General features: G+C 39.5%; 40 protein-coding genes. 26 read left to right on the top strand and 14 right to left on the bottom strand.

Annotated elements, in window-relative coordinates; all coding sequences use genetic code 11:
- On the top strand, window positions 1-736 hold a 736-nt coding region (gene tdh, locus A1QC_RS04505), incomplete at its 5' end, for an L-threonine 3-dehydrogenase (protein ID WP_017025724.1).
- Between the two features lie 470 nt (window positions 737-1,206).
- Complete coding sequence (locus tag A1QC_RS04510) at window positions 1,207-1,539, top strand: PBPRA1643 family SWIM/SEC-C metal-binding motif protein (RefSeq protein WP_017025725.1); 333 nt, start codon at window positions 1,207-1,209, stop codon at window positions 1,537-1,539.
- A 67-nt stretch (window positions 1,540-1,606) separates the two neighbouring features.
- On the opposite strand, the gene A1QC_RS04515 is transcribed toward A1QC_RS04510, so the two are convergent.
- The gene (locus tag A1QC_RS04515; protein WP_017025726.1) at window positions 1,607-2,062 is read right to left on the bottom strand and encodes a methylglyoxal synthase; all 456 of its coding nucleotides are present in this window, start codon (window positions 2,060-2,062) and stop codon (window positions 1,607-1,609) included.
- Between the two features lie 150 nt (window positions 2,063-2,212).
- Entirely contained in the window at window positions 2,213-4,582 is a 2,370-nt protein-coding gene (locus A1QC_RS04520) for a fatty acid cis/trans isomerase (RefSeq protein WP_017025727.1), read from the bottom strand.
- A 400-nt stretch (window positions 4,583-4,982) separates the two neighbouring features.
- Here A1QC_RS04520 and A1QC_RS04525 point away from each other — a divergent pair, with 400 nt between their 5' ends.
- From A1QC_RS04525 to A1QC_RS04545, 5 genes are all read left to right on the top strand, one after another.
- Complete coding sequence (locus A1QC_RS04525) at window positions 4,983-5,519, top strand: DUF3332 domain-containing protein (RefSeq protein ID WP_017025728.1); 537 nt, start codon at window positions 4,983-4,985, stop codon at window positions 5,517-5,519.
- A gap of 219 nt (window positions 5,520-5,738) precedes the next feature.
- Window positions 5,739-5,975 (top strand): hypothetical protein, encoded by a 237-nt coding sequence (locus tag A1QC_RS15670; RefSeq protein WP_017025729.1) that lies wholly within the window; start codon window positions 5,739-5,741, stop codon window positions 5,973-5,975.
- Window positions 5,976-6,444: 469 nt separating this feature from the next.
- Window positions 6,445-7,848 (top strand): aminotransferase class V-fold PLP-dependent enzyme, encoded by a 1,404-nt coding sequence (locus tag A1QC_RS04535; protein ID WP_017025730.1) that lies wholly within the window; start codon window positions 6,445-6,447, stop codon window positions 7,846-7,848.
- A gap of 78 nt (window positions 7,849-7,926) precedes the next feature.
- Window positions 7,927-8,820: a transporter substrate-binding domain-containing protein gene (locus A1QC_RS04540; protein ID WP_241796536.1), complete on the top strand. Its 894-nt coding sequence runs from the start codon at window positions 7,927-7,929 to the stop codon at window positions 8,818-8,820.
- A 9-nt stretch (window positions 8,821-8,829) separates the two neighbouring features.
- Window positions 8,830-11,130, top strand: coding sequence for a putative bifunctional diguanylate cyclase/phosphodiesterase (locus A1QC_RS04545; RefSeq protein ID WP_017025732.1), 2,301 nt, complete (start codon window positions 8,830-8,832; stop codon window positions 11,128-11,130).
- 112 nt (window positions 11,131-11,242) lie between these two features.
- Here A1QC_RS04545 and A1QC_RS04550 read toward each other — a convergent pair whose 3' ends face one another.
- Together A1QC_RS04550 and tal are read right to left on the bottom strand one after the other, a co-directional pair.
- Entirely contained in the window at window positions 11,243-11,674 is a 432-nt protein-coding gene (locus A1QC_RS04550) for a universal stress protein (RefSeq protein ID WP_017025733.1), read from the bottom strand.
- 121 nt (window positions 11,675-11,795) lie between these two features.
- On the bottom strand, window positions 11,796-12,746 hold the full coding sequence (gene tal, locus A1QC_RS04555) for a transaldolase (RefSeq protein ID WP_017025734.1): 951 nt from the start codon (window positions 12,744-12,746) through the stop codon (window positions 11,796-11,798).
- 470 nt (window positions 12,747-13,216) lie between these two features.
- On the opposite strand from tal, the gene A1QC_RS04560 reads away from it, so the two are divergent.
- Window positions 13,217-14,497, top strand: a complete 1,281-nt coding sequence (locus tag A1QC_RS04560) for a glycoside hydrolase family 18 protein (protein ID WP_241796537.1) — start codon at window positions 13,217-13,219, stop codon at window positions 14,495-14,497.
- Between the two features lie 119 nt (window positions 14,498-14,616).
- Here the strand turns inward: A1QC_RS04560 and speG are convergent, their stop codons facing one another.
- The 4 genes from speG to A1QC_RS04580 form a co-directional block, all read right to left on the bottom strand.
- Window positions 14,617-15,165: a spermidine N1-acetyltransferase gene (gene speG, locus A1QC_RS04565; protein ID WP_017025736.1), complete on the bottom strand. Its 549-nt coding sequence runs from the start codon at window positions 15,163-15,165 to the stop codon at window positions 14,617-14,619.
- 267 nt (window positions 15,166-15,432) lie between these two features.
- Entirely contained in the window at window positions 15,433-15,948 is a 516-nt protein-coding gene (locus A1QC_RS04570) for a GNAT family N-acetyltransferase (protein WP_017025737.1), read from the bottom strand.
- Between the two features lie 53 nt (window positions 15,949-16,001).
- Window positions 16,002-17,345, bottom strand: a complete 1,344-nt coding sequence (locus tag A1QC_RS04575) for an alpha/beta fold hydrolase (protein WP_026025899.1) — start codon at window positions 17,343-17,345, stop codon at window positions 16,002-16,004.
- Between the two features lie 235 nt (window positions 17,346-17,580).
- Complete coding sequence (locus A1QC_RS04580) at window positions 17,581-18,057, bottom strand: HPP family protein (RefSeq protein WP_017025739.1); 477 nt, start codon at window positions 18,055-18,057, stop codon at window positions 17,581-17,583.
- A 112-nt stretch (window positions 18,058-18,169) separates the two neighbouring features.
- Here A1QC_RS04580 and A1QC_RS04585 point away from each other — a divergent pair, with 112 nt between their 5' ends.
- The 6 genes from A1QC_RS04585 to A1QC_RS04610 all read left to right on the top strand — a co-directional run bounded on the left by A1QC_RS04585 (window position 18,170) and on the right by A1QC_RS04610 (window position 24,938).
- The gene (locus A1QC_RS04585; protein WP_017025740.1) at window positions 18,170-18,712 is read left to right on the top strand and encodes a TetR/AcrR family transcriptional regulator; all 543 of its coding nucleotides are present in this window, start codon (window positions 18,170-18,172) and stop codon (window positions 18,710-18,712) included.
- 85 nt (window positions 18,713-18,797) lie between these two features.
- Window positions 18,798-19,814, top strand: a complete 1,017-nt coding sequence (locus A1QC_RS04590) for a lipoate--protein ligase (protein WP_017025741.1) — start codon at window positions 18,798-18,800, stop codon at window positions 19,812-19,814.
- A gap of 332 nt (window positions 19,815-20,146) precedes the next feature.
- Window positions 20,147-20,356, top strand: coding sequence for a transcription antiterminator/RNA stability regulator CspE (gene cspE / locus A1QC_RS04595; protein ID WP_017025742.1), 210 nt, complete (start codon window positions 20,147-20,149; stop codon window positions 20,354-20,356).
- An 817-nt stretch (window positions 20,357-21,173) separates the two neighbouring features.
- The gene (locus A1QC_RS04600) at window positions 21,174-22,691 is read left to right on the top strand and encodes an arylsulfatase (protein ID WP_017025743.1); all 1,518 of its coding nucleotides are present in this window, start codon (window positions 21,174-21,176) and stop codon (window positions 22,689-22,691) included.
- Between the two features lie 54 nt (window positions 22,692-22,745).
- Window positions 22,746-24,050, top strand: coding sequence for an anaerobic sulfatase maturase (locus A1QC_RS04605; protein ID WP_017025744.1), 1,305 nt, complete (start codon window positions 22,746-22,748; stop codon window positions 24,048-24,050).
- 81 nt (window positions 24,051-24,131) lie between these two features.
- Window positions 24,132-24,938 (top strand): helix-turn-helix domain-containing protein, encoded by an 807-nt coding sequence (locus tag A1QC_RS04610; protein WP_017025745.1) that lies wholly within the window; start codon window positions 24,132-24,134, stop codon window positions 24,936-24,938.
- A 187-nt stretch (window positions 24,939-25,125) separates the two neighbouring features.
- On the opposite strand, the gene A1QC_RS04615 is transcribed toward A1QC_RS04610, so the two are convergent.
- Complete coding sequence (locus A1QC_RS04615; protein ID WP_017025746.1) at window positions 25,126-26,346, bottom strand: amino acid deaminase; 1,221 nt, start codon at window positions 26,344-26,346, stop codon at window positions 25,126-25,128.
- A gap of 245 nt (window positions 26,347-26,591) precedes the next feature.
- On the opposite strand from A1QC_RS04615, the gene A1QC_RS04620 reads away from it, so the two are divergent.
- The 6 genes from A1QC_RS04620 to A1QC_RS04645 all read left to right on the top strand — a co-directional run bounded on the left by A1QC_RS04620 (window position 26,592) and on the right by A1QC_RS04645 (window position 32,946).
- A complete protein-coding gene (locus tag A1QC_RS04620) occupies window positions 26,592-27,455 on the top strand; it encodes a MurR/RpiR family transcriptional regulator (RefSeq protein ID WP_017025747.1) in 864 nt (287 codons plus the stop codon).
- Between the two features lie 48 nt (window positions 27,456-27,503).
- The gene (locus A1QC_RS04625) at window positions 27,504-28,952 is read left to right on the top strand and encodes an N-acyl-D-amino-acid deacylase family protein (RefSeq protein WP_017025748.1); all 1,449 of its coding nucleotides are present in this window, start codon (window positions 27,504-27,506) and stop codon (window positions 28,950-28,952) included.
- Between the two features lie 48 nt (window positions 28,953-29,000).
- Entirely contained in the window at window positions 29,001-29,393 is a 393-nt protein-coding gene (locus A1QC_RS04630; RefSeq protein ID WP_017025749.1) for a RidA family protein, read from the top strand.
- Between the two features lie 309 nt (window positions 29,394-29,702).
- The gene (locus A1QC_RS04635) at window positions 29,703-31,223 is read left to right on the top strand and encodes a sodium:solute symporter family protein (RefSeq protein WP_017025750.1); all 1,521 of its coding nucleotides are present in this window, start codon (window positions 29,703-29,705) and stop codon (window positions 31,221-31,223) included.
- 146 nt (window positions 31,224-31,369) lie between these two features.
- Window positions 31,370-32,293: a sugar kinase gene (locus A1QC_RS04640; RefSeq protein WP_026025900.1), complete on the top strand. Its 924-nt coding sequence runs from the start codon at window positions 31,370-31,372 to the stop codon at window positions 32,291-32,293.
- Window positions 32,294-32,316: 23 nt separating this feature from the next.
- Entirely contained in the window at window positions 32,317-32,946 is a 630-nt protein-coding gene (locus A1QC_RS04645) for a bifunctional 4-hydroxy-2-oxoglutarate aldolase/2-dehydro-3-deoxy-phosphogluconate aldolase (protein WP_017025752.1), read from the top strand.
- Window positions 32,947-33,098: 152 nt separating this feature from the next.
- Here the strand turns inward: A1QC_RS04645 and A1QC_RS04650 are convergent, their stop codons facing one another.
- Window positions 33,099-33,815: a hypothetical protein gene (locus A1QC_RS04650; protein WP_017025753.1), complete on the bottom strand. Its 717-nt coding sequence runs from the start codon at window positions 33,813-33,815 to the stop codon at window positions 33,099-33,101.
- A gap of 302 nt (window positions 33,816-34,117) precedes the next feature.
- Here A1QC_RS04650 and aroG point away from each other — a divergent pair, with 302 nt between their 5' ends.
- Window positions 34,118-35,173, top strand: a complete 1,056-nt coding sequence (aroG, locus tag A1QC_RS04655) for a 3-deoxy-7-phosphoheptulonate synthase AroG (RefSeq protein WP_017025754.1) — start codon at window positions 34,118-34,120, stop codon at window positions 35,171-35,173.
- Window positions 35,174-35,295: 122 nt separating this feature from the next.
- Here aroG and rlmF read toward each other — a convergent pair whose 3' ends face one another.
- Entirely contained in the window at window positions 35,296-36,441 is a 1,146-nt protein-coding gene (rlmF, locus tag A1QC_RS04660) for a 23S rRNA (adenine(1618)-N(6))-methyltransferase RlmF (RefSeq protein WP_017025755.1), read from the bottom strand.
- Window positions 36,442-36,590: 149 nt separating this feature from the next.
- Between rlmF and A1QC_RS04665 the strand changes: the two genes are divergently transcribed.
- From A1QC_RS04665 to A1QC_RS04675, 3 genes are all read left to right on the top strand, one after another.
- Entirely contained in the window at window positions 36,591-36,986 is a 396-nt protein-coding gene (locus A1QC_RS04665; RefSeq protein WP_017025756.1) for a DUF1090 domain-containing protein, read from the top strand.
- A 202-nt stretch (window positions 36,987-37,188) separates the two neighbouring features.
- Window positions 37,189-38,346, top strand: a complete 1,158-nt coding sequence (locus tag A1QC_RS04670; protein ID WP_017025757.1) for an MBL fold metallo-hydrolase — start codon at window positions 37,189-37,191, stop codon at window positions 38,344-38,346.
- A gap of 126 nt (window positions 38,347-38,472) precedes the next feature.
- Window positions 38,473-39,744 carry a DEAD/DEAH box helicase gene (locus A1QC_RS04675; protein ID WP_017025758.1) on the top strand — a complete coding sequence of 424 codons (1,272 nt, stop codon included), beginning with the start codon at window positions 38,473-38,475 and terminating at the stop codon, window positions 39,742-39,744.
- Here the strand turns inward: A1QC_RS04675 and A1QC_RS04680 are convergent.
- The 3 genes from A1QC_RS04680 to A1QC_RS04690 all read right to left on the bottom strand — a co-directional run bounded on the left by A1QC_RS04680 (window position 39,741) and on the right by A1QC_RS04690 (window position 42,367).
- Window positions 39,741-40,460: a TetR/AcrR family transcriptional regulator gene (locus A1QC_RS04680; RefSeq protein WP_017025759.1), complete on the bottom strand. Its 720-nt coding sequence runs from the start codon at window positions 40,458-40,460 to the stop codon at window positions 39,741-39,743. The two genes, A1QC_RS04675 and A1QC_RS04680, sit on opposite strands and share 4 nt — an antisense overlap.
- Window positions 40,461-40,742: 282 nt before the next feature.
- Window positions 40,743-41,750: a low-specificity L-threonine aldolase gene (ltaE, locus tag A1QC_RS04685; protein WP_017025760.1), complete on the bottom strand. Its 1,008-nt coding sequence runs from the start codon at window positions 41,748-41,750 to the stop codon at window positions 40,743-40,745.
- A 95-nt stretch (window positions 41,751-41,845) separates the two neighbouring features.
- Window positions 41,846-42,367, bottom strand: coding sequence for an NUDIX hydrolase (locus A1QC_RS04690; protein ID WP_017025761.1), 522 nt, complete (start codon window positions 42,365-42,367; stop codon window positions 41,846-41,848).
- Window positions 42,368-42,571: 204 nt separating this feature from the next.
- Between A1QC_RS04690 and A1QC_RS04695 the strand changes: the two genes are divergently transcribed.
- A complete protein-coding gene (locus tag A1QC_RS04695; RefSeq protein WP_017025762.1) occupies window positions 42,572-44,236 on the top strand; it encodes an ATPase RavA domain-containing protein in 1,665 nt (554 codons plus the stop codon).
- A gap of 19 nt (window positions 44,237-44,255) precedes the next feature.
- Complete coding sequence (gene viaA, locus A1QC_RS04700; RefSeq protein ID WP_017025763.1) at window positions 44,256-45,707, top strand: ATPase RavA stimulator ViaA; 1,452 nt, start codon at window positions 44,256-44,258, stop codon at window positions 45,705-45,707.
- Window positions 45,708-45,958: the final 251 nt, after the last annotated feature.

The raw sequence follows: 45,958 nt of genomic DNA on the forward strand, positions 1-45,958 counted from the left end.
CTGCCGTGGTGGTCGCACTCACTTGTGCCGTAATACTACGGGTGTTGGTGTAAACCGCACAGGCGCATTCTCTGAATATCTTGTGATCCCAGCGTTTAACGCATTTAAGATCCCAGATGGAATTTCAGATGACTTAGCCTCAATCTTCGACCCATTTGGTAATGCGGTTCATACAGCGTTGTCTTTTGACCTAGTGGGTGAAGATGTATTGATCACCGGCGCAGGCCCAATCGGTATTATGGCGGCAGCCGTGGCAAAACACGTTGGTGCTCGCCATGTAGTGATCACCGATGTGAACGAATATCGCCTAGATTTGGCTCGTAAAATGGGCGTGACGCGCGCAGTGAACGTTGCCAATGAAAAACTAGAAGACGTCATGAGCGAACTTGGCATGACCGAAGGTTTTGACGTTGGTCTTGAAATGTCGGGCGTACCATCGGCATTTAATGCCATGCTTGAAGGCATGAACCACGGTGGTCGTGTTGCACTATTAGGCATTCCACCATCAGACATGGCCATTGATTGGACTAAGGTTATCTTTAAGGGCTTAGTTATCAAAGGTATCTACGGACGCGAAATGTTCGAAACTTGGTATAAAATGGCTAGCCTTATTCAATCAGGCTTAGATCTTACTCCAATTATCACGCATCATTTCAGCGTTGATGATTTCCAAAAGGGCTTCGACACTATGCGTGGCGGGCTTTCAGGGAAAGTTATCTTAGATTGGACTAAGTAGTTAGTTATTGAAGAAGCGCACTTTCGGGTGCGTTTTTTTATATCGCTAAGACTGTTTATAAAAACAGTGTGGTGGGCGATTTAGGTATAAAAAAGGATTAGTTTTGCCCCATGATTTTATCGGTAGGGTAATAATGATTTATTACGATTTTTGTCTTAGGGTTTCACCCCACCAGTTATTCAATACCCCGTTGACAAAATAACAGAAAGTATTCATAGATATAGGTAAGTCTTTTAATTGCCAGCTTGAACCTAGAATGTGAATAGCTCCAGGTTCGCCACCTTTTTCTGAAAATGTACCTATTTTAAGGGATGTTTACACAAAGGCGTGGGGTTCTTTTTTATGCAATATATACCTATATTGACTTGAAGTTGCAGCTCCGATAAATATTCACGTACCTATCTATCAATTAGCCAGAATATGCGTATACTCGCCGGCAAGTTATTGCTCATTTTTTAATTGGGATTCCAATGTCAAAGTTATTCTTTAAAGGCCGTATAGATACGCGCCAAAATCATGTTACCTCTGGTTATAATGTCAATCGTGAAGTCAAAGCTGGAACAGCAGAATCACCGTTAAACTTGATTGTGAATACCGCAGAAAGACAAGCAGAAATCGAAGCTATTTTACTGGAAAAACAGTTGGTTGCAGATATTACCATTGATCAATCTCAAGATGAAAATATCATCGAATTAGAAACGATTTTAAATAAACCAAAAACAACCACATTTGAAAAAACACCGAATCGTAACGATCCTTGTTCATGTGGAAGTGGTAAGAAATATAAGAAATGTTGCGGTTAACGTGACGGCTATTTGATGAGAACGGCTAATGTCTGAAAGATATTAGCCGTTTTTGAATCAGTTCGATCTATATTCTGTCGTTGAGATAAGCTTGATAATCAGGGATCTCGATATCAACTTCTTGTTCTAATAGTACCGAATTAAAAAGGAAATTTGCTGTGGCGCGATTAGCCGCAACAGGGATATTCCATACGGATGCAATTCTAAGTAAGGCTTTTACATCTGGATCGTGTGGGACAGCATTGAGTGGATCCCAGAAGAAAATCATCATATCGATTTTACCTTCAGAAATCAGGGCACCAAGCTGCTGGTCACCACCCATAGGGCCGCTAATTAAACTCTTAATCGCAAGGCCTGTCTCTTTACTCAACATATTGCCAGTCGTGCCAGTAGCATACAAAAAATGGCTTTGCAGTTTTGTCTTATTCTCTACAACCCAGCGTAACAGTTCTGGCTTATAGTGGTCATGGGCGACAAGCGCAATGTTCTTATGCGCAGGCATAGTGCGAATAGTTTTCTTCATTGTTAACATCCTGAATGTTCTATAAAGTTTGTGTTTAGCCCGCTTCATGCAGTGCTCAGCTACGAACAGCATAATTTAATTATTAGAAAATAAATAGACTTAAAAATCGTTTCAAGGCTATTTGTAGTCATACTTTTTACATTGTAGGTTTTAGCGGTTTTCAAAGCGGTTATAATCAAGTAACCCAGCTTCAATAGGTTGATCATTTTCATACCATTGATGTAATTTATCGCTAAATTTCCAGAAATTTTGATCACTACGACGAACGCCATATTTATCTAAAATAGCAATATAGTCGCCATCTTCTTTTATGTGTGAAAACATTTGATAGAAATCTTTTATGTCTTTCTCTTTTAGGCGAATGAAGGCTGAAGGGTAGCTTCCAATGATACCTTTGACGAAAGTTAGGTCATCATTTTCTGGATCTCGGTTGCTTTCTTCATCAAATAAACTAGAGATATTTCTATGTGAGTTATTATGAATAAGCGTGAAAAATTGTTCTTTGCCTTGGTCGCTAGTAATCATCACCGTAATTAACTGGGGTACTCTACGAAGTCCATTTCCTTTAATTGAATCAATTTTGCGAAGCGTTTCTTCACTTTCTTTAGAAAGACCGGTGTTTTTTATTTGATAGCGATTGGTTAAGACTGGTGCTAAACGTTCCTTTAGGATTTGATAAAGTTCTGCTTGGGTGTCGGGCGTTTTGTATTTTATATTAGTCGGTTGCTCAAAAGGCTTTACATCACGCTGAATAAAGGCGCTTAATTGTGGTGATGGATCTTGATACCAGCTTTCCATCAAACGATGTCGATCTTCGATAGGCAGCAAAGATAAAAAGTTTTCTTCACCTTCCATCCGTAAAAAATCCATAAACATTCTTGTCATTAATTGATGGCCAAAGTTGCCATAAACATCAAAACCATCAACTAATAAATACTGAATTCGTTCTAATAAAGCATAATCAATAACCCAAGCAGTTTTGGGCGGAGTGCCAACTAACCCTTGTACAACAGAAGCACTGTCGAAGTGACGGAATATGGTTAAAGCCGCATTTTTATTCGTGCCATGGCCATCCCATACAAGATCTTCAGTTAAATGGTCACCATCTTTGAACCAAGTACTTTTTGCTCTTTCTTTCGCTTCAAGGTAGCGAGCTTGCTGTTCAGAATAAGCCACCCATTGGTAAATAGGCACAACGTTACTTTCTTTTTCCGATGGAAGTTTTAAATTATCGGTTTGATCATAATAGAATTTTTTGACGCTTGGCAACTTAGCAGCTTTTGGATCGACAAAGAATACCCAAAAACGGTCATTAATCACATTCAGTGCTAATTGGCCACGGCAAACGGGTCCTTTAATGAAGCTCATAATTGTATTTTGTGCATTATCGAGCATGAAGTTGTAGCGAGCATCAACCGGTAGGTCTGCAAAGGCAGTCATTGGGTTAGCTGCAACGGTTGCTTTATAACTAGGCAGCTCTTTTACATCATAAATGGGGGTGATAAATAAATCCTGTATACGGTTTAACTTTTTATCATCTAAGGCGTAGGGTTGATGAGTTTTGTCGACAATACTAGCAGGGTAAGCGACTAGTCGGTAATACACGCGTTCAACGTTTGGATTGTCATATGGACGTCGTGTTGCAATACGCTTAACGGGCTGCCCTGGTGGTGTTGCTGAGCGCACTAAAGCAAAAAATTGGATTGAGCTTTTAGGCGTCACTTTTTGATATTCTGAAAAATAGAGATGTGATAAAAATAGGTGCTCATATATGTAGCGGCTCGTCAGTTGCTGCTTTAAAGAATCACCATTTAGAAATGCTTCCCACTTGTCTATTTGATTTTTTTGCTGCTGCGAGAGTGGTTCGTGATCGGTCATGACGGCACCATTAGATAGCCAACGCATAAGAGTGTTGTGTTCGGTATCACTTAATGCGGGCATTCCATACGGCATTCCCCAAGTTGGGTGATCCGCTTGATATTGATCCAGTGTTTCAATCGTTGGACATTTTTGCTCACGATCAATTCTAAAATCAAAACCTTCAAGCTGCTTTTGATCAGGTAGAGGATGAGTTTTCTTTTGGGTAAGAAGACGTGCGACTAAGCCTGCTTGAAGATTGGCTTCTGGAATTTGTGAACGTTCATTGAGAATTGGATGAAAACCAATATCACGCCATTCTTGCGTGGTTTGTGCATCTTCAAATAAGCGAGTGGGATTGGAAGCGGTTAAGCGGGTTCCGTTATAGACTAAATTCTTATTAGCACCGCGATCTATCCCTTCAACAGAAGATAGTTTTAATTGGCAGGGGGCATCGTAACAAGCATGGCAGACAACACATCGGTTATCTAGAATAGGCTTAATTTCGGTCACAAAACGCTGAGCAGCTTGGCTATTGTAATCTGGCGTTCTTGGTTGCACATGTTGTTTGCCAAACATTTGATCATAATTCAAACCTGTATATACGGCGCAACCAGACACAATTAAGAGTAATACTGCAATAAGTAGGTGCTTAAACTTCATCCTAATACCATCTCTATCTTTGTTAATCTCTGGGTATATACCCATTTAATTTAAGCCTCTGGGGGACAAATATATAGGCATGGTAACAAACCGTGAAGCAATTATACAAAATTACTATCGTGGTATATTTTTGGTGATTGATTATTTGTTCTGGTTATTTTTGATGTGTTGCTTATTATTTTGGTGAATCAACCGGGCGGAGTATTGGTAAGTTTTTGATTCATCGAGTGAGATATTGAGAATTAAACTATTAAACTCTTTCGTATAAGTTCATCTATATGCTAGATTTGTGTCAGTTTTTTCGTCATCCCCTGAACTAATTGGACTTTACGTTATACTTACCAAGTAATTCAATGGAAGATAGAGAAATATAACAAAACTAATAGAGTGAGAATTAACTATGAAAAAATTGAAAGTAGCGATCGTAGCAGCACTAGGTGTAACAACGTTAAGCGGTTGTATGGGACAAATGGGTGTAACTGGTTTAGTGACTAAAGGTAACTTAATGGCGGTAGATAACCGTTATGCTCGTGAAGGTCTATTTATTTTACTCAGCCCAGTTTACGGTATTGCTTCTATTGCGGATTTATTCATCTTTAACTCAATTGAGTTTTGGACAGGTAAAAACATGATCACGGGTAAGTCACCAGCAGTGGTTGACAAAAATATTGATGCATTGCTAAAAGTAAACGACAAAGTGGATAGCTCTTTAAAAACAGCGCCAATTCAAGCAAATAATGCTCAAGTTGAAAACACAACGATTCAACAAATTGACAATAACACTCTTCAAATGAACATCTCTTATGTCAACGGCACACAAAAAACACTTCGTGGTGTAAAAACTGGCGATGCTGTAGCTTTTTATGCTGACAACCAATTAGTAACAACGGTTAAAGTTCAAGAGTTAGAAAACTACGTTACGGCTGCTCAACTATAATTTGTTAAGTAGACAAAGCTAAGAATAATGCTAACAGAGTAGGCTTTAAGCTTACTCTGTTTTTTATGCTTAATCGAATACCAATTTCAATAATTCTTTGATCACTATAAAGTTACTTTGCTCACATCTTTTCTCGATTACGACTTAAGTTCACTGTCATTTTTGAAAAACCTGCATATTATCAATTAAGAACAGATCAATAATGGGGTTAATCGGATTATGTTTGAGACAATTTTGATGGTTGTGGAAAAAAGTATTTTAGTGGTAGGGGTCGGGCTAATACTAACCAGTCTGTATGACTATGGAAGACGTAGTAATGACTGGAGAGGTGTTGCGACGGTATTCTATAAGCGCGTAGAGATGACGGTTCGAGAGTTTAAATTTTATAAGCTTGGTGTGAGTATGGTGGTATTTGCAATTGTGTTGAGAATTATAGCCTTAACCTTGTGGCCATAAATGTGTCTATGTAATGATTACTTAGGATAGATCCTAAATTTTTTTGGATTCAATATTTTTTCTGAGTCCACAGGTGACGCATGACACATTTTAAAAACTGGCTTTCTAAAGATGAAAAGTGGTAATTTTAATTAACCGAATCGCTGATCTGCGTTTCGGTTTTTTATCGTTTACTGCCCAATATTTTCACATCCGACTCGACACTTCTACTGAAAACCTTCAAACATAAACACATCAAAGAAAAATCTATATTTATTAATACTGGCGCAATGGCTGAATAACTTTTAATCTGAGAGGCGAATAATTAACCAAATAAAGATGTATGAACGAGAGATTCATCAATAACTCATAATTAATGCGTTACAACTCGTGATTATGTATTTAATATTTGTATGATTGGTCTGATTTTCTTGTTCATGAGAATTTTGCCAATTTACTTTTTAACATTTCACTTTCATGAGGAAAAGGAATGAGTGATAGCAACTCAGGTTTAAAAGGAATTAATCGTCGTAAATTTATTCAAGGTTCTGCAAGTTTTGCGGTCGCGGCTGCAAGTTTGGGAAGCGGAGTATTTAGTACAAACGTTGCTGCATCTGATTGGAAACAGAACAACAAACATGATGATAAGAAAACAAGCAAATTATGGCAAAAAGTGAAAAAGGAATTCGTACTCGATAAAAAAAGTGTATACCTGAATACCGGAACTACAGGCTCAATGCCTAAGCATGTTCTAGAGCAACTCGAAGATAATAACAAAATCGTTGCTCAATACCCTTGGGATATGGATGGAAAGTTTGGCTCTTGGCCGTATGTCAGTGAAATGGTAGAAGACATTGCGGCTGGATTTGGTGCGAACACGGATGAAATCATTTTAAGCCGGAATACGACCGATGGCATGTGCTCGATATTGAATGGACTTCACTTTGAATCTGGAGACGTGATTTTAACGACACATCACGAGCATGTTGCAGCGACGTCACCATTGAATGTGGTTAAACAACGGTTTGGTGTTGAGGTTGTAGAAGTTCAACTTCCTGTGTACACAGGTACAGAAAATGTGACTGAGGATGATTATATTGAAGCATTTCGTGATGCGTTAAATGCGAATAGTAATGTACGTTTGATTACCTTCTCTCACATCACGTATAAAACAGGTACTAAACTCCCAGCGAAACGACTTTGTGATCTTGCTAAGCAATATGGTATACCGACACTTATTGATGGTGCTCATACTATCGGCATGTTGGATCTAGATCTTCATGATATGGATTGTGATTTCTATGCCGGTGCAGGACATAAGTGGCAGTGTGGTCCTGGCGCGACAGGTATTTTGTATGTACGTGATAATGCAAGCCGATTAAATGACTATTGGAGCGATCGTACCAATCCACTTTGGTTAATCAACTCTTCACTGTCTCATGCTGATTATTTAGGTACTCAAGTACAAATGCAGTATATCGGTAATGATAATTACCCTGCGAAACAAGCATTAGCAGATAGTTGTAAAATGTGGGATGAAATTGGTCGGGATAATATTGAAGAGCGCGTATTTGAGCTCAGTCGTTTATGTAAAGCGCTATTAAGCAAAGCGCTTCCTCATGCTTATCAATTTGCCCCAAATGATGATGACTTATTGAGTGGAATTACAACATTTAACCCATTTGAACTAACAGATGAAGAGCGGTTAGTTGAGTTTAGAGATCGCTTGAGAAATGAGTATGGTTTTATCATTCGTACAACAGATTTTAAGTTGTATAAAGAAGATACGGTTGATTCTCATGCACTACGGATTTCAACACATATCTATAATGATGAAGATGATATTCGTGGTTTAGTGTATGCCATTGAGAACCTATATAAAGATATGGTTTAAACATGAGGGCCTTAATTGGCCCTTTCTCTATGTTGTAATGAAGAGAAATGACTAATCATGAAAATTAAAAAAATATTAATGTGTACGATATGGTTTGCTATCGTTTCTGTTAGTTCACAACAGGTTATTGCCAGAGATTTGGTTGATATACAAAAAGATGGTGTACTTCGTCATATCGGGGTGCCTTACGCTAATTTTATTTCATACATTCATACAGGGGAATTCGAATCTGTAACTGGTCTTGATGTCGAAATTATGCAAGGCTTTGCTCAATCATTAGGCCTTAAATATCAATATGTTCCAGCAAATTGGAATAATATGATTGGCAAACTTACCGGTGAAGATACACAATTTACTCATAATAAAATTGTCACAGGAAAAAAAGTTAAAGTTGAAGGTGATATTGTCGCTAATGGTGTGACTATTTTAGATTGGCGTAAGCAGTTAATCGATTTTTCAAATGATTACTTTCCATCTGCTGTTTGGCTGGTGAGCCGGTCAGACTCCGATTTACGTCCGATTCGACCGTCAGGCTCTCTGGATGAAGATATTCGAGTAGTGAAAGAGTTGATGGGAGGAAGAAATGTTCTAGCCTTAGAACACTCATGCCTAGACCCTAATTTATATGATCTGTATGCTACGGATGCCAATATTATCTTGCCTAAACAGGAGCGCAACTTAAATGAAATGGTCCCTGCAATTTTAAATAATGATGCAGAAAGCACCATTTTAGATGTAGCTGATACCCTTATTGCACTCGAAAAATGGCCTGGACAGATTAAGGTGATTGGTCCGATATCAGAAGACCAAAAAATGGCAGCCGGTTTTAGGAAAGATTCGCCAGAATTAAGAAAAGCTTTTAATGACTATTTATCTAAAATAAAAAAAGATGGGAGCTACCAACAACTTGTCGAAAAATATTATCCATCAGTTTTTGATTTCTATAATGGTTACTTTACTGGCAATGAATAAGACAGTTTTATGAATACTTGGTCTAAGAAGTTGTCTAGCCGTCGCTTGGTCACCAGTGGCGCTATTTTGCTTGTGCTCTATTTAGCTATTATTCTTACCGTGACGAACTTAGGTCAGGCGAGATTAAAGGAATCACAAGAAAGAGAGCTAAGCTTAAAAGTACAAAGCTATGCTAGTGTGCTAGAGATGTTTTTTTCTGCAAACGATGAAAATATCACCAACATTAGTAATGGCCGTTCGATGCAGGCATTTTTTGCTAACTTGGCTTCTGGTATGTCAATGGAGTACGGCTTAGGTGCGAGCTTAATCAAGCTAGAAAAAGAGCTGAATAAGTTAATTTCAGATAAAAAAATCAATAAAAAACCCATCTATGAAAGGCTGTTATTGACGAATTATGAAGGGAACATAATTGTTGATACTGGTAATCAAACACCTTTTTCACTGAATTTAACCAAGTTTCACAAGATGGATGGCGATTCAATTTGTATTTATCCTTCATTAAGAGAAGATGGCATACAGATCAACCTAGTTAAACCTGTGCAGTTCTCAGGTAAAACAGTTGGTTATTTAATCGCAAAACTCAATGAAAAAGTCATAATAGAACAACTTACCAGCCAAGAATATGAAGATAGCCGAAGCCGTGTTGATCTTTCTACATCTATTGGGCCTGTCTTCATATGGGACACCATTTCAACTGATAAACATCAAACAACAGAAGATGAGCTAAACCGTAATCTCTTTTTTGATGTAAAAATTGAAAATACCCCCTTTCACCTGAAAAGCTGGTTTGTCCCTTTAGCTGAAAAAGATTTCTTTACCTCGAGATGGTTTATTGTTGGATTATCTTTTCTAGCTATTCCCGTTATTTTAGGTCTTTTATATGTATTTATGATCAATAGCGTTAATCTTGTTTTAAGAACTAAAGTGGAAGAGAGTTCGAGGCAACAACAAATATTATTTACAAAAAATTCTAGGTTGATTGAAGAGATAGAAAAACGAAAAATCTCGGAACAAAAGCTGGCGTATCAAGCTTCACATGATGCATTGACCGGGCTAGCTAATCGTAAGTTTGGTAACGAACGGTTAGAGCAAGAGATCGAGAGTGCTTCGAAAAATAATAGTAATATGTTAGTCATCTTTATCGATTTAGATAATTTTAAACAAATTAATGACACATTAGGGCACCTTGTTGGTGATGAGGTGTTGGTACAAAGTACTCAACGTTTATTGAGTATTGCATCGCCTAAGGATACCTTGTCACGATTCGGTGGCGACGAATTTTTATTAATTGTTCCAAATTTGAAAGATTCAGTGACGGGAAAGAAGATCGCTGAAAATATTTTGACGTTATTTGAGCAATCTTTTGTCTCGAATAAGCAAGAGTTCTTTATCTCTACCAGTATTGGTATGGCTATTTACCCGCAAGATGGGTCAAATGCGCAGCAATTACTCGCCAACGCTGATACCGCGATGTATAAGGTAAAAGAAGATGGTAGAAACGCATTTCATTTCTATAATGCCGAGATGAATATGGATGTGCAAAGAACCTTGAATCTTGATAGTCGTCTACGCCAAGCTATTTCTCATGAGGAGTTAGAATTATATTATCAGCCGATCATCAACTTACGCACTCAAAAGATTATTGGTGCAGAAGCCTTGATGCGATGGAACGATGCCCAATATGGATTTGTTGCTCCAGATGAATTCATTAAGCTGGCGGAAAGAAATGGCCTTATTCATCAATTGGGGGAGTTTGCTGTGCATGAAGCATGTGTACAAGCTGCGAAATGGCAGCAGTATTTACCGCTTCAAATGTCCGTCAATTTTTCTAGTGTTCAATTTAGATATTATGAAAAGCTTTTATCGCAAATCAAAAGCGCACTAAAAGTATCGGGCTTACCACCTGGAAGGCTAGATATAGAAATAACAGAAAGTTTATTGTTTGATCATAGTGATGGAGTCTTAACGCTATTAGATACACTGCAAGAAATGGGCGCACAACTTACCATTGATGACTTTGGTACAGGGTATTCAGCTTTAAGTTACTTACAAAAATTTCCTTTTGATCGTTTAAAAATTGACCGGAGCTTTTTGAGCAACCTTCAAACAAATGAAGGGGATAGGGAGTTAGTAAATGCGATTATTGCAATGGCCAAAGCATTAAATTTAAAAATTGTTGCTGAAGGAATAGAAGATCAATGGTTAGTGGATTATCTCACCACGATGCAGTGTGAATTTGGGCAAGGGTTTTTCTACAGCAAACCTGTATCAGCAGAAGATTTTGAACAGTTACTTAAAAATCAATACTAGAAAACATTATTGCTCATTGTCTACATAACGCTAAAGCTAGGTAATAACCCTAGCTTTTTTGTTTGCATTAGTTAAGTTACTCAATCTAAATTTGTTTATCTAAAATATAAGGTTATTGAAAACTTTTCATCTGTAAAATATCGCAGTTTAAATCGGCTGATAAGTCCGCTTCTAAGCCACCTGAAAAACTAAAAAATTTATTTTTATACCCAATAATCACCAGCTTGGCTTCAACTTCATTGACGAGATCTTCCAAATGCTTAACCACTTCTCCAGCGGCAAAGTGAATATTGGTTACAGGATACGGGCAAGCTTGACTCAACTGGTGAAGTTGTTCAATTCGCTCTAACTCTTTACCTGGATGAAAGTTAAACAACCCTTCGTCACGATACAGAAATTGTGTATTCATAATGCCTTTCTCTACATAAGCCAGATGAAGTTCAGCTTGGTTTTGTTTAGCTATAATTCCAGCTTTTGTAACTAGTTGATGGGCATGTATATCAGCAGGATCAATAGCGACAAGAATAGTTGGGTAAAGAGACATGAGAGATTCCTTTTATCGGTTCACTTAAGCTTTGGGGTGTGAAGGCTGTGATTAATAACCATCATAAATAAAAACGGCTGACCTAGAGGAATCTAGACCAGCCGGTATTAGAGATGATGACTTATAATTTTTCGGCAATCATTACTTCAAGTTTACCTTGGTCAACCGCGAAACCACGGATGCCTTCAGCTAGTTTTTCAATCGCCATTGGATCTTGGTTATGCTCCCATAAAAACTCGGCGTGAGACATTTTCTTAGGCTGTGGTTGAATCTCTGTTGTTGCCGTAAGTTTTTCAACTACTTCGCCTTCACTGTCTTCTAATTCTTGAAGAAGTTGAGGGCTAATTGTTAGGCGATCACAGCCTGCTAGCTCAAGAATCTCACCAATATTACGGAAACTTGCACCCATCACGACCGTATTGTAGCCATGTTGTTTGTAGTAGTTATAAATCGCAGTTACTGACTCAACACCTGGATCTTCTTGTGGTGCGAAATCACGGCCTTCTTTTGCTTTATACCAATCCATAATACGACCTACGAATGGTGAGATTAGGTATACGCCAGCTTCGGCACATGCACGCGCTTGAGCAAAAGAGAATAAAAGCGTTAAGTTACAATTAATACCTTCTTTTTCAAGGATCTCTGCAGCGCGAATGCCTTCCCAAGTTGATGCTAGTTTAATCAAAATACGATCATTAGTAATACCCGCATCATTGTACATTTTGATCAATTGGCGAGCTTTAGACACGCTACCTTCGGTATCATAAGAAAGACGAGCATCCACTTCAGTAGAAATACGGCCTGGAATAATTTTAAGAATTTCTTTACCAATGGTTACAGCAAGCATGTCGCAGGTGTCTTGAATTTGCTGTGCTTTGTCGTTGCTTTGCAATTTTGCATAAGCAATAGATTGGTCGATTAAAGGTGCATAATCTTCAATTTGAGCTGCTTTTAAAATCAGAGAAGGGTTGGTTGTTGCATCTTCTGGCTGATATTTAGCAATAGCTTCAATGTCACCTGTATCGGCAACAACGGTGGTTAGCGAGCGAAGTTGTTGTAATTTACTACTCATTAGCGGACCTTTAATGTGGATGAACCATAGTGAGAATAGTGAAGACAAGTTCTAAAAGATTATTATAGTTTGGATTCCTTGTCTTTACTGGGTTCATCATCGAAATAACTCACTTTGAAGTCAACTATAACTTCCTAAAATATCTCTTAGATCCCACTTTTTTTTAAGCAACCGCTTGCGCAAGCGATGAAATAAATCATACAAAATATAAGACTGTAAAATACGTTATTGGGTTTAACGGACTTATGCGCTTGAGAAAAATTTTGCGAGGCTGATTTTAAATATTTGTAATAAATTTCCTCTTTGGCAGATAAGTCCAAAAATATTGGAAAGCACTTCATAACTTGTTGAATATTTGACCATTACATGAAGATTTACTGTCTACCTTTATTTGCATTGAATATAGAACATTTCAGGAATGCTAAATGAAAGCTAAAACAGTATTAAAGCCAATGATTTTGACTGCAGTTATGTCAGGGGTATTTTCTAATTTGGTAGTTGCAGGTGTTAAGCAAGATCCCGTTGTTGCAGGGTATTTTGCCGACTGGCAGTATGAAAATAAAGAACAACCATATACGGTTAAAGATATTCCTGCGGATAAATTGACTCATATTATTTATGCCTTTTTAAGTATGTGTGGCCCACATACTGCTGCTGGAGAAAAAGTTGTTAAACAAATCGATGAACAATGCAGAGGAAAAGCCCCTTATACAGCGGTTATTGTTGATAAGAAATCGGCATTAGATGTTGATTTTGGCAAAGTGGATGTCGATGTAGAATTTAAAGGACATTTTGCACAATTAGCTCAGCTAAAAGCAGACTACCCGAAATTAACCATCCTGCCATCTTTTGGTGGATGGACGATGTCTGAACCTTTTCATGCAATGGTAAAAGACAAACAAGCGATAGATCATTTTGCGAAAACGGCTGTGGCATTAATCGCCCAATATGATTTCTTTGACGGTATTGATTTAGATTGGGAATACCCTGGTGGAGGTGGGTTAACTACGTCACCTTGGAACGAACAAACCAAATTAACCGACGATCAAAAAGCTCAAGAGCGAGAAGCCTTTACTTACCTGATTAAATCCATTCGTTCAGAACTGAATGCACTGGGTAAAACAACTAAACGTAATTACGAATTATCATCTGCAGTGGGTGTTGGACCGAAAGCTGCGCAAATTGATTGGAAAGCAGTATCTCCTTATATGACCAATATGTTTGCGATGACGTATGACTTTCTGGGCGGTTGGGGGCAACAAACGGGGCATTTAACCAATCTACACGCCACTGAGCGTAGTTGGTGGGGAATGGGGGCAGATGTCTTTGTTAATCAAATGATAGAACACGGCATACCCGCCGATAAACTGGTGCTTGGCGCTGCATTTTATGGTCGAGGTTGGGAAGGTACGAAAGATTTCGATGGAAAATTTCCAACAGCTGAATTGATATCAGAAAAAGGGGCAACATTCGGTACCACTGAAGCAGGCTATTTCACTTATTGGGATTTAATGAAAAACTACACCAAAGAAAATGGCTACCAATATGGTTATGATGAGCAATCTGCCGCACCTTTCTTATGGAATCCCGAGAAAAAAGTATTTATATCATTTGATGACGCACGTTCAATTCAAGCGAAAACACAGTGGTTGAAAGAAAAAGGATTGGCGGGCATTTTCGCTTGGGAACTTTCGGGAGATACAAAGGATGGAACGTTGGTTGAGGCAATGTATCAAGGAATGAAACCATAATTGAACGGTTTAATTGCTCTAAGTCTAAACAAAAAAAGTTAAGAAGTTGTTTGGGCGACAAAGTGTAAAACAAAAAGGCGAGTTTAAGTGAATGGCTCGCCTTTATTACTTACAATACGTTATTGAGCAGCATTAATCGCGCTGGGTTCTTCTTGGCGATTAAAATAATCCCGCTGTAGCATATACATGCGAATCGCATTACGGTATTGACCATTCATAAAGAATTCTTCAATTAAGAGACCTTCGCGCTTAAAACCAAAGCTTTCATACAAATAAACGGCTTTCTCATTCTCATCTGAAACTTGAAGGTATAGTTTGTTTACGTTCAAGATTTTAAACGCGTAATTTACCGCGCGATCGATAATTGCTCTTGCATAACCGCGGCCTTGAAAATGTGGTGCAATGATGATTTGAAATTCTGCAGTGCGGTGGATGTAGTTGATTTCCACCAATTCAACTAAACCGACATGCTCACGATCACCATTTTCAGCAATAAAGCGTCGTTCGTTTAAGTCGTGGATGTGTTTGACATACAGGCTTTCAAGCTCCATAAAGGACTCGTAAGGCTCTTCAAACCAATACGACATGACGCTACGGTTATTGTTTAAGCTATGAATGAATCGTAAATCATCTTTTTCTAATGCACGAATACGGATACTGTCCGACATAATTGACTCTTAATATTGATACAACAAGTGGTTATCTTGAGTATAAAGGATGATTTTATACTTTAAGAATGAAAAATATCTTAGGTGACGATAAGAAAAAATGCTTGATAATGGTGACGTTGTCATATTTTGTTGTTGATTTTATTACACTGCAAAATTCAAATTTTAATTGTTATGAAATGGTTAAGGTTTGAATTTTTAATTTTTCTAAGCTATTGATACTTTGTGTGTTTTATTTTCATGGTGATTTGTGTATCGATAGCCTGCTTACTCCAGTATTTTATAAAAATAAACTGTACCTTCAAGTTGACCATTGGCACTTAATGCAAAATTTGGAATTTGTCCCGCTTCGGTATAGCCCATACGTTTGTATAGATCAGACGCGACATCACCAATTCGAGTATCTAACACTAACAGTGTTCGTTTATATTTCTGCGCTTCAGATTCTAAGTGCGACAATAGGTGCTTGCTGATCCCTTTGCCTCTATAGCGAGTGTGGACCATCAGTTTTTCTACTTCAGCTCGATGTAATGCATTTGCTTTAGAGGCTAGAGATAACTGAACACAAGCGACAAGTTTTTCATTTTCAAATGCTCCCAATAACAATCTAGTATGGGAGTCATCGTTGATATCTTGTTGGACACCCTGCCAATATTGCTGAGCTTGTTCGGCTTTAACTGGGGGCAAGAATCCAACTGAAGCCCCACTAGAGACACAATCTTGTAGAAGGGGAATTAAGTCTTGTAAATAGGGGCCTAGATCAGCTATTAATGAAATCTTCATCGTTATGTCCTTATAACGAGTTAGGGCTAATGTTCCCTAACTTTATGGTTAATTTAATCTTTGGTCTCTATCATTGAATCGAAGCTAGGAAGCTGTTGAATTTGATTCAGCATATCATCTAGCTTTTCAAAGATACGTTCACCGTTCACGCCAATACCATTATGTTCATATTCGTTGGTCATCCATGCTTTGCTGTTTGGAATGTTAGCCAAGGTTTGCCTTGAATAATCAAATTCGACATACATGTCTTCAACGTAAACCACACAAGCGATAGGGACAATATTATTCTCAAGTTGCTCAATATCATACAAGCGCGTCCAATCCGATTTTTCTGCTAATAGTTGAGATGCGTGTTTTAGCGGTTTTAAGCATTCCATTTGTTCGAACATCCATGGATACACCATTTCGCCTGTAAAGTAGAATGGCTGGCCAATTTGGTAATTAAATTCTGGATAAGAATCACGAATACGGTGTGCTGCCCATAATGACTGAGTTTTATTAACTTCATTTTTTGCAAAAGGCTGGCAATAAATTGATTCATGTAAAATGGCATAAATAGGATTGGTTTGATAAGCCTGCTCTGCCAACATGGCATTTAAAAAAGCATAACTAAGTTGCGGTTTGCTATCAATTTCAACAAAAGCACTTTCTAACAAGTAATACATTGGAAGTGCTGCACTACCACGCCCAAGGTTAATGCCAATCATCTGAAATTGTTCAACGGTAAAGGGTTGTCCGTTTGGCAGTTCTACATGGTGCTGTGATAAATGATCCGCAATGCGTTGGCATAATAACTGTGCTTGTGGAAATTGAGTAAAAAACGCATGGTTCTTTTGTTTTACACGCTGATAAGTTGCTTTATACACATCATCCGCATGCTTGGTTAAAGAAGGTATGCCTCCTGTAATGTAAGAACGCAGCAAACTATTTGGGAATAAAGATAAATAGGTTAGTGAACAAAAACCGCCAAAACTTTGACCTAAAATAGCCCATTTCTCAACGTTAAAATGCAAGCGAATCGCCTCTGCATCGTTGACTATGCTGTCTGCACGAAAGTGAGTTAAGTATTCACATTGTTGTTCAGGGGTCATTCCTTCCAAAGTTTGATGAGTTATCGGAGAGCTTAACCCTGTGCCACGCTGATCAAGTAATAATACTCGATATTGTTTTAATGCCGCTTTTAACCAACCCGATTGTGCATCCGCACGAGGAGAAGGAAACCCAGGGCCACCTTGGAAATAAACCAACCAAGGTAATTTGCTATCTTGTTTATCAATAAGCACCACTTCGCGGGCATATACGGTCAGCGTTGAGCTTTTTGTATCGTTGTGATTTAGCGGCAATTCAAAGGTATGGGGTTGATAAACCACGCCTTGGTCGGTAAATGCAGATAAAATTTCATGGGGATGCTGCACAGAGTTTTCCTCTCATTCAATGGTATGTATACCCGAGTGACGTAACTTAGATAATTTAAGTATTGGAGAACCGTTAATTTTCCGGTTCGCTTCTACGTCAATTACTTTAGGTATAACACCTTACAAATAAATATGGCTTTAGGCTATGATTGGATGTTTTAAATTTAATGAGTAGATACTGCCATTTATCTATTGCCGTCATTATCGGGAGTGAAGCTTAAGCAGACGTAGATATTAGTCTTTTCTGCTTAACATGGTTAAAAACTAGCCCGCATAAAACAATGGCTACACTGCCAAGGAGTACGGGGGTGAGCAAAAAGCCCCAAGTTTGCCCTGTTAGCATAATAAGAATTGGGTTTGCACCTGCTGGTGGGTGGGTTGTTTTTGTGGCGAGCATTAATGTAATCGCGATGCCTGTTGCTCCTGCTAAAGCCCACGGTTGTACACCAATGAAATAAGCAAAAAACAATCCGACAAACGCGCTCAAGAGGTGCCCAAATATGACATTCTTAGGTTGAGCGAGTGGGCTAGATGAAACACCAAAAACGAGAACGGTCGTTGCGCCAAATGGTGCCATCAGCCAGAGTCCGGTATTCGTAGATGATAAGTTCCATGTATCAAGTAAGGATAATAGTCCAATAGTGATAGTGGCCCCAAGACCAGCCAAAATTGCATGTTGAATATCTTTATTCATGGATATGTCCTTTTGTTATAATTAAAGTAGACCGATTTGTCTCCCTGTCAATGTAGACAAATCGGTCTCCTTGTGTCAAGTTTAATTTTAAATATTCGAATTGGATAAAATAATGAACGTTAAGAAACAACTTATTCTGGAGTCAGGACTAAGACTTTTTTATGAGCATGGTATCCATGCCGTTGGAATAAATGAGGTATTAAAAGTATCAGGAGTTGCAAAAAAAACGTTATATCATCACTTTGAAAATAAAGAGGAGTTAATAGTAGAGGCATTGAACTACCGTGATGAAATTTATCGTGAGTGGTTAATAGGAAGGCTTTCATCTGTACCTCAAGGTAAAGCAGCGTTAATGGCATTGTTCGAGGCTATTGATGATTGGATTAATGATGATGTTGAAGAACTTGGGGTATTCAACGGTTGTTTTTTTATCAATGCTAGCGCTGAATTTGGGGATCTTGATTCAAGTATTAACCAAGCTTGTGTTCATCATAAGAAACAAGTGATTCAACTAATACAAAAGTATGGGCAATTGGATGAAGACGCTGCTTGCCGAATCTCGATTATCAAAGAGGGAGTTATCACTACGGCTTACACACAGCATGATAAGGATGCTGCGAAAAAAGTGCTTCCTTTAATTGAGCACTTAATTTAACGTCAAGTGATTATAACTTTGGAGATTTTCGGTCACTTGGGTGCAGTATAAAATCTAATTCAAAATGAATGTTAAAGGCCAAACTATGTCATCACTTCGCTTACTTTTTTCTACATCAACCAACCCTTTATTTAATTTAGCGGTTGAGGACACTATTTTCCGATCTATGCCTGCGGATCAAAAAGTGTTGTTTCTATGGCGGAACGATAACACTGTTGTCATAGGCCGAGCACAAAATCCGTGGAAAGAATGTAATACTCAAAGAATGGAACGTGACGGTATTACCTTGGCGCGCCGTCAAAGTGGTGGTGGGGCAGTCTTTCACGATCTTGGTAATACTAACTTTACGTTTATGGCTGGAAAACCGGAGTACGATAAAACCGTGTCTACCGATATTGTATTAAAGGCTTTAACTCAGCTTGGAATCAAAGGTAAGGCAACCGGACGCAATGATTTAGTTGTGGAAACAGACGAAGGCGAACGTAAGTTTTCAGGTTCTGCTTATAGAGAAACGATGGATCGTGGATTTCATCATGGAACCATCTTATTGAATGCGGACATGAGTCGTTTAGCGGATTATCTCAATCCTGATCCGAAGAAGTTGCAAGCAAAAGGGATTACATCAGTTCGCTCACGAGTAATTAACTTACAGCAACTTGAACCATCGCTAACCCATGAAAAGTTATGTACTGCCATTACACAAGCTTTCTTTGACTATTATGGTGAACAGGTTGAAGCCGAATTTATCTCGCCTGATTCCATGCCCGATCTCCCTAATTTCGAAGCCACGTTTACCAAGCAACAAGATTGGCATTGGAACTTTGGTAATACCCCAGAATTTACACACCACATCGATGAAAGGTTTACATGGGGTGGAGTAGAGCTGCACTTTAACATTAAAAAAGCGCATATTGATGATGTGCAAGTCTTTAGTGATAGCTTAGATCCAGCGCCACTTGAAGCATTGCAAGTTGCCTTAAAAGGGCAAATATACTCAGTTGAGGGCATGGAAAGCGCCGTCAGAGATGTTCTACGTGAGTATCCAAACAAGAGAGATGAAATGGAACAAGTCAGGGATTGGCTGTTAATACAATTAAGCTAATGGGTTGCAAATGGGTAGATATGCACAGGTTACTAAAACTGCGATATGGTGGTTAATCAACCGTTTAAACGGCATTTTAAATATATTTCAATATTCTTTACGAAATAGGTGTACATCTGAGCTAAACCCTGTAATATCTACCTCGCTCTGTTGATAAGAGTGATTAATGAAACAATTTAGTAAAAGTAGAATCCTCAAATACATCATTTGTTTTTGTTATTAGATTTTCCCTTCGCTTAATAAAACATTAAATCGTTCAACGCAGCACCCGTCGCATTTGGCGACATAAATTTATGAACTGCATTTATTGCACACAAGATAAGGGACATAATATGTCTAAAACAACTGGTATCGTTAAATGGTTTAACGAAGAAAAAGGTTTCGGCTTCATTACTCAAGACAACGGCGGCGCTGACGTATTCGTACATTTCCGTGCTATCGCTTCAGAAGGTTTCAAAACTCTTGCTGAAGGCCAAAAAGTATCTTTCGAAGTTGAGCAAGGCCAAAAAGGTCTTCAAGCTGCGAACGTTGTTCCTGCTTAATAATTGATTTTTTAGCTCATTAGTTTTACTAATAGCTGAAAGATACACAAGCGCTGGCATTGTCCGGCGCTTGTTTTATTGAATAGTGACCAAAATAATTGGTAGCAAAACAAAAATAATAGAATAAAAGCCAAAAGTAACTCATTTATAAAACTTCACGGTTTGAAGTGTGAAAAATTAAACATCCGACCCTCTGCTTTAGCATTCAAGTCCCGTTGTAATTCTGTTCACCGTATCTTCGATTAAAGGTAAGTTTCTTTATAAAAGAAATCTTCCTCGTACTGCTCATAAAGCGAACTCGAACATAGCGCCAAGATAAATAGGTTAATACCGGCTTATATAATCATAAAAATGAAAATAAGTAGGATAACTGTATGACTCGTTCACATGGTAGAAAGCGTTTTTGGTTTCAACAAAAGCGTGACCAGTCTCAAGTAGGCAAATAGTACTCTTGTAAGTACATCTCTCCTGTAAAGGAAGTAAAGCACATCATATTGATATGGTGTGCTTTTTTAATGCTATCAATCCCATCAAACCTCACTTCCACATCAATCGAAAATTCTTCGACATTTAGAATGTGATTTAAAAAATATGAAAAAATCGCCTAGAGTACAAAGTCCAAAATTTGAAACTCTTCATTGATGTTATTGTGATGTTTATCATTAATAAGTTTTTCAAATGTGCGTTTGATTTTACTTTTGAACAAAGGAATTTGTATTAAGCTTTATATTTCCATTTATGTACTTTTCTTGGTGTTAACTTTACCTTTGCTTGTCTAGTATGAGATGTCCAATACAACGTGTATGCAGGAGAAATCATGGATAAGAAGAACAAGCAACGCACTAAAAAACTGGTGCTCAATAGTTGCACTCTGGCGCTTGGAGCCGCATCTTTAACCGCACAAGCTGCTGATCAACCCAATATTGTGGTCATTTTCGGCGATGATATAGGTTACTGGAACTTAAGTACCTATAGCCAAGGTATGATGGGCTATCAAACCCCTAATATCGACCGTATTGCCGCTGAAGGGGCAAAGTTTACCGATTACTACGCACAACAAAGCTCGACTGCTGGTCGCTCTGCTTTTATTACAGGGCAGATGCCTAAACGAACAGGTTTATCAAAAGTGGGTATTCCAGGTTCGAAAATTGGTATCAGTGATAAAGATCCAACCATGGCAACCATGTTGAAAGAGCTTGGTTATGCCTCTGGGCAATTTGGAAAAAACCATTTAGGTGATAGAGACGAATACTTACCAAGCCAACATGGTTTTGATGAGTTTTTTGGTAATCTTTACCACTTAAATGCGGAAGAAGAACCAGAAAATGCAGACTACCCGAAAGACCCTCAATTTCGTAAACAATTTGGTCCACGCGGCGTCATTAAATCGAGTTCTGATGGTAAGGTACAAGATACCGGTCCATTAACAAGAAAACGCATGGAAACGGTGGATATCGAATTTATCGATGCCGCTGAAGAGTTTATGACCAAGCAAGTGAAAGCAGACAAACCATTCTTTACTTGGATTAATACAACTCGTATGCACAACCGTACTCACCTAGATCCAAAATCACAGAATAAAACAGGCTTGGGCGATTATGCCGACGGTATGGTTGAGCATGATGGGCAAGTTGGTGAGGTTCTGAAAAAGATCAAAGATCTTGGCATAGAAGATAACACCATTGTTCTTTATACCACCGATAATGGTCCAATGATTAACACATGGCCAGATGCGGGTATGACGCCTTTCCGCAGCGAAAAAAATACCGGTTGGGAAGGCGGTTTTCGTGTCCCTGCGATGATCAAATGGCCGGGTCACATTAAGCCGGGTACAGTCATCACTGATCTGTTTGCCAGTGAAGACTGGTTCCCAACATTACTTGCTGCTGCGGGTAATCCAAAAGTAAAAGAACAATTACTTGAAGGTACTACGGCACAAGGAAAGCCTTATAACGTTCATTTAGATGGTTATGATCAGCGTGATCTTCTTGCCGGGAAGGGGCCTACCAAGCGTAAAAACTTCTTCTATTGGAGTGATGATGGTGACTTGCTTGCGATGCGACATGATCGCTGGAAGTTCCACTTTAGAATCCAAGAGCATGAATCAGGCTGGGGGGTTTGGGAACGCCCGTTTACCACTCTACGTGTGCCAAAAATGTTTGACCTGAAGAATGATCCATTTGAACGTGGAGATACTTCAATGGAATACGGTAAATGGATGTATGACCGCATTTATTTGATGGCTGGTTATGCGCAACCAGAAGTTTTCAAAATGTATAAATCATTTGAAAAATTCCCACCGCGCTTTAAACCAGCAAGCTTTACTGTGAAATAAAATGTTGTATTGGTAGCGTCAGATCTGGCGCTACCTCTTTTTTCCGAGGGTACTATGAACAAACTATTTGCCAATGATTCAACCATGATGGAAGTGATTCCGTTAAAGACATCAGAAAAAGATCTCAGTGACAAACCCGCTTATGAGCGTCGATTTCATGTGATGGCAAAACCCGGTGGTTCAAAGTGCAATATTGATTGTCAGTATTGTTTTTATCTCCATAAAGAAGGTTTGTTGCATCAACCAAAGCAGCCACAAATGGACGATGAAACTCTAGAACGTTTTATTCAAAGCTATATACAAAGCCAAGATGGTGACGAAGTTGTATTTTCATGGCAAGGCGGTGAGCCAACATTATTAGGCATTGATTACTATAGAAAAATTGTAGCATTACAAAAGAAATATCAACCGGATGGTGTTACGATTCAAAACGATCTTCAAACTAACGGCATATTATTGAATGACGAGTGGTGTGAATTTTTAAAGCAGAACAATTTTCTCGTTGGTTTGTCGATTGATGGGCCAGCAGAGTTACATGACAAATATAGAGTGACCCGCAGCGGTAAACCAACATTCCATTTGGTCATGAAAGCGGTGGAGTGTTTGAAGAAACACGGCGTGCCATTTAATGCGCTTACTGTCGTCAACCGGCATAATGCCAAATATCTGTTAGAAGTGTATCGCTTTCTTACTCAAGAGTTAGGCGCTACCTACGTTCAATTTACTCCGATTGTGGAGCCGTCTAATTTTAAAACCACCGCACCGCAATTTTGGAGCGACAGTATGTTGCCTAAGTTGGGTGAAGAATTAAGTAAACCTGGTCACCCAATGTCAGTAGTAACGGATTGGTCGGTGGATCCCGATGATTGGGGACATTTTTTATCGGTAATCTTTGAAGAATGGGTGAACAACGATCTTGGTCGTGTGTTGGTGAATTTATTTGAAACGGCCGTTGCACAGACGATGGGCAAACCTTCCCAACTTTGTGTCACTGCTGAATTTTGTGGTAAAGGGCTTGCGATTGAACATGATGGTGCGGTTTATTCATGTGATCACTATGTGTATCCGGAATATCAAGTGGGTAATGTAAAAGATACTGAGCTCAATAAGTTAGTGTTTTCAACTTGCCAAGAAGCTTTTGGTATGTCTAAGCGTGAAAGCCTTCCCCAATATTGCAAGTCGTGCGATCACTTAAACCTATGTTGGGGTGAATGCCCTAAAAACCGTTTGATCCGCACGCCAGATGGGGAAGTAGGGTTGAATTATCTATGTTCGGGTATTAAACAATTTTTTGATTATTCAAAGCCAATGCTGGCCGGTATCGCAGTTTTGTTACAACAAAATAAGATAAACCAATAACCTTTCCTAAAGAGGAAGAGTACCAGAGATAAAATGATGCATCAGATACTTGAGAGCTTTGATGAGTGTTATGAAAATACAATGCGTGAGTTAAACCTTATGGGTTTACATCTGCAGGACGTAACGTTGCCGTTTTCAGTTAAAACACATCTTCCCATTATAAAACAAGCCAACTTTCAAAGTGCTTTTACCACTTTTAGTATTCCTCGCGGTAAAAAGATCATTGCAGTGATCCCACAAAAAACAGGTTTGTTCTTTAATTCATACCCACTTGAAATTGGAGAAATAGGCTTAGCAAATGCTGAAACGCCGTGTTTGATTCAATCTAAGCTTGAGCAATCGAGCTCTTTCTTAATCTACGATTTAAGCCCAAATAACCGACACTTCCAGTTGCTTGCTTCAACCAGCATGCCAGTAATGTTATCTAAGTCGATAGTGACGTTACACGATGATTTAGAGGCTTACCAACAAGATTTTGAAAGTGCGTTAAGAGATGTTACGCCACCAATGCGACCTTCAAATTTAAAAGGACGAAGCCGAATTCCACGTAAAAACTTTGTGCGAGATTTTGTTGTTAAAATATGTAAAACACTGAACACCAAACAGGCAATACAATGGGTTGCGAATGAGTACCAAATGTCGGAAAGAACAGCACGCGATGGTTTTAACGATATTATAGGTGTAACGCCAAAGCAATTTATGTTGCTACAACAAATGTTTACCTATCGGCAGCGTTTAGTGAATACCCAAACTGGCAGTATTGAATCGGTTGCTACAGAGTTAGGTATTACGGCTAGAGGAAGAATGGCGGGGCAGTATTATCAACATTTTGGTGAAAAACCAAGCCAGACATTAAAGCGGCATTTATCAAAAAATTCGTGTAAATAGTGTGTGAGGCGAAATTGATGTAACAAAGGCAAGCGTTTAACACACTACTTAAATTTAAAAAGCCAGTATTACCTGTGAATACTGGCTTTAATGTAGTTGCTGCGAATTCTGTCTGAGTAGTATTAATTTCTACTTTACCTCTATTACTCGTCGCTTCACTGCAACTGCTTTGGACATATTGTAATGTTTAAAAACTGGTTTCTACCCAGCGTGTCACATTATAATCATCATCACACACCGCAATATATCGCCATTTATCAAAGGTTAGGCAAGGATGAGATGTTGAAAAAGCAATCAAATCACCGACTTGCAAGTCACAATCGTCTGCTACTGTGACGAAAGTATGTTGATCCATAACGGCGATGGATGTTAACCCTTGGATTGAAATCGCTTTGCCATTGCGGTAACCATGCTCTGCAATCGGTAAGCCAGCATCGAAAGCAACATCACGCTTTCCCATACCGACGATGGCTGTGCCTGCTTCTGGTCGAGAAATAACATACGCCCATACTTCTAAAGCAGAACTTAAATCACCGCCTAGTTCACAAGCAAAACCAGAATTATTTTGAGCGCGTGCCATTACGGCATTTTGTGCATCTTGATAGATACCTGTGTCATGGATTAAATAGCAACCAGGGCGGATGATAGGGGTTAGATCTTGATGAGCGCTGAAGGTTTCAGCCACGATGTCATACCATGCAGAACCTGCACCGGTAATGATAGGCGAGCTCTGCTGGATCAGCCCTTGTTGTTTGAACGTTTTCACCAAATTGATTGTTGTGGTTAAGAAATCACGAATTTTTTGCTCGGCATGATCACCATGAATCACCCCCTCATAGACTTCAATACCGTGTAATTCTAGCGCAGAAGCATCGGCAATAAATTGTGCAAGCTCTTCCACTTCTTGTGGTGTGCGACAACCACAACGGCCACCAATAACCCCCATTTCAATCAAAACGTTTAACTTCATGTTGCGTGTTTCAAAGAATGTATTAAGTTGCTGTGCATTGGCGATGGAATCGACGCAACAAAAGTAATTGATTTGCTTCTCTGTTATTAAGTTCGCAATGATAGCCATATTGGCTTTGCCAACTAATTGATTCGCCATAATAATATTTTCAGCGCCAGCGTTAGCTGCGACTTGCGCTTGAGCAGGGGTTGCGATGGTTAAACCCCATGCGCCTGCGTTTAATTGCTCGGTAAAAAAATCGGCAGTCATCGTTGTTTTACCGTGAGGAGAAAGTTTTACTTGGTGATGATCTGCAAATTTTTGCATCCAATTTAAGTTATTCGTCAGCGCAGACTGCTTGATAACCGCTGCTGGCAAGCTGATTTCTTCATTAATGAGACTGTAAGTACCTTGTGGGTTTTCTTGTGCCCAGATACCTTTTGTTCCGATGGTATTCATTCATTCAGCCCTTTCTTTATTAGCGATGATTTTATCTGCCATGATAATAACTAACATTTATTTTTATTGTTAGTTTTCCTGTTTGATAAGTAACATTTATTAAGCTATTAATTTAAAACAAGTAAATCTTTATTTTCTATTTTTTATGTTAGAAACTATCATACATATTCTTATCTTTTGTGTGGTTTCTCACTTTTTAGTTTAGCGACACACACTAACATTCTCACCATCAAGAGGGCTGTGACATGACCACTGAAGTCGACATTGTTTCTAAAATAACGGAATGCTTTCCACAATTACGTGAAGCTGAAAAGAAAGTAGCACGACTTGTGGTTGATGATTTGGAAATGTCAGCGAAAGCGAGCATTACAGAGTTGGCACTAGAAGCCGGGGTTAGCGAAGCAACCATTACGCGTTTTGCTAAAGCGGTAGGCTGCATCAATGTCCGAGACCTCAAAATAAAGTTAGCGCAGTCTTTAGCGGTTGGGCAACGATTTATTATTGAGCCACCAGAAACCACCGGTTATCAAGGTATTTACGAATCCATTAAAAGCATGGCGGATACCAATCGTAAATTGGTCAATGAAAGTGACGTGACTAAAGCCGTCGATTTTTTGCTAGATGCTCGACAAATTATCTCGATTGGTATGGGGGGTGGCTCAACCGTCATGAGCCAAGAGTTTCAATATCGTTTGGTACGTTTAGGCTTTGCGACCGTTGCATATAACGACGGTTTACTGGCACGAATGGTGGCTTCAACGGCAGACAGTAATGATGTGTTGGTGGTGATTTCAGCCACAGGCTACACCACCGAGGTGGTCGAGCCTGCGTCGATAGCCAAGCAATACGGGTTGAAGGTGATTTCTATTACTCCGGCAGGTTCACCTTTGGCCAAGATCAGTGATGTGTCTTTACCGATCATCAATAACGAAGGCGACTTTATTTATAAACCTTCTGCTTCACGTTACGCCATGATGGCATTGATTGATGTGATTGCAATGGAAGTGGCGATTCGCAAGAAAAGTCGCTCGCGAGATAAGTTACGTCGTTTGAAATTAGCCTTAGACAGCCACCGTGGCGGTGATGATCGACAGCGATTAGGTGATTAATTTCTAGCAACTTAAAGCGATATTTATTTTTTGATTTAAGAGGGCAACATGTCGTTCGAGATACTTTTTAAAGATGTTCAAGTTGTAGATGGGACAGGAAAAAAGGCGTATTTCGCTGATGTCGCGGTCAATGGAGATCGAATTGCAGCGATTGGTGAGTTAGCTCAGAACGACAAAGTGAAATATGGACAAGTGATTGATGGAAAAGGGTTGGTGTTAGCGCCTGGTTTTATCGATGTACATACCCATGACGATACTAATGTTATCCGTCTTCCTGAATGTTTACCTAAGATCAGTCAAGGTGTCACGACAGTGATTGTGGGTAACTGCGGAATCAGCGCATCACCTGCAGTGTTGGCTGGCGATCCACCGGATCCGATGAACTTACTTGGCAAGCGCAAAGATTTTAAATACCCAAGTTTTGAGGCATATGTTCATGCTGTGCAACAAGCGCAGCCCGCTGTGAATGTAGCCGGTTTAGTTGGCCATACTACGTTACGTAATAACGTTATGGATGATTTATACCGCGCCGCTTCAAGTGATGAAATTGCTCAAATGAAAGTGCAGTTGCGTGAAGCTATGCAGCAAGGTGCATTGGGTCTTAGCTCTGGATTAGCGTATGTCAGTGCAAAATCGGCCCCGACAGAAGAAGTGATGCAATTAGCTGAAGAGCTTGCAGAGTATAAAGGCATATACACCACACATATGCGCACCGAATTCGAACAAATATTAGAAGCAATGGATGAAGCCTTCCGCACAGGAAAGCATGCCAAAGTTCCAGTAGTGATTTCACATCTGAAATGCGCCGGGGCAGGCAATTGGGGTAGAACGGTAGAAACGATCGACTTAATGGAAAGAACATCCAAGCATCAAGATGTGTCTTGTGATTGCTATCCCTACTCAGCCAGTTCTTCAACGTTAGATTTAAATCAAGTTACTGAAGAAATTGATATTTTTATTACTTGGTCAGAAGGCAAACCAGAATACGCGGGCAAAATGCTAAAAGATATCGCTTGTGATATGGGTTTGCCTTTAATAGATGCAGCAAAAGCGCTACAACCTGCAGGAGCTGTTTATCACTGCATGGATGAAGCGGATGTCGAACGTGTATTGAAATACCGTTTAACCATGGTGGGATCAGATGGCTTACCTAATGATCCTCATCCTCACCCACGTTTGTGGGGCGCATTTCCAAGAGTGCTGTCGCATTACTGTCGTGAACGAAAATTATTTTCTCTTGAGCAAGCTGTTCACAAAATGACGGGAATGTCTGCCAAGCGATATTGCTTAGCTGATAGAGGTGAAATCAAAGTAGGCGCTTACGCGGATTTGGTTTTATTTGATGCTCAAGAGATCAAAGATGAAGCCACATTCGAAAACCCAATCGCAGCGGCAAAAGGTATTCATTGCGTGATGGTTAATGGGCAAGTCAGTTATTCAAATGACAAGGTCAGTAAACACCGACATGGTCGTTTTTTATATCGTCATCAACAATAGTTGAGACACAGTTTAGTTAAATACATAAGTTATAAATTGGAGAAAAATATGTCTATCAAACGTTACGGTGTAGAAGGTGGTACAGGTACTGGTGGTCAACATTTACCATTTGCACGTGCAACTGAAGCAGGCGGTTTTCTATACGTTTCAGGTCAAACACCAATGACAGATGGTGAAGTAGTTGAAGGTGGCATTGTTGATCAATCTCGTCTAGCGATCCAAAACTGCGTCAACATTATGGAAGAAGCAGGTTACGGCCTTGAGGATGTGGTTCACGTAAAAGTAGTGTTAACCGATTCTCGTTATTTCCAATCTTTTAACAAAGTATTTAAAGAATTCTTTGGTGCAAACCCACCAGCTCGTATCTGTATGGTATGTGACTTAGTGGTTGATGTGAAAGTTGAAGTGGATGTGACGTGTTATCGCAAAGACCGCGCTTAATTCTTGCACACTTTTTTCGTTATAACGTGAAAGCATGTAAGTCATAAGCCGTAACGCCGATGGTGGTTATAAAAACGATCAAGCTGCCATTGGTGTGATGACTTCATTCGAATATACGAGAAAAGTGTTCATAAGAAAGCTTAATAAAGCGGGCGATAAAAGTAGTAAAAAAGAAAAGGCTGGCAACGAACCAGCCTGCTAATAAAGCAATAAAAGACTGAATAAACAGTCAATCCTGAACAGCACTGGCTAAGTCAAAGAAGACAGTGGATGTCCAATAATGAAGTGAATCAGTATAAGGGGTGTGTCATGCACAGTACACTGTTTCTCACCGGTTTCGGTGTGTATGTAGTATTTTTAATCTGGCTAGGGTGGTTTGTTTCCCGTAATCAGAAATCTGGCGAAGACTTTTTACTCGGCGGACGAGGTCTACCATTATTCCTCGTGCTAGGGACGACCGTTGCGACAATGGTAGGCACTGGTTCGAGTATGGGAGCGGTAGGTTTTGGTTATGCGAATGGCTGGGCTGGTGCTTTATACGGCGTTGGTGGTGCTATTGGTATCATTTTGCTTGCTCGTTGGTTTGCTCCGGTTCGTGAAATGAATTTTATGACCATGAGTGAAGAACTGGCTTACTATGTGGGTGCGAATAAAACCGTCAAAAACTTAGTGGGCGTTTTAATTTTTGTCGCATCCATTGGTTGGTTAGGTGCGCATATTTTGGGTGGGGGTTTATACCTTGCTTGGATTGCGGACATTGATTTAACCACAGCCAAAATCATTATAGCTGCTGCCTTTACTATTTATGTCGTTATTGGTGGTTACACCGCAGTCGTGTGGACTGATACGATTCAAGCTGTCATTTTATTTGCAGGCTTTATTCTAATGGCTGTCATGTCCGTTAACTATATCGGTGGTTTGGATCACTTATATGACGGCATGGATCAAGCCGCGACGAGCTTATTTGCGATTGATAAATTGGGTTGGATTCCAGCAATTTCTTTGGCGACTGTCGTGGGTGTCGGTGTATTAGCAACACCATCATTCCGCCAACGTATTTACTCTGGTAAAGATGTGAAAACTATCCGTCGTTCATTCATGGCATCGGGTATTTTGTACCTGTTCTTCTCCATTATTCCGGCAATTATTGGTATGTCAGCTCATGCAATTAATCCAGAATTAAATAACCCTAATTACTCGTTCCCATTTGTAGCTGCCACAGTATTACCTGTTGGTTTAGGTATGATTGTGTTAATTGCCGGGCTTTCAGCCACAATGTCGAGTGCAAGTTCAGATGCCATTGCCGGTGTTTCTATTTTGCTTCGTGATATTTACATCATGTTTACTGGCACAGTGCCACCAAGAAATAAAATGGTGCTGTACTCACGTCTATCTTTAGTGATCGTGATTGGTTTTGCACTTCTGTTTGCCTTAACGTCTAACGATATTATTAGCTACATTACCAAAATGATTTCAACCGTCATGTCTGGCATGTTTGTGTGTGGAATGTTGGGACGCTTCTGGAATCGTTATAACTGGCAGGGTGCAATTGCGACGCTGTTGGGAGCTTCAGTTGCGTCAATTTCGGTGATGTTTAATGCGGATTGGACCGCCTTCTGGGGTAACCCATGTATCCCTTCTGTATTGTTTGCTCTAATCGCAGGGGTAGTGGTGAGTTTATGTACACCAGCCAATGTGGTCACTAAAGCACAAGCGAAAGCAATGTTAGATGAAGAGCGCAGCGCAATGGAAGGTGGCGATTCAGATGCTGCTGATGTGAAAGCACAAACATCAACATTGAACAAAACAAAACCGTCAATCGTTAAATAAACTAACGAATGGATTGGTAGTAAATAAAGGCACTGGCTTGTAGTTTGATTAGTCAGTGCTTTTTTAATATCTGAATATGTCGATCATTTTCGTTTTGAGTAAGTTAAATAAATTGAAAGTTAAAACAAACCAACAGAGAGTAGCTTGTGAAAATTGCATTTTTTGGTGAGTGTATGGTGGAGCTTAGTGGCTATCCTTTACAACGCACATTTGGCGGAGATACGCTCAACACTGCTTTATATTTAGCTCGTTTAGGGCAATCTCGTGAAATTGATGTTTATTACGCCACTGCACTTGGCACTGATTCTCTTTCACAGTCAATGTTAGAAACATGGCAATCGGAAGACATTTGTACTGATTTGGTTACGCATTTTGAAGATAAGATGCCAGGGCTCTATTTGGTTGAAAATGATGATAATGGGGAACGTCATTTTAATTATTGGCGCAGCGATAGCGCCGTTAAGCAATATTTTGAGCGTGGGCTATCTCCATTAGAAACAGCGATCAACAATCATGCCTTGGATGTTATTTATATTAGCGGGATCAGTCTTGCAATTTTATCAGATGATTCCAAACAACGTTTAGTTGCATTGCTTACTTTACATAAGCAACAAGGTGGAAAGGTCGTATTTGATAATAACTATCGTGCTCAACTTTGGTCGACAGAGCTTGCCCGTAATTGGTATAGCAAAATATTGCCATTAGTGGATATTGCCTTAATTACAGAAGACGATGACTTTTTAGTGTGGGGAGAAGGTCAATCGGTTCTTGAACGCTGTATTGAAATGGGTTGTCAAGAAGTGGCAATAAAGCGTGGTTGTGAGCCTTGTGAAGTCGTCACAGGGTTACAAACCGGCAAGCTCGAAGCAAGTTTGGTGAGTGCGGAAAAAGTGAAAAAAGTAGTGGATACTTGCGCTGCAGGGGATTCCTTTGCTGCCGGTTATTTAGCGGGTCGCTTAAGTGGTAACAGTGCAGCACAATCTGCAACCTTAGGGCATCAGCTTGCTTCAAAAGTGATTCAACATGCTGGTGCCATTATGCCGATTAGCGCGATGCAACAATTACTGTAAATAAAATAGATTAGGAATAGGATATGTCGACTCAATTGATCGAAAAACTAAAAAGCTACAAAGTGATCCCTGTCATTCAGATAAATAATGTAGAACAAGCGGTGCCTCTTGCTAAAACATTAGTAGAGAACGGCTTACCGGTTGCGGAAGTCACCTTTCGTACAGAAGCGGCAGCGGAATCTATCCGTTTAATGCGAGAAGCGTATCCTGAACTGTGTATTGGTGCGGGTACTGTGCTCAATGCCAAACAAGTTGATCAAGCGATGGCGGCAGGTTCTGAATTCATCGTTTCGCCGGGCTTGAATCCGAATACCGTTCGTTACTGCCAAGAAAAAAATATTCCGATAGTTCCTGGTGTGAACAATCCAAGCCAAGTAGAGCAAGGGCTAGAATTAGGGTTAACTTTCTTAAAGTTCTTTCCAGCCGAAGCTTCTGGTGGTGTGAGCATGCTTAAATCCTTGCTTGCCCCTTATGTTGATGTGTCTTTCATGCCAACAGGCGGTATTGGTAAAGCGAATGTGAATGATTATTTAGGGTTAGATCGCGTGCTTTGTTGTGGTGGAACTTGGATGGTTTCACCAGCAATGATTGAAGCGGGAGAGTGGGATGAAATCGGGCGTTTAGTTCGTGAAGCGGTTGAACTCGTGTCTTAATGATTTAGAATTAATAAAAACCGAACTATTTTAAAAGTTATAGCCTTCAAGTGAAATCACTTGAGGGCTTTTACGTGTACATATTGGATGTGAAGCGTTTAGATTGATGTTCATTTTGGGCATTATTCATGGTTGAAAACCTAATAACTGCGTTACCAATGACATTGAGTTGTATAACCATTGGCTGAAAATGATGCTTTGATAGGCAGTTGAACGTCATCACCAAAAGGAAACTCAGCTAAACAGCTTTTTCCAATCTGAGTTGTTTTTCTTTGAGGGCCTAGTGTAATTGCTAAATCAATGCCTTTTAATTGCTGCAATACCGCTGCGGTTGTACTTGGTGAGTATTGGCTAACTAACACCACTTTATTCCAACCTTCTATTGAGCCACGATCAATCGTTGCTCCTAGCTTATCTAAATCACTTTTTGATGGTGTTGCATGCTTGGTACGGTCTAAATCAATCAGAGCTAAAAACGCTACCTTTTGTCCTGAAACCTCTTTGACATACACTTTCGCATGGGTTTTATTGTTTGCAAAATCATATACTTCTTGTTTTGAAGATATACCGACAATTGGCAAGTTACTGGCTAGAAGTGGCGCGTTTTGTAAACCTTCACCGGAGTTAAGCGCATAAACGTAATTGTAGTTATTTACCACGTTAGCATTGGATTGGTTAAACGCTGAAACCAGTGTGATATCTGCACTTTGAGTACGGCTATCCACCGTGATAGTTTTGCTATTTGTTAATGATGTATCTTGCTCTAAACCATATAAATTGATTGTGAGATCGACAGGTTGTTGAGTTTTAGGTGTGCATGCACTTAAAACAAAGCTGGCCAAAAGAATAGGCAGGAAATAATACAACATAGAATTCTACGGCTCAAACAAAGTGTGATATAGGTCACCATTTTATGTTTATTAGTGTGAAAAGCAACATTTAATGCACTTTTAGAAAGCAAAGTTGGTCATATAAACAGCGTGTTAACTTCTTGATGAAAGTTACATTCATTGAAAAACTGACTTTTAAAGGCAATTAATCATTGAAGTTCTGATTTTCTAAGGATAAGTTAACCATAAGGAACATGATTACGTGCTTTTTGAATTGGCTACTTTATACCAATAATTTTTATTTTGATTCAAAGCACTCACACTACAAGGACAATGTCGTTATGCAAAAAATTGATGATGTAAGAATTAAGCAAGTTAAAGAACTTTTACCACCAGTGGCCGTTTTAGAGAAGTTTCCAGCAACGGAAACAGCAAGCAGCACTACGTTTGAATCTCGTCAAGCTATTCACAATATTCTTGAAGATAAAGACGATCGTTTACTGGTTGTGATCGGCCCTTGTTCGATTCATGATACCGAAGCGGCACTTGAATACGGTCAACGTTTAGCGGTATTACGTGAAGAATTGAAAGGTAATCTTGAAGTGGTGATGCGTGTTTATTTTGAAAAACCACGCACCACGGTTGGTTGGAAAGGCTTAATCAACGACCCTTACCTTGATGATACTTATCAACTGAATGATGGTTTACGTATTGGTCGTAAATTACTATTGGATTTAACCGATGCCGGTATGCCAACAGCCAGTGAGTTTCTTGATATGATCACGCCTCAATATGTGGGTGATTTGATCAGCTGGGGAGCTATCGGTGCTCGTACCACTGAATCTCAAGTTCACCGTGAATTGGCGTCAGGCCTTTCTTGCCCTGTAGGTTTCAAAAATGGTACAGATGGCAACATTAAGATTGCAACCGATGCTTGTAGTTCAGCGGGTGCTTCTCACCATTTCTTATCGGTGACCAAATATGGTCATTCTGCGATCATTGAAACGGCAGGTAATCCTGATTGTCATATCATTCTTCGTGGTGGTAAAGAGCCTAACTACAGTGCTGAACATGTTAGCGCTATAAAATCTCAACTTGAAGCACAAGGTTTACGCCAAAAAGTTATGATCGACTTCAGCCATGCCAACAGCTCTAAACAGTTCCAGCGCCAAATGGTGGTTGCAGATGATGTGTCTGCACAACTAGCTGCGGGTGAAGATGCGATATTTGGTGTGATGATCGAAAGTCATCTTAATGAAGGTCGCCAAGATCTTGTCGATGGTAAGGTTGCTAATTACGGTCAAAGTATCACAGATGCTTGTATTGGCTGGGAAGATACTGAAAAAGTCCTTCGTCAATTATCCGATGCCGTTGCTGCGCGTCGTGCCGCAAAATAATGGTTTAATTACTGTATAAACGAAATGCCCAACTTGTGTGAGTTGGGCGTTTTTATTTTCACTATATTTAGGCTACTAATTTAATCGGCAAGAATGAATAAGCTGCTGGTATTGACATAAATCTATCTTGCGTCAAAAAACTCGGCTTTCTCTTCGGCTGATAAAAATGTCCACGCAACAAAGCGTGTCATTTTTTGCCCTTGCGACATGTGGATCACTTTCACTTGTTTTGCCCCAAGATTTTTCACTTGTTGTTCCAATAATGGGACGTTTTCTTGTTTTGAAACTAAGCTCGTGAACCAACACACTTGGTCTGAAAATTCTAAGCTTTCATTTGCCATAAGCTTTAAGAACGCAATTTCACCACCTTCATAGCATAATTCATTTTCAGTTCCAGCAAAGTTCAACACGGGCTTACCATCAGCTTTGATTGACGATGACTTTGATGATGAGTCTTTACTTTTGTTCAAATTTCGAACTTTACGTAAACTGCCTTCTGTTGCCTTTTCTAATGATTCGTGAAAAGGAGGATTACACATGGTTAAAGCGAATGTGTCCTGAGGCTTGATGATGCCAGAGAAAATACAGTTGGCGTCATTTTGTAGACGAAGCTTTATTTTGTTTTTAAGCTTTCTATTTGCCTGAATTAATAATTGTGCGGTTTTAACCGAAACAGGATCGATATCTGAACCTACAAAGTTCCAGTCGTAACTTGTCGCGCCTAAAATAGGATAAATACAGTTAGCACCGGCACCGATATCTAATACCGAATATTTATGATTTGCAGAGCCTTTTATGTCTTCTTCGGCCAATTCATCAAGTTCCGAAGAGACTTCGGGTAATGTATTCACAGTCTCAGTTAAAAGATCCGCCAAATAATGAATGTAATCGACACGTCCTGGAATAGGTGGGCATAAATAGCCTTCAGGGATTTGCCAAAACTCTACGCCATAATGAGCTTTTAAAAGCGCTTCGTTTAATGCAACGACCGCTTTGGGTTCACTAAAGTTAACCGACTTTTCTCCGCGAGGGTTTAAAATTACAAATGGCGTTAAGTTGGGATTGGCTTTTTCTAGTTTTTCGAAATCATAGCGGCCTTTGTGAATATTTCTAGCATGCAAGCCTGCGGGTTTCGGTTCTTTTGAATAAGAAGGGTCTTTATTCTTATATGGAGACCTTCTCTGCTGTGATGTTTTAGTGGCAGAGCGGCTTGACTTGCTCGTCGAGCGAGCAGGGCGGTTTGGTTTCTGGTGGGTGCCAGATGACATAGAGATCTCCAAGGTATGAGTCTAATTTAAAGCGACGTGGATAATAGCGTATTTAATTGATAATGCGTAGTAAGAAGGGGATAAACACATAGTATTAGTACGGAGGTAGCGTTATAGTCAATTTCTTTTACATTCAGTATCGAGATATTATGAAACTTACATCATTACTTTTACCCGCTTTTTTCACCTTAGCGAGCAGCGCTGTTTTTGCGCAAGATTGCAGTGATAAGACAGGTTGTGAAGAAAAAATTTGCCAGATTGAAAAGCAATTAGACTTGGCAAAACAAAATAATAATAGCCATAAAGAAAAAGGGTTAACGACAGCACTTCAAAATGCGAAAGAGCATTGTACAACGGATGGCTTAAGTGATGATTTAAAAGGTAAGATTGACGATGTGAAAGATGACATGTCTGAGCATCAAGATGATCTAAAAGAAGCGATGAAAGATCAAAAATTTGATAAGGTCAGTAAGTACAAAGAAAAGTTAGCGGAAGATAATAAAAAATTAGAACAACTGAATTCCGAGCTCAATAAGCTGCAATAAACGATTCATATTTTTCTAAACGGCGTTCAATAAGCGATGTCCCACACAAGTGGCACATCGCTTTTTTGTTTTCGGAACTTGTCTTTAAAATGAAAAGGAATGTTCATTCATCTGAAATCTACGCCAGTCTAAACTTGATAACAATTAGCTATCACGATTCATTTTTATATTGATATCAATAAATGTAGATAGGCCAGAGGCTATGACAAATACGTTAATGTACATTGCAGAAAAAGCACGTAGTGGCGTTTTCAAACCAAAATCCATTGCAAGCATACATAAAAAAGCGTTATTGCGAAGTCGCCAGAAGCGGCAAAATAGGATGTTATCTTCAGCACAATTTCATCAAGGCAAGGCCATCTCTAAACTTCCTAAAGAATTCAGTCATCAATCATCCTTTCAAACTTTTTGGAAATACACCGTAGCAAGGCGTCAACTTCGTCCGAAAGATCAACTTCCTTACGTGCCCTTGAATTTGGATAAATTGAAAGAAGCCAGTAATGAACTTCGTATCACTTGGCTTGGTCATTCAAACGTCTTTCTTGAAATTGAAAAACAACGAATTTTAATTGATCCCGTCTTCGAACATGCTTCTCCAGATATAGTAAAACTCTTTTTTAAACGTAATGTGAATGTTCCTACCGCAAGAGAAAGCTTGCCTATTCCAGATGTCATCGTTATATCTCACGATCATTATGATCATTTAGAAAAAACAACCATGCAGTTTTATGCCGATAAGAAGGTTTATTTTTTAGTGCCATTAGGCGTGGGCGAACACCTCGAACGTTGGGGGGTTGCACCGTCAAAAATAAAAGAATTGGATTGGTGGGAAGCGGTAACTATTAATGGCGTTACATACACGGCGACACCAGCGAATCATCAATCAGGACGAACAGGCTTTGATACGAACAAAACATTATGGGCATCATGGTGTATTCGTAGTCAAAATGCGTCGGTATTCTACAGTGGTGATAGTGCTTATAGTCAACACTTCAAAGAAATTGGTGAGAGAATGGGGCCTTTTGATGTTGCCTTTATGGAAGTGGCCGCGAATGTCAAAAAAGGGCGAGGTTTTCCTGTCGAGAATTGGGGACACATGCAAGCAAGACACACACTCAAAGCCTTTCATGATGTTAAAGCAAAAAGTTTGTTTCCTGTACATTGGTCCACTTATGAATTATTCACCCATAAATGGGATGAGCCAATGCAAGATTTAATGGAAGAAACCAAACGAAAACCTATTTCTCTGATAACTCCACTGGTTGGAGAAACCATTTATCTTCATTCTCCACAAGCTCAAATAAGGTGGTGGGATGAAACAAATTTGAATGTAGACAGTAGCCGTTGCTGTAAAGCGTAATTCAACATTGTAAAAACGATAGAGTCAAAAAGTATCATCAGAGCCTAGATTGAATGGTAAACTGGGTATACCCACACTTTACTCTGAAGTGTTTATTTTTCATTTTTGTATTATTTAGGTTCATCTATGTCGTTTCAATCTCTTGGTTTATCTGCTTCTATCCTCGAAACACTTCGCAAGCTTGGCATTACCGAACCAACACCAGTGCAATCTGAAGCGATTCCTTTGGTTTTACAAGGTAAGGATGTCATTGCGAGTGCGCAAACCGGTACAGGGAAAACGGCGGCTTTTGGATTGCCAATTATTCAAAAAATCTTGGATGCACAAACACTGACGGATGTTATTGAAAATGATGAAATAGACACGCCTAAATCTAAAGCAGCATGTGTAAAAGCATTAGTGCTAACGCCAACGCGCGAGCTTGCTCAACAAGTATTTGAAAGTTTAACATCATATAATCAAGGCCTTAAGATAGTGGTGGTTTATGGTGGAACCAGCATGAGCGTTCAAACTAAGCATTTGTCTTCTGGTGCGGATATTGTGGTGGCGACGCCTGGTCGTTTGCTTGATCACTTATTTGTGGGGAATATTCATCTAAACAATGCACAAACCCTTGTGTTAGATGAGGCAGATCGAATGATGGATATGGGCTTTATGCCTGATCTACAGCGGATTTTACGCAGAATGAGTCATGAGAAACAAACGTTATTTTTTTCTGCGACCTTTACTAAGCGTATTCGAGAAGTGGCTTATAAACTGTTAAAAGATCCGGTTGAAGTACAAATAGCATCGGAGAATAGTACCGCGGATTTGGTTGAACAAATGGTTTACCCAGTGAATAAGTCCCGTAAACGAGAATTGCTTTCTTATCTTATTGGTTCAAGAAATTGGCGACAGGTTTTGGTTTTTACTAAGACTAAACAAACGTCGGATTCTTTGGCAAAAGAGCTAAAATTAGATGGTATAGAGGCCGCTTCTATTAATGGAGATAAAAGCCAAGGAGCAAGACAAAAAGCGTTAGATGATTTTAAATCAGGCAAAGTTAGGGCATTGATAGCGACGGATGTCGCGGCAAGAGGTTTGGATATTCAACAATTACCGCATGTTGTGAACTATGAGCTACCATTTCAAGCTGAAGACTATGTACATCGTATCGGGCGTACTGGGCGAGCAGGAGAAGTGGGACAAGCGATTTCATTAATGTGCCCACAAGAACAATATTTGCTTGATGCTATTGAAACGTTATTGGATACCCGGTTACCTCAACAGTGGTTGCCGGGCTATGAGCCGACTTTTGAAGAGGAAGCAGCAACGGCACCCAAACGCACTCGATCTTCAGAAAAACGTAAGCTCAAAGCAAAGCTGAATATTCATAAGCAGCGTGGTAAGCGCCGTTAAGTATTACAGGGTTCTGCTGGTGGCATGACGATCATTTCACTTAAACAGCTCGGATGTTCCAGCTGTTCTTGAGGAATGTGTAATTGGGTGCTAAGTAAGTGATTAAACTGTTGCCAGTGCTTAAACATAGCATCTTGATCATCTGCTGTATCAAAAGCATGTTCCATTAATGGTCGTAAAGTGCACCCCGCATGGCTATAAATCGTCGTTTGCCAACGCAAAGCTTTAATAGTGAGTGGGGAGTCTGGGAAGTCTTGCTTGAATTGGTTAAAAAGCCTTTCTATTAGTTGATGGTCTCGTTTACTTGGTTCTAGAAAGTAACTGACCATTTTCTTTTCTTGTCTAACCGCATCTGCTAAAAATTGTATCGCTCGTGGATCATGCAAACTGCACGCTAAAACACGATTCATTAATTTATAAAGTTGAATGTTTGCAGGTAACCCATCGGGTAAAGATTCAATGATAAATTGGAAGTATTGTTGGAAATAGTGGTAAATATCATCACTGATGTGTTGCCAGATTTTTTCTTTGCTTCCAAAGTGATAGCGCAAGAGGCTATGAGATACACCGGCTTGCTCACTGATCTGCCTTAGCGATACTTTCTTGTAGCCAAATTGGCAGAATAACTGTCCGGCAATCTTTAAAATTGCTTTTTTTGTCTGCTCTGCTTCTTGTGCGCTACGGCGACCTTGTTTTTTATCCGCTACCGAATTCACAGTCTTTCCAACTTAACGTTTCATTAAATAACATTTTGCCCAAGCCACAAAAATGCACTCTTAAATTAGGTAAGTGCATTATGAATAGAGTGTTCCATTGGAATAGTATACTTATTTACGGAAAGCATATCTAAGTAAAACCAAGCTTTTGTGGTGTAGCTTGGACATTGTGGTTACGGTGTAACCTTTTTAGGTTGTTGGTTATGAAAAATAAAGCGGCTTTGCATGATGAAAAGCGTTACGCAAAGCCGTTGTGGTGTTAGATGCATGTTTGCTAATTAATTAAGCGCTATACATTGCCAGTTTTTCTAACAGAGTATGAACATCATCTTGAGTGATATCATTGTGCAGAACAAATCGTAGTGGATTGCCTGAACTGATGATGATGCCATCTTTGCGTAAGTTTTGCTGTAAATGAGCCGTGTTGATATGTTCAGCTACTTTGGTAAAGACAATGTTGGTTTGAACTTGTTCTAAGTTCACCTCAAAACCGGGTAATGTATTTAAGCCTTGAGCAAGTATTTGAGCATTCGCATGATCAACTTTTAATTGATCGATTTGCTCCGTTAAAGCCAGTTTACCCGCGGCGGCAAGAATACCGGCTTGGCGCATACCACCACCTAACATTTTACGGATACGTCTTGCTTTGGTAATAAACGCTTTATTGCCGAGTAATAACGAGCCTACAGGTGCAGATAACCCTTTAGATAAACAAATGGTCATAGAATCAAAGTGACAAGCGATCTCTTTGATATCGACATTTAGGGCGACCGCTGCATTGTAGACGCGAGCACCATCAAGGTGTAATTGAAGGTTATGCTCATTAGCAAATTCACGAGCTTCTTTTAAGTAACTTAAAGGAAGCACTTTACCATTGATAGTATTCTCTAAGCTTAGTAGTTTTGTTTGAGCAAAATGAATGTCATCAGGTTTAATGGCTTTTTTTAGCTTTTTCAGACAAATAGTACCATCTCTTTCATTTTCAATCGGCTGAGGTTGGATCGACCCTAGCACTGCCGCACCACCACCTTCAAATTTATAGTTATGCGCTTGTTGACCACATAAATATTCTTCACCACGTTCACAATGAGACATTAAACCAAGCAGGTTGGCTTGAGTGCCAGAGGAAGTAAAAATGGCCGCTTCAAAGCCATGACGTTCTGCTGCCCACATTTCCAAAGCATTAATGGTTGGGTCGTCACCGTAAACATCATCACCAACAATGGCATTGGCCATAGCGATACGCATTGCTTCAGTAGGGTGTGTTACCGTGTCAGAACGAAAATCCATGATGTATTCCTTATGAAATTGAAGAGGATATTGAATAAAGCGTCGTAGTGTTCAATGTTTAAATCCGAATGTGCTTCATGATCAAGTCACTATAATTAATCGAAGTGGCCACATAATTTTGCTTTGCTAATACAAGTGATGGTTTTTGCATCGGTAATTTCATCATCTCGAATCCATTGTTCGATGGTGTGAAGATCCACTTCAATGACCTCAATAACTTCGTCATCATCCAAGTTTAATGATTCTGTTCTTGTGAGATCCGATGCTACAAAGAGGTGTTGAATTTCATCACAGAATCCAGCAAGCGGTGTACATTGCCCTAATGGATGAAGCGATGCCGATAGATAACCTGTTTCTTCTGTGAGTTCACGTTGAGCGCATTCAATTGGAGCTTCGTCATTCTCAATAGTTCCTGCCGGCAACTCCAGAATCCATTTATTTAACGATGGACGAAACTGTTTTAATAAAATGATCTGGCCGTTCTTTGTGATTGGAAGAATAACGGCGGCACCTGGATGGACAATAGTCGTGTGACGAATGATCTTTCCATTGGGTAAGTGAGCGTCTTCTTCTACCAACTCAATGTTTTTCCATTTATGTATTGTCTGCTTATCCATAAAGCGCAATGGTCCTTTAACTCAGTAGATTTCCATACTGCCATTGAGACTATTATTTGAAAAGATTTATTCGGTAACAATTCAATTGGGCGCTCAAAATGCACGCTAAAATCAACAATCATATTGATCTAACGTAAGAAAAGTATTCACCTTTGTTTCAGAATAAGCGAAAGTAATACTATCAATTGGTTTTAGGGGAAAAGCATGGAAAGCGCACAAGCTCGAACGTCTGCACAACGTTCATTATTATCCGAGCGTATCAATAAATTGGTTCAAGCATTGTCTGATGGTGTTTACGAGCGTGAAGACACTATCAAACTTTGTCTTCTCGCGGCGTTATCTGGTGAAAGTGTATTTTTGCTTGGTCCTCCAGGGATTGCAAAAAGTTTGATCGCCAAACGTTTGATCCAAGCTTTTGAGAGCAGCAGTTATTTTGAATATCTGATGACGCGCTTTTCTACCCCAGAAGAGGTGTTTGGTCCATTAAGCATTCAAGAGCTAAAGGACAATGGGCGCTATGTTCGCTTAACCGATGGCTACCTTCCAACATCACAAGTGGTTTTCTTAGACGAAATTTGGAAAGCCGGGCCAGCAATTCTTAATACTTTATTAACGGTTGTGAATGAAAAGACATTCAAAAATGGCAGCGATGTCGAACCGGTTCCTATGCGATTGCTTATCTCAGCATCTAACGAACTGCCCACAGAAGACAGTGGGTTAGAAGCTTTATATGATCGTATGTTAGTTCGAGTATTCATTAACCGAATTCAAAATAAACAAAACTTTCGTTCAATGCTAACGGTTGGAACTGCGCAAGAGGCCAGAGTGCCTGAAGGGTTGGCAATTAAGGATGAGGAATACCATCAATGGCTACAAGAATTAGATCAGCTTGATTTATCGGAAGCCATGTTTGAAAAACTCTTTCAACTTAAAATCATGATTGAAGCAAAAGAAAACACACCAAGCCAAGAGGGCCAGCCCCCCGGTGATATGTATGTTTCGGATAGACGTTGGAAAAAAGCCGTTAAACTATTAAAAGCCAGTGCGTATTTTAATGGTCGCGATGAAATCAATGCATTAGATTTGATGCTCTTGCAAGATTGCTTATGGAATTCACCTCATTCACGTTTAACTGTTCGAGAATGCATTTCTTCATTTGCTAGTGATCATGCCTACAACCAAACAAAAATTCGTCAAGATATTGAATTGCAACAAAATCAGTTATCTCAATTAGAAGAAGCTATTACCGATAAGTTTTCTATGGTGTTGTCGGCAGATACTGAAGGGACTATTCGTCGAAAAAATGTATACCACTACAACTTATCGCATGCCAAACGTTATCAAGTGGGTAATACTTCTGATCTGGTTAAGCTGGTCTTACTTCAAAGCAATCTATCCGTCACCGATCATGACACTGGTGATAGCCGTTGGGTTTATGTACCTTATAAAGAATTAGAGCAATTAATCAAAGATGGCGGTGGTGATGCTTATGGTTTTGTAAATAAGAAAACCACACTATGCCGTTTCCACTTTGAAGTTGATGTTAGTCAGAAATTGGTGATCAAAGACATTGCTAATCGCGCCATTGCAGTGACATTAGCGACGAACCAAGGTTTCGATAAATCGGTTTTAGAAAATTGGCATACAACATCACTGTCAGTGAACCAATCTTTAAAAGAATCTGAGTTTGAAATTAGAAGTGCTAAATCGGAATTTCATGCCAGTCTTCCACACAGTTTTCTTGATAAATCTTTACCATTGTTGGTGGAATCCAGCTTACAAGAACTCACCGGGTTAGTGGCAAAACTTCAAGAAGACAGTGAATTGGCTGTTAATAAAGTGAATCGACTTGATGAAGCTTTCGAATAACTAAGGTTAAGAACTCTTTATGTTAGGAATTGATGCACTTGACATCGCCGTTTTATTGGCTGATGCAGAAATGGTTGAGGCTGCGTTTCATGATCTGATGGGGCGCTCTCAATTAATGCCATTAGTTGAACAAAATAAAAACATTAAAACATTAGTAAGAAATCAATTAGATAAATGGAAAAACAAAGTAACCAGTAAGGTTAAGCAAGTAGCACAATCCGAAGATCTTCAAACCGAATTGGCATTGTACCAAGAAGTCATTCATTGGAATGAAGAGCAGTTTTTATTTGAAATCGATGAACTGGTTGTGAAACTTGAACCACTTTCAGCGTTTTATCCAGAAGCCTATCGTTTGGTGAATGAGCCTAATGCTCGAATCAACCCGATGTTGCCGCATTTCTTTTGTCATCAATGGTATAAAAGTATCACTGAAAGCGTCAAAAAGGTGCAGCAAGAAGCTTTAGAGAAAGAAAAGCAGCAAGAATTAGATGAACTTTATCAACGCTTAGAAATGCTAAAACAGATGGATAACTTGGATGCCCCTCAAGATACGTCATCTATTGCTGGCCGTTTGTGGGATATGACCAGTGTGAATTTATCTAAAACCGATTGGTCGGTGATGAAATCACAAGCGGATTTTTTGAAAAAACATCCCAAGCTTCAAGAAATCGCGGAAACCCTCGGGAGGATGTCTAAGCAAGATCCTGACCCCAATGAACCTCCACAATACACTCAAGGTATAGAGTACGAAGAAGAATCATCACAGCAGGCAACTGATGATATTGTTGGCATACATGAAAGTGATGATCTGAATAAGTTGCTTCCTAATGAGTTGTTATTCCTCGCTTACCCCGAACTAGAAGTCGTGTTCTACAAGCATCTTATTGATAAGCGATTAATGAACTATCAAATGCAAGGCAAAGTACGTACTTCTAGAAAAGTAAAAGCGATGGAACCACACCCAGCCAAAGCGGAAGACGATATTGGGCCTTTTATTATTTGTGTGGATGCTTCAGGTTCAATGCGTGGTTTTCCTGAACAATGCGTTAAAGCGATTGCTTTTGCTTTGATGCAAATCGCATTAGCAGAAGATCGAGAGTGTTTTGTTGTTTTATTCTCTACCGATTACGTGACTTATCAGCTTACCAAGCAAGATGGTTTACGCGAGGCCAGTGATTTTTTATCGTATACCTTCCACGGTGGAACCGATTTAGAACCAGCCATTAGTGCGGCAATACAACAAATGCAAACAGCCAAATATCAACAAGCTGATGTGGTGATCTTATCGGATTTTATAGCGCCAAAGCAATCTAAAGAGCTCATCAAGCAAGTCGATGAACTGAAGCAAAAAAAGAACCGTTTTCATGCAATCAGTTTATCGAAATATGGCAATCCAGAATTAATGAATATTTTTGATCATCATTGGGCTTACATGCCAAACATAGGGCAAAGGTTTGTAAAACAAAAATAATGATGTTCGCGGAACGAATTTTTGAGTGTTTTATAACCGCTTGGGGCGATTTTTAATCGTTTGAATCAAAATTACAAAATTTGTTGTTGACTCAAATTATCAGTCAAGTAAAGTACGTTTCGTTCTCGCAGCAAAGCTAAATTGTTACTGCGGGTGAAAAATTTTAGGTATGGCGAAAGCGGTATCGAAGATGGTGTCTTAACTAATGAGTTAGGCGCATCGCAATAAAGAATTGCGTGCCCTGGTGGTGG

It is taken from the genome of Vibrio rumoiensis 1S-45 (genome assembly GCF_000286955.2).
GTDB classification, from domain to species: Bacteria; Pseudomonadota; Gammaproteobacteria; order Enterobacterales; family Vibrionaceae; genus Vibrio; species Vibrio rumoiensis_A.

Coding starts and splice junctions, on each gene's coding strand:
- A1QC_RS04510 (WP_017025725.1), top strand. CDS start 1,207: ATGTCAAAGTTATTCTTTAAAGGCCGTATAGATACGCGCCAAAATCAT.
- A1QC_RS04515 (WP_017025726.1), bottom strand. CDS start 2,062: ATGAAGAAAACTATTCGCACTATGCCTGCGCATAAGAACATTGCGCTT.
- A1QC_RS04520 (WP_017025727.1), bottom strand. CDS start 4,582: ATGAAGTTTAAGCACCTACTTATTGCAGTATTACTCTTAATTGTGTCT.
- A1QC_RS04525 (WP_017025728.1), top strand. CDS start 4,983: ATGAAAAAATTGAAAGTAGCGATCGTAGCAGCACTAGGTGTAACAACG.
- A1QC_RS15670 (WP_017025729.1), top strand. CDS start 5,739: ATGTTTGAGACAATTTTGATGGTTGTGGAAAAAAGTATTTTAGTGGTA.
- A1QC_RS04535 (WP_017025730.1), top strand. CDS start 6,445: ATGAGTGATAGCAACTCAGGTTTAAAAGGAATTAATCGTCGTAAATTT.
- A1QC_RS04540 (WP_241796536.1), top strand. CDS start 7,927: ATGTGTACGATATGGTTTGCTATCGTTTCTGTTAGTTCACAACAGGTT.
- A1QC_RS04545 (WP_017025732.1), top strand. CDS start 8,830: ATGAATACTTGGTCTAAGAAGTTGTCTAGCCGTCGCTTGGTCACCAGT.
- A1QC_RS04550 (WP_017025733.1), bottom strand. CDS start 11,674: ATGTCTCTTTACCCAACTATTCTTGTCGCTATTGATCCTGCTGATATA.
- tal (WP_017025734.1), bottom strand. CDS start 12,746: ATGAGTAGTAAATTACAACAACTTCGCTCGCTAACCACCGTTGTTGCC.
- A1QC_RS04560 (WP_241796537.1), top strand. CDS start 13,217: ATGTCAGGGGTATTTTCTAATTTGGTAGTTGCAGGTGTTAAGCAAGAT.
- speG (WP_017025736.1), bottom strand. CDS start 15,165: ATGTCGGACAGTATCCGTATTCGTGCATTAGAAAAAGATGATTTACGA.
- A1QC_RS04570 (WP_017025737.1), bottom strand. CDS start 15,948: ATGAAGATTTCATTAATAGCTGATCTAGGCCCCTATTTACAAGACTTA.
- A1QC_RS04580 (WP_017025739.1), bottom strand. CDS start 18,057: ATGAATAAAGATATTCAACATGCAATTTTGGCTGGTCTTGGGGCCACT.
- A1QC_RS04585 (WP_017025740.1), top strand. CDS start 18,170: ATGAACGTTAAGAAACAACTTATTCTGGAGTCAGGACTAAGACTTTTT.
- A1QC_RS04590 (WP_017025741.1), top strand. CDS start 18,798: ATGTCATCACTTCGCTTACTTTTTTCTACATCAACCAACCCTTTATTT.
- cspE (WP_017025742.1), top strand. CDS start 20,147: ATGTCTAAAACAACTGGTATCGTTAAATGGTTTAACGAAGAAAAAGGT.
- A1QC_RS04600 (WP_017025743.1), top strand. CDS start 21,174: ATGGATAAGAAGAACAAGCAACGCACTAAAAAACTGGTGCTCAATAGT.
- A1QC_RS04605 (WP_017025744.1), top strand. CDS start 22,746: ATGAACAAACTATTTGCCAATGATTCAACCATGATGGAAGTGATTCCG.
- A1QC_RS04610 (WP_017025745.1), top strand. CDS start 24,132: ATGCGTGAGTTAAACCTTATGGGTTTACATCTGCAGGACGTAACGTTG.
- A1QC_RS04615 (WP_017025746.1), bottom strand. CDS start 26,346: ATGAATACCATCGGAACAAAAGGTATCTGGGCACAAGAAAACCCACAA.
- A1QC_RS04620 (WP_017025747.1), top strand. CDS start 26,592: ATGACCACTGAAGTCGACATTGTTTCTAAAATAACGGAATGCTTTCCA.
- A1QC_RS04625 (WP_017025748.1), top strand. CDS start 27,504: ATGTCGTTCGAGATACTTTTTAAAGATGTTCAAGTTGTAGATGGGACA.
- A1QC_RS04630 (WP_017025749.1), top strand. CDS start 29,001: ATGTCTATCAAACGTTACGGTGTAGAAGGTGGTACAGGTACTGGTGGT.
- A1QC_RS04635 (WP_017025750.1), top strand. CDS start 29,703: ATGCACAGTACACTGTTTCTCACCGGTTTCGGTGTGTATGTAGTATTT.
- A1QC_RS04645 (WP_017025752.1), top strand. CDS start 32,317: ATGTCGACTCAATTGATCGAAAAACTAAAAAGCTACAAAGTGATCCCT.
- A1QC_RS04650 (WP_017025753.1), bottom strand. CDS start 33,815: ATGTTGTATTATTTCCTGCCTATTCTTTTGGCCAGCTTTGTTTTAAGT.
- aroG (WP_017025754.1), top strand. CDS start 34,118: ATGCAAAAAATTGATGATGTAAGAATTAAGCAAGTTAAAGAACTTTTA.
- rlmF (WP_017025755.1), bottom strand. CDS start 36,441: ATGTCATCTGGCACCCACCAGAAACCAAACCGCCCTGCTCGCTCGACG.
- A1QC_RS04665 (WP_017025756.1), top strand. CDS start 36,591: ATGAAACTTACATCATTACTTTTACCCGCTTTTTTCACCTTAGCGAGC.
- A1QC_RS04670 (WP_017025757.1), top strand. CDS start 37,189: ATGACAAATACGTTAATGTACATTGCAGAAAAAGCACGTAGTGGCGTT.
- A1QC_RS04675 (WP_017025758.1), top strand. CDS start 38,473: ATGTCGTTTCAATCTCTTGGTTTATCTGCTTCTATCCTCGAAACACTT.
- ltaE (WP_017025760.1), bottom strand. CDS start 41,750: ATGGATTTTCGTTCTGACACGGTAACACACCCTACTGAAGCAATGCGT.
- A1QC_RS04690 (WP_017025761.1), bottom strand. CDS start 42,367: ATGGATAAGCAGACAATACATAAATGGAAAAACATTGAGTTGGTAGAA.
- A1QC_RS04695 (WP_017025762.1), top strand. CDS start 42,572: ATGGAAAGCGCACAAGCTCGAACGTCTGCACAACGTTCATTATTATCC.
- viaA (WP_017025763.1), top strand. CDS start 44,256: ATGTTAGGAATTGATGCACTTGACATCGCCGTTTTATTGGCTGATGCA.